51 protein-coding genes and 1 pseudogene (2 of these 52 running past the window's edge) are annotated in these 56,834 nt (G+C 73.6%); 31 read left to right on the forward strand and 21 right to left on the reverse strand.

Translation table 11 applies throughout. The features are described from left to right. Positions 1-244, reverse strand: the 5' end (the start) of a protein-coding gene (locus tag BCAV_RS05635) for a hypothetical protein (protein WP_015881619.1). It extends 371 nt beyond the left edge of the window; 244 of the gene's 615 nt are visible here — the first part of the coding sequence; the start codon lies at positions 242-244; its stop codon lies beyond the left edge, outside the window. Between the two features lie 42 nt (positions 245-286). Between BCAV_RS05635 and BCAV_RS05640 the strand changes: the two genes are divergently transcribed. The 3 genes from BCAV_RS05640 to typA all read left to right on the forward strand — a co-directional run bounded on the left by BCAV_RS05640 (position 287) and on the right by typA (position 6,076). Further along, entirely contained in the window at positions 287-2,098 is a 1,812-nt protein-coding gene (locus tag BCAV_RS05640) for an ABC transporter ATP-binding protein (protein WP_015881620.1), read from the forward strand. Between the two features lie 112 nt (positions 2,099-2,210). Further along, positions 2,211-4,046 (forward strand): BCCT family transporter, encoded by a 1,836-nt coding sequence (locus BCAV_RS05645; RefSeq protein WP_015881621.1) that lies wholly within the window; start codon positions 2,211-2,213, stop codon positions 4,044-4,046. 128 nt (positions 4,047-4,174) lie between these two features. Beyond that, positions 4,175-6,076, forward strand: coding sequence for a translational GTPase TypA (gene typA / locus BCAV_RS05650; protein ID WP_015881622.1), 1,902 nt, complete (start codon positions 4,175-4,177; stop codon positions 6,074-6,076). A 12-nt stretch (positions 6,077-6,088) separates the two neighbouring features. Here typA and BCAV_RS05655 read toward each other — a convergent pair whose 3' ends face one another. Then, positions 6,089-6,622, reverse strand: coding sequence for a GyrI-like domain-containing protein (locus BCAV_RS05655; RefSeq protein ID WP_015881623.1), 534 nt, complete (start codon positions 6,620-6,622; stop codon positions 6,089-6,091). Between the two features lie 98 nt (positions 6,623-6,720). On the opposite strand from BCAV_RS05655, the gene BCAV_RS05660 reads away from it, so the two are divergent. From BCAV_RS05660 to BCAV_RS05675, 3 genes are all read left to right on the forward strand, one after another. Then, positions 6,721-8,112 carry a PIG-L family deacetylase gene (locus BCAV_RS05660; RefSeq protein WP_015881624.1) on the forward strand — a complete coding sequence of 464 codons (1,392 nt, stop codon included), beginning with the start codon at positions 6,721-6,723 and terminating at the stop codon, positions 8,110-8,112. After that, the gene (locus BCAV_RS05670) at positions 8,096-8,623 is read left to right on the forward strand and encodes a flavin reductase family protein (protein ID WP_015881625.1); all 528 of its coding nucleotides are present in this window, start codon (positions 8,096-8,098) and stop codon (positions 8,621-8,623) included. Before BCAV_RS05660 ends, BCAV_RS05670 begins: the two co-directional genes overlap by 17 nt. 107 nt (positions 8,624-8,730) lie before the next feature. After that, positions 8,731-11,049, forward strand: a complete 2,319-nt coding sequence (locus tag BCAV_RS05675) for a VanW family protein (RefSeq protein WP_015881626.1) — start codon at positions 8,731-8,733, stop codon at positions 11,047-11,049. 92 nt (positions 11,050-11,141) lie between these two features. Here the strand turns inward: BCAV_RS05675 and BCAV_RS05680 are convergent, their stop codons facing one another. Beyond that, the gene (locus BCAV_RS05680; protein WP_015881627.1) at positions 11,142-11,426 is read right to left on the reverse strand and encodes a putative acetyltransferase; all 285 of its coding nucleotides are present in this window, start codon (positions 11,424-11,426) and stop codon (positions 11,142-11,144) included. A gap of 147 nt (positions 11,427-11,573) precedes the next feature. Here BCAV_RS05680 and fdxA point away from each other — a divergent pair, with 147 nt between their 5' ends. From fdxA to BCAV_RS05695, 3 genes are all read left to right on the forward strand, one after another. Further along, the gene (gene fdxA / locus BCAV_RS05685) at positions 11,574-11,891 is read left to right on the forward strand and encodes a ferredoxin (RefSeq protein ID WP_015881628.1); all 318 of its coding nucleotides are present in this window, start codon (positions 11,574-11,576) and stop codon (positions 11,889-11,891) included. Next, the gene (dapC, locus tag BCAV_RS05690) at positions 11,891-13,039 is read left to right on the forward strand and encodes a succinyldiaminopimelate transaminase (RefSeq protein ID WP_015881629.1); all 1,149 of its coding nucleotides are present in this window, start codon (positions 11,891-11,893) and stop codon (positions 13,037-13,039) included. Before fdxA ends, dapC begins: the two co-directional genes overlap by 1 nt. A 116-nt stretch (positions 13,040-13,155) precedes the next feature. Beyond that, positions 13,156-14,451 carry a citrate synthase gene (locus BCAV_RS05695; protein WP_015881630.1) on the forward strand — a complete coding sequence of 432 codons (1,296 nt, stop codon included), beginning with the start codon at positions 13,156-13,158 and terminating at the stop codon, positions 14,449-14,451. A 28-nt stretch (positions 14,452-14,479) separates the two neighbouring features. Here BCAV_RS05695 and BCAV_RS05700 read toward each other — a convergent pair whose 3' ends face one another. After that, complete coding sequence (locus tag BCAV_RS05700) at positions 14,480-15,385, reverse strand: hypothetical protein (RefSeq protein WP_015881631.1); 906 nt, start codon at positions 15,383-15,385, stop codon at positions 14,480-14,482. An 11-nt stretch (positions 15,386-15,396) separates the two neighbouring features. Continuing rightward, positions 15,397-16,371, reverse strand: coding sequence for a 2,3,4,5-tetrahydropyridine-2,6-dicarboxylate N-succinyltransferase (gene dapD / locus BCAV_RS05705; protein WP_043346662.1), 975 nt, complete (start codon positions 16,369-16,371; stop codon positions 15,397-15,399). Positions 16,372-16,508: 137 nt separating this feature from the next. Here dapD and BCAV_RS05710 point away from each other — a divergent pair, with 137 nt between their 5' ends. After that, positions 16,509-17,702 carry an MFS transporter gene (locus BCAV_RS05710; protein WP_015881633.1) on the forward strand — a complete coding sequence of 398 codons (1,194 nt, stop codon included), beginning with the start codon at positions 16,509-16,511 and terminating at the stop codon, positions 17,700-17,702. Between the two features lie 22 nt (positions 17,703-17,724). Here the strand turns inward: BCAV_RS05710 and BCAV_RS23515 are convergent, their stop codons facing one another. Next, positions 17,725-18,714, reverse strand: a complete 990-nt coding sequence (locus tag BCAV_RS23515; protein ID WP_015881634.1) for an AraC family transcriptional regulator — start codon at positions 18,712-18,714, stop codon at positions 17,725-17,727. A gap of 98 nt (positions 18,715-18,812) precedes the next feature. On the opposite strand from BCAV_RS23515, the gene BCAV_RS21480 reads away from it, so the two are divergent. Continuing rightward, complete coding sequence (locus BCAV_RS21480) at positions 18,813-19,517, forward strand: META domain-containing protein (RefSeq protein ID WP_015881635.1); 705 nt, start codon at positions 18,813-18,815, stop codon at positions 19,515-19,517. 119 nt (positions 19,518-19,636) lie between these two features. Here BCAV_RS21480 and BCAV_RS05725 read toward each other — a convergent pair whose 3' ends face one another. Next, the gene (locus BCAV_RS05725) at positions 19,637-20,644 is read right to left on the reverse strand and encodes an NUDIX domain-containing protein (RefSeq protein WP_015881636.1); all 1,008 of its coding nucleotides are present in this window, start codon (positions 20,642-20,644) and stop codon (positions 19,637-19,639) included. Between the two features lie 105 nt (positions 20,645-20,749). Continuing rightward, positions 20,750-22,567 (reverse strand): acetyl/propionyl/methylcrotonyl-CoA carboxylase subunit alpha, encoded by a 1,818-nt coding sequence (locus tag BCAV_RS05730; protein ID WP_015881637.1) that lies wholly within the window; start codon positions 22,565-22,567, stop codon positions 20,750-20,752. Positions 22,568-22,911: 344 nt separating this feature from the next. Here BCAV_RS05730 and BCAV_RS23345 point away from each other — a divergent pair. Both BCAV_RS23345 and BCAV_RS23350 read left to right on the forward strand, forming a co-directional pair. After that, positions 22,912-23,229 (forward strand): annotated as a pseudogene (locus BCAV_RS23345) (VOC family protein); the annotation flags it as partial. 18 nt (positions 23,230-23,247) lie between these two features. Then, the gene (locus tag BCAV_RS23350; protein WP_245529016.1) at positions 23,248-23,655 is read left to right on the forward strand and encodes a VOC family protein; all 408 of its coding nucleotides are present in this window, start codon (positions 23,248-23,250) and stop codon (positions 23,653-23,655) included. A gap of 1 nt (position 23,656) precedes the next feature. On the opposite strand, the gene BCAV_RS05740 is transcribed toward BCAV_RS23350, so the two are convergent. Both BCAV_RS05740 and BCAV_RS05745 read right to left on the reverse strand, forming a co-directional pair. After that, positions 23,657-24,124: a GNAT family N-acetyltransferase gene (locus BCAV_RS05740; protein ID WP_015881639.1), complete on the reverse strand. Its 468-nt coding sequence runs from the start codon at positions 24,122-24,124 to the stop codon at positions 23,657-23,659. Continuing rightward, positions 24,121-24,810 (reverse strand): Maf family protein, encoded by a 690-nt coding sequence (locus BCAV_RS05745; protein WP_015881640.1) that lies wholly within the window; start codon positions 24,808-24,810, stop codon positions 24,121-24,123. Before BCAV_RS05745 ends, BCAV_RS05740 begins: the two co-directional genes overlap by 4 nt. A 114-nt stretch (positions 24,811-24,924) precedes the next feature. On the opposite strand from BCAV_RS05745, the gene BCAV_RS05750 reads away from it, so the two are divergent. Beyond that, the gene (locus BCAV_RS05750) at positions 24,925-25,422 is read left to right on the forward strand and encodes an NUDIX domain-containing protein (protein ID WP_015881641.1); all 498 of its coding nucleotides are present in this window, start codon (positions 24,925-24,927) and stop codon (positions 25,420-25,422) included. 52 nt (positions 25,423-25,474) lie between these two features. Here BCAV_RS05750 and BCAV_RS05755 read toward each other — a convergent pair whose 3' ends face one another. Further along, positions 25,475-26,257 carry a TetR/AcrR family transcriptional regulator gene (locus BCAV_RS05755; RefSeq protein ID WP_015881642.1) on the reverse strand — a complete coding sequence of 261 codons (783 nt, stop codon included), beginning with the start codon at positions 26,255-26,257 and terminating at the stop codon, positions 25,475-25,477. Between the two features lie 108 nt (positions 26,258-26,365). Here BCAV_RS05755 and BCAV_RS05760 point away from each other — a divergent pair, with 108 nt between their 5' ends. Then, a complete protein-coding gene (locus tag BCAV_RS05760) occupies positions 26,366-27,343 on the forward strand; it encodes an NAD-dependent epimerase/dehydratase family protein (protein ID WP_015881643.1) in 978 nt (325 codons plus the stop codon). Between the two features lie 7 nt (positions 27,344-27,350). Here BCAV_RS05760 and BCAV_RS05765 read toward each other — a convergent pair whose 3' ends face one another. Further along, positions 27,351-29,036 (reverse strand): DUF885 domain-containing protein, encoded by a 1,686-nt coding sequence (locus tag BCAV_RS05765; RefSeq protein WP_015881644.1) that lies wholly within the window; start codon positions 29,034-29,036, stop codon positions 27,351-27,353. Between the two features lie 121 nt (positions 29,037-29,157). On the opposite strand from BCAV_RS05765, the gene BCAV_RS05770 reads away from it, so the two are divergent. Together BCAV_RS05770 and BCAV_RS05775 are read left to right on the forward strand one after the other, a co-directional pair. Further along, the gene (locus BCAV_RS05770; protein WP_015881645.1) at positions 29,158-29,955 is read left to right on the forward strand and encodes a ThuA domain-containing protein; all 798 of its coding nucleotides are present in this window, start codon (positions 29,158-29,160) and stop codon (positions 29,953-29,955) included. Continuing rightward, a complete protein-coding gene (locus tag BCAV_RS05775) occupies positions 29,952-31,049 on the forward strand; it encodes a Gfo/Idh/MocA family protein (RefSeq protein WP_015881646.1) in 1,098 nt (365 codons plus the stop codon). The genes BCAV_RS05770 and BCAV_RS05775 overlap by 4 nt, the downstream gene beginning before the upstream one ends. A gap of 135 nt (positions 31,050-31,184) precedes the next feature. On the opposite strand, the gene BCAV_RS05780 is transcribed toward BCAV_RS05775, so the two are convergent. Beyond that, complete coding sequence (locus BCAV_RS05780; RefSeq protein ID WP_015881647.1) at positions 31,185-32,072, reverse strand: SDR family oxidoreductase; 888 nt, start codon at positions 32,070-32,072, stop codon at positions 31,185-31,187. 59 nt (positions 32,073-32,131) lie between these two features. Here BCAV_RS05780 and BCAV_RS23145 point away from each other — a divergent pair, with 59 nt between their 5' ends. After that, positions 32,132-32,719, forward strand: a complete 588-nt coding sequence (locus tag BCAV_RS23145; protein ID WP_050761667.1) for a TetR/AcrR family transcriptional regulator — start codon at positions 32,132-32,134, stop codon at positions 32,717-32,719. Positions 32,720-32,780: 61 nt separating this feature from the next. Further along, positions 32,781-34,130 carry a VOC family protein gene (locus tag BCAV_RS22910; protein WP_015881649.1) on the forward strand — a complete coding sequence of 450 codons (1,350 nt, stop codon included), beginning with the start codon at positions 32,781-32,783 and terminating at the stop codon, positions 34,128-34,130. 9 nt (positions 34,131-34,139) lie between these two features. On the opposite strand, the gene BCAV_RS05800 is transcribed toward BCAV_RS22910, so the two are convergent. The 3 genes from BCAV_RS05800 to BCAV_RS05810 all read right to left on the reverse strand — a co-directional run bounded on the left by BCAV_RS05800 (position 34,140) and on the right by BCAV_RS05810 (position 37,118). Then, on the reverse strand, positions 34,140-34,964 hold the full coding sequence (locus tag BCAV_RS05800) for a hydroxymethylpyrimidine/phosphomethylpyrimidine kinase (RefSeq protein WP_043348738.1): 825 nt from the start codon (positions 34,962-34,964) through the stop codon (positions 34,140-34,142). Positions 34,965-35,208: 244 nt separating this feature from the next. Beyond that, positions 35,209-35,532: an acyl-CoA carboxylase epsilon subunit gene (locus tag BCAV_RS05805; RefSeq protein WP_015881651.1), complete on the reverse strand. Its 324-nt coding sequence runs from the start codon at positions 35,530-35,532 to the stop codon at positions 35,209-35,211. Beyond that, positions 35,529-37,118 carry an acyl-CoA carboxylase subunit beta gene (locus BCAV_RS05810; RefSeq protein ID WP_015881652.1) on the reverse strand — a complete coding sequence of 530 codons (1,590 nt, stop codon included), beginning with the start codon at positions 37,116-37,118 and terminating at the stop codon, positions 35,529-35,531. The genes BCAV_RS05805 and BCAV_RS05810 overlap by 4 nt, the downstream gene beginning before the upstream one ends. A gap of 121 nt (positions 37,119-37,239) precedes the next feature. Here BCAV_RS05810 and BCAV_RS05815 point away from each other — a divergent pair, with 121 nt between their 5' ends. The 4 genes from BCAV_RS05815 to BCAV_RS05830 are packed head-to-tail and all read left to right on the forward strand — an operon-like array spanning position 37,240 to position 41,229. Next, positions 37,240-38,052 carry a biotin--[acetyl-CoA-carboxylase] ligase gene (locus BCAV_RS05815; protein ID WP_015881653.1) on the forward strand — a complete coding sequence of 271 codons (813 nt, stop codon included), beginning with the start codon at positions 37,240-37,242 and terminating at the stop codon, positions 38,050-38,052. A gap of 32 nt (positions 38,053-38,084) precedes the next feature. After that, positions 38,085-39,179, forward strand: coding sequence for an adenylate/guanylate cyclase domain-containing protein (locus BCAV_RS05820; RefSeq protein ID WP_015881654.1), 1,095 nt, complete (start codon positions 38,085-38,087; stop codon positions 39,177-39,179). 37 nt (positions 39,180-39,216) lie between these two features. Beyond that, positions 39,217-39,900 (forward strand): response regulator transcription factor, encoded by a 684-nt coding sequence (locus BCAV_RS05825; protein ID WP_043346668.1) that lies wholly within the window; start codon positions 39,217-39,219, stop codon positions 39,898-39,900. 3 nt (positions 39,901-39,903) lie between these two features. Next, positions 39,904-41,229 (forward strand): ATP-binding protein, encoded by a 1,326-nt coding sequence (locus tag BCAV_RS05830; RefSeq protein WP_015881656.1) that lies wholly within the window; start codon positions 39,904-39,906, stop codon positions 41,227-41,229. An 11-nt stretch (positions 41,230-41,240) separates the two neighbouring features. Here the strand turns inward: BCAV_RS05830 and BCAV_RS05835 are convergent, their stop codons facing one another. Next, complete coding sequence (locus tag BCAV_RS05835; protein ID WP_015881657.1) at positions 41,241-41,741, reverse strand: GtrA family protein; 501 nt, start codon at positions 41,739-41,741, stop codon at positions 41,241-41,243. Between the two features lie 120 nt (positions 41,742-41,861). Between BCAV_RS05835 and BCAV_RS05840 the strand changes: the two genes are divergently transcribed. From BCAV_RS05840 to BCAV_RS05865, 6 genes are all read left to right on the forward strand, one after another. Next, complete coding sequence (locus BCAV_RS05840; RefSeq protein WP_015881658.1) at positions 41,862-42,998, forward strand: 5-(carboxyamino)imidazole ribonucleotide synthase; 1,137 nt, start codon at positions 41,862-41,864, stop codon at positions 42,996-42,998. Continuing rightward, complete coding sequence (gene purE / locus BCAV_RS05845) at positions 42,995-43,546, forward strand: 5-(carboxyamino)imidazole ribonucleotide mutase (protein WP_015881659.1); 552 nt, start codon at positions 42,995-42,997, stop codon at positions 43,544-43,546. Before BCAV_RS05840 ends, purE begins: the two co-directional genes overlap by 4 nt. A gap of 187 nt (positions 43,547-43,733) precedes the next feature. Next, positions 43,734-44,981 carry an acyltransferase family protein gene (locus BCAV_RS05850; RefSeq protein WP_015881660.1) on the forward strand — a complete coding sequence of 416 codons (1,248 nt, stop codon included), beginning with the start codon at positions 43,734-43,736 and terminating at the stop codon, positions 44,979-44,981. Between the two features lie 392 nt (positions 44,982-45,373). Further along, positions 45,374-46,969, forward strand: coding sequence for a glycosyltransferase (locus BCAV_RS05855; RefSeq protein ID WP_015881661.1), 1,596 nt, complete (start codon positions 45,374-45,376; stop codon positions 46,967-46,969). Next, on the forward strand, positions 46,962-48,524 hold the full coding sequence (locus tag BCAV_RS22915) for a glycoside hydrolase family 26 protein (RefSeq protein ID WP_015881662.1): 1,563 nt from the start codon (positions 46,962-46,964) through the stop codon (positions 48,522-48,524). The genes BCAV_RS05855 and BCAV_RS22915 overlap by 8 nt, the downstream gene beginning before the upstream one ends. A gap of 64 nt (positions 48,525-48,588) precedes the next feature. Further along, positions 48,589-50,022 carry a UDP-glucose dehydrogenase family protein gene (locus tag BCAV_RS05865; RefSeq protein WP_015881663.1) on the forward strand — a complete coding sequence of 478 codons (1,434 nt, stop codon included), beginning with the start codon at positions 48,589-48,591 and terminating at the stop codon, positions 50,020-50,022. 3 nt (positions 50,023-50,025) lie between these two features. Here BCAV_RS05865 and BCAV_RS05870 read toward each other — a convergent pair whose 3' ends face one another. From BCAV_RS05870 to BCAV_RS05885, 4 genes are all read right to left on the reverse strand, one after another. Then, positions 50,026-50,439, reverse strand: a complete 414-nt coding sequence (locus tag BCAV_RS05870; RefSeq protein ID WP_043348753.1) for a CoA-binding protein — start codon at positions 50,437-50,439, stop codon at positions 50,026-50,028. Positions 50,440-50,458: 19 nt separating this feature from the next. Then, entirely contained in the window at positions 50,459-51,550 is a 1,092-nt protein-coding gene (locus BCAV_RS05875) for an LCP family protein (RefSeq protein WP_015881665.1), read from the reverse strand. Between the two features lie 455 nt (positions 51,551-52,005). After that, positions 52,006-53,136, reverse strand: a complete 1,131-nt coding sequence (locus BCAV_RS05880) for an LCP family protein (protein WP_050761669.1) — start codon at positions 53,134-53,136, stop codon at positions 52,006-52,008. Positions 53,137-53,183: 47 nt separating this feature from the next. Continuing rightward, positions 53,184-54,437, reverse strand: coding sequence for an LCP family protein (locus tag BCAV_RS05885; protein ID WP_015881667.1), 1,254 nt, complete (start codon positions 54,435-54,437; stop codon positions 53,184-53,186). A gap of 317 nt (positions 54,438-54,754) precedes the next feature. On the opposite strand from BCAV_RS05885, the gene BCAV_RS05890 reads away from it, so the two are divergent. Continuing rightward, entirely contained in the window at positions 54,755-55,816 is a 1,062-nt protein-coding gene (locus BCAV_RS05890) for an NAD-dependent epimerase/dehydratase family protein (RefSeq protein ID WP_015881668.1), read from the forward strand. Continuing rightward, positions 55,813-56,834, forward strand: the 5' portion of a protein-coding gene (locus BCAV_RS23355; RefSeq protein ID WP_015881669.1) for a glycosyltransferase. Its footprint extends 826 nt past the window's final position; the window shows 1,022 of its 1,848 coding nt (coding positions 1-1,022); it begins with the start codon at positions 55,813-55,815; its stop codon lies off the right edge, out of view. Before BCAV_RS05890 ends, BCAV_RS23355 begins: the two co-directional genes overlap by 4 nt.

The following is a 56,834-nucleotide window of genomic DNA, read 5'->3' on the forward strand; positions in this document are numbered from 1 at the left end:
GCGTGGTGCGCAGGACGTTCGACAGAACGATCTCACGGTCGTTCAGCTCGACGAACGGCCGCCAGAAGAGCGCCCAGGCGCCGACCCCGACCACGGCGAAGAACCCGCCTGACTGCAGCAGCGCGTCGGTCCCCGCGATCGCGAGGAGCACGATCGCGACGGCGCTGACGACGCCCACGAGTCCGGCGATGACACGGGAGAACGTGGTGCGAAACACATCAACCGTGCCGAGCGACGAGGTCATGCGACCATCGTGTCAGAACCCGAGAGAAGGGGACCTGCTTCCATGACCGAGACCGTGGAGACGACCGCTGCGGCGACGACAGGCGAGCCGATCCTGTCGGTCCGGGGTCTCGACGTCGACTTCTTCGTCGACGGGGAGTGGCTCCCGGCGGCCATCGACGTGACGTACGACCTGCACCCCGGCGAGGTCCTCGCCATCGTCGGCGAGTCCGGCTCGGGCAAGACGCAGTCGTCGATGTCCCTGCTCGGGCTCCTCCCGCCGAACGGTCGCGCCCGGGGCAGCGCCACGCTCGGCGGTCGCGAGCTGATCGGGATGAGCACGCGCAACCTGCGCCGGGTGCGGGGCAAGGACATCTCCGTCATCTTCCAGGAGCCGATGACGGCGCTGAACCCCGTCTACACGGTGGGCTTCCAGATCGTCGAGGCCCTGCGCGTCCACCAGAACCTCGGCCCCGCGCGCGCCAAGGAGCGAGCGCTGGAGCTGCTGCGCCTGGTCGAGATCCCGGAGCCCGAGCGTCGCTTCGACTCGTACCCGCACCAGCTCTCCGGCGGGCAGCGGCAGCGCGCGATGATCGCGCAGTCGCTCGCCAACGACCCGACGCTGCTCGTCGCTGACGAGCCGACGACGGCGCTCGACGTCACCGTGCAGGCCGAGATCCTCAAGCTGATGCGCGACCTGCGCGGGCGGATCAACTCCGGCATCATCCTCATCACCCACGACATGGGCGTCGTCGCCGACATGGCGGACCGCATCGTCGTCATGAAGAACGGCCGCATCGTCGAGACGGGAACGGCTGCCGCGATCTTCGGCGCGCCGCAGCACCCGTACACGAAGCAGCTGCTCGACGCCGTGCCGCACCTCGGCACCCACTCGACGGAGCCGGCGCGGCGCGAGGAGCGTCGGGCAGAGCTCGAGGCGTTCAGCGCCGCCGAGCCCGTCATGGCGGCGACCGGGCTCGAGATCACGTACCCGAAGCGTGGGCGGAGCCCTGCGTTCCGGGCGGTCGACGGCGTCGACCTCACGATCGCACCCGGCGAGGTCGTCGGGCTCGTCGGCGAGTCGGGTTCGGGCAAGACCACGATCGGCCGGGCGGTCGTCGGCCTCCTGCCCGTCAGCGGGGGCTCGCTGCGCATCGGCGGCGTCGACATGGTGGGGGCGACGGCGAAAGACCTGCGCCCGCTGCGGAGCCAGGTCGGCATCGTCTTTCAGGACCCGGGCAGCTCGCTCAACCCGCGGCTGCCGATCGGGGAGTCCATCGGGGAACCGCTCATGCTGCACCGTGGCGTCAAGGGCGCGGAGCTGGCGCGGCACGTCGAGCGGCTCCTCGACCAGGTGGAGCTCCCGCGCTCGATGCGCAACCGCTACCCGCACGAGCTGTCCGGCGGGCAGCGGCAGCGCGTCGGCATCGCGCGTGCGCTGAGCCTCGAGCCGAAGCTGCTCGTCGCCGACGAGCCCACCTCGGCCCTGGACGTGTCGGTCCAGGCCCGCGTGCTCGAGCTGTTCCAGGACCTGCAGCGGGAGCACGGGTTCGCGTGCCTGTTCATCAGCCACGACCTCGCGGTGGTGGAGATGCTGGCGAGCCGGATCGCCGTCATGCACCACGGAAAGCTCGTCGAGATCGGCGCGACCGAACAGGTCGTGTCCAACCCGCAGGACCCGTACACGCAGCGCCTCATCGCCGCCGTCCCCGTTCCCGACCCGGACGAGCAGCGCAAGCGCCGCGAGATGCGGGACGCGCTGCTCGAGGCCGCGGCCGGCGACGAGGACGAGCACGCCTTGCAGTTCGAGCAGGAGCTGGTGCTCGAGCAGGTCGACGACCCGGGTGCGTCAGCCAAGACCGGTCCCGGACTCTGAGCTGCTGACCGCTCCGTCGTCCCGACGGCGGGGCGGTCGGTTCGCGGCGGTGCGTTGACCGCAGCGACGCCGCCACATGGCGGAGCCGCGTGCATGGTGCTGGGATGTGCGCATGCCGCGAGCCGCAGTGCCCGCACGCCGCCTGAGCGCGGTGTTCCGCTGGTCCGCCGCGCTGGTCCTGCTCTTCGTCGGGCTGACGCTGCTGTTCCCGACGGAGGCCGAGGCGGTCCTGGGGTACCTGCAACGGACGATCATCCAGGGCTTCGGCTGGTACTACGTGCTGCTGGTCGCGGGGCTCGTCGTCGTCTGCGTCGTGGTGGCCGTGAGCAAGGCGGGCGACCTCACGCTGGGCCGGGACGGGGAGCCGCCGGAGTTCTCCCTCGGGGCCTGGTTCGCGATGGTCTTCGCCTGCGGGATGGGCATCGGCCTCGTGTTCTGGGGGCCGGCGGAACCGCTGACGCACTTCGTCTCGCCGCCACCGGGCGTGACCGGGAGTCAGGAGGAGATCGCGCAGCAGGCCATGGGGCGCACGTTCCTGCACTGGGGACCTCAGGCGTGGGCGATCTACGCGTCCGTCGGGCTGTGCCTGGCGTACTCGATCCACCGCCGGCGCCGTCCGATCTCGATCCGGTGGGCGCTGCAGCCGTTGCTCGGCGACCGCGTGAAGGGCCGATGGGGGAGCGTGATCGACGTCGTCGCGGTGCTCGGGACGATCTTCGGCGTCGCCACAACGCTGGGGTTCGGGGCGCTGCAGATCACCGCCGGCCTCGACCACAGCGGGATCGTGAGTGCGTCGACGGCCGTGGAGCTGACGGTGGTCGTGATCGTCACGGCGATGGCGACGATGTCCGTCGTGTCCGGGCTCGACCGCGGCATCAAGATCCTGTCGAACCTCAACATGTACGTCGCAGCCGGGCTCCTCGTGCTGGTGCTCGTCCTCGGCCCGACGCTCTTCCTGCTGCGGGACCTCGTGCAGTCGGTGGGGTTCTTCCTGCAGAACTACGTCGGGCTGTCGACGGACCTGCTCGCGTTCGAGGGGGAGGCCGGCGCCGAGTGGCAGCAGCAGTGGACGGTCTTCTACTGGGGCTGGTGGGTGTCCTGGGCGCCGTTCGTCGGCATGTTCATCGCGCGGATCTCCCGGGGGCGCACGATCCGGCAGTTCGTGCTCGGCACGATCCTGGCGCCGACGCTCGTCACGTTCACGTGGTTCCAGGTGTTCGGCGGGTCCGCCATCTACCGGCAGATGTTCGGGGCCGGCGACCTCGCCGGGGACGACGGCACGAGCGTCGACCCGGACTACGTGATGTTCGACCTCCTGCAGGGCTTCCCGGGCGGCTCCGCACTGGTGGGCATCGTGCTCGTGCTCATCGCCATCTTCTTCGTCACGTCCGCCGACTCGGGATCGCTGGTCGTGGACATGCTCGCGACCGGCCGGGAGAAGACGCCGGTGTGGAGCCGGGTGTTCTGGTGCGTGGTCATCGGGGCCGTGGCGGTGGCGCTCCTCGCGCGCGGTGGACTGAGCGCGATGCAGACGGCGACGACGCTCATCGCCCTGCCGTTCACGCTCGTCATCATCGGGATGGTTCTCGCTCTCGGTCGCGCCCTGCGCGCCGAGCTCCTGGCGCGTCGCGCGGTCGACCTGGAGCGCGCACGGCACGAGCTCACCGAGCACGTCGTGGGCGCCGTCTCCACCGACGCCCGGCTGCAGGCGACGATCGCTGCGGGCTGGGGGGCCGAGTCGTCCGACCGCCTCCGTGGCGGGACTCGACGCTGGCAGCAGCGACTCCTGTCCGCGCTCGACCGCCCGTCCGCGCTCGGCCTGGGCGCCGCCGAGGCCGGCGAGCGGACTCGGTCGGGCGGGCTCGAGAACGGCGGCCCGGAGGCGGAGCAGCGCATCGACGCCTCGGGTGACGAAGCTCGCGACGAGTCGGGCCCAGGTGTCACCTAGAATGGGCCCTCGGCTCGTGCCTCCCCTTCTCAAGGGTGCGGGGCGCTGCCCGTCCAGGCGGGGTGACCCGTACGAGACTCGACCTTCGAGGATCGTCCCGCCAACCGCCGTCGGAAATGAGTACCGCCATGCCCGTGCGCTCTGACCTGCGCAATGTCGCGATCGTCGCACACGTCGATCACGGCAAGACCACGCTCGTCGACTCGATGCTGTGGCAGACGGGCGCGTTCGGCGCTCACGACCACGTCGGCGAACGCGCGATGGACTCTGGCGACCTCGAGCGCGAGAAGGGCATCACGATCCTCGCGAAGAACACCGCCATCGCCTACTCAGGGCCGAGCGCCGCCGCTGCCGGGCACCCCGAGGGCGTCACCATCAACGTCATCGACACGCCTGGTCACGCGGACTTCGGCGGCGAGGTGGAACGCGGGCTCTCGATGGTCGACGGCGTGGTGCTCCTCGTCGACGCGTCGGAAGGCCCGCTGCCGCAGACCCGCTTCGTGCTCCGCAAGGCGATCGCCGCCCGCCTGCCCGTGATCCTCGTGGTCAACAAGGTGGACCGACCGGACAGCCGGATCGAGGAGGTCGTCGGTGAGACCACCGACCTGCTCCTGGCGCTCGCCAGCGACCTCGAGGACGAGGACATCGACCTCGACGCCGTCCTCGACGTCCCGGTCGTGTACGCCGCGGCGAAGGTCGGGAGGGCGTCCACGACGCCGCCCGCCGACGGCGGCATGCCTGACGGGACGGACCTCGAGCCGCTCTTCGCGACGATCCTCGAGCGGATCCCGGCGCCGTCGTACGACGACGGCGCTCCCCTCCAGGCGCACGTGACGAACCTCGATGCGTCGCCGTTCCTGGGCCGCCTCGCGCTGCTGCGGGTGTTCAACGGCACGCTGCGCAAGGGTCAGACGGTCTCCTGGGCGCGTCGCGACGGCTCGCTCACCCAGGTGCGGGTGAGCGAGCTCCTCGCCACCAAGGCGCTCGACCGCGTGCCCGCCGAGAGCGCCGGCCCGGGGGACATCGTCGCCGTCGCCGGCATCGAGGACATCACCATCGGCGAGTCGCTCGTCGACCCGGACGACCCTCGTCCGCTGCCGCTCATCACCGTCGACGACCCGGCGATCTCCATGACGATCGGGATCAACACGTCCCCGCTGGCCGGCCGCGTGAAGGGGGCCAAGGTGACCGCGCGGCAGGTCAAGGACCGCCTCGACCGCGAGCTCGTCGGCAACGTCTCGCTGCGGGTGCTCCCCACCGGTCGCCCGGACTCGTGGGAGGTCCAGGGCCGCGGCGAGCTCGCGCTCGCGATCCTCGTCGAGCAGATGCGCCGCGAGGGCTTCGAGCTCACGGTCGGCAAGCCCCAGGTCGTGACACGCGAGATCGACGGCCGCACCCACGAGCCGGTCGAGCGGATGACGATCGACGTCCCCGAGGAGTACCTCGGTTCCGTCACCCAGCTGCTCGCCCAGCGCAAGGGCCGCATGGAGACGATGACGAACCACGGCACCGGCTGGGTGCGGATGGAGTTCCTCGTGCCGGCCCGTGGGCTCATCGGGTTCCGGACGCAGTTCCTCACCGACACGCGCGGCACGGGCATCGCGTCGTCGATCGCGGAGGGGTACGAGCCGTGGGCCGGGCCGATCGAGTTCCGCACGGCCGGGTCGCTCGTGGCCGACCGCGCGGGCGCCGTGACGGCTTTCGCTCTCATCAACCTGGGTGACCGCGGGACGTTCTTCGTCTCGCCGGGCCAGGAGGTCTACGAGGGCATGGTCGTCGGCGAGAACAACCGCGCCGACGACATGGACGTCAACATCACGCGCGAGAAGAAGCTGAACAACATCCGGTCCTCGACCGGGGACGAGCTCGAGCGGCTCACGCCTCCGCGCCGGCTCACCCTGGAGGAGTCCCTGGAGTTCGCCCGCGACGACGAGTGCGTCGAGGTCACGCCGGAGGCGATCCGCATCCGCAAGGTCGTGCTCGACCAGACGGAACGCGGCCGGGCTGCGTCGCGGGCGAAGCGCGCCTGAGCACGCCGCGGCTCAGTCCGCGAGCCTGAACGCGAGCTCCGTCTCCCAGTCGGCCATGTCGGGGACCTCGGCCGGGTCGCTCAGGTACGTCTCGATCCGGCTCGCCCAGTGGTCGCCGTCGTCCTCCTCGTGGTGGTCGAAGCGCAGGCCCTGCTCCGCGCCCCAGGCGAGCAGCGCCGCCGTCGCTGCGACGAGCGAGTCGGGATGTCCGCGGTGGAGGACGACGGTGTAGCGACCGGCGGGCAGGAGACCGGCGGCGATCGCGCCGTCGTCAGCGGCGCTCGCGGGCAGGACGGCGACGGCGGCGCGCGTGGCGTCGTCGTCGGCCACCGGGATCCCCGCCTCGACGAGCATCTCGCGAGCCATGTCGATGACGTGGTACCGGAAGAACGGGGCGCCGGTCACGTCGAGGCCGTGCTCGCCGGCCCACGTGAAGAGCTCGGCGATGCGACCACCGATCCGTCCGACCTCCGTCATGCCCACGTGCTCGGCGATGCCCACGTACGGGCGTGAGGGCCGCTCGACGACGGCGGGCTCGGCAGTCATGGCGGCCTCCTTGCGCCTCGGTGTCTCCGACGTCCCAGCCAAGCACGACGTGGCGGCCCCGGCACCCGCGCGAGCGTCGGGGTGGCAGGATCGTGCGCGTGATCGCACCGGACGGACCGCTGCTCGCCGTCTTCGCCCATCCCGACGACGAGACGCTGACCGGGGGCGGCGTGCTCGCGCTCGCCGTCGCCCGCGGTCGACGCACCGTCGTCGTCACGGCGAACCGCGGCGAGCGCGGGGAGATCATCCCCCTGGAGCTCGCCCACCTCGAGGGCCGGCCCGACGACGTCGCCGCGCTGCGCACGCAGGAGCTGCGTGGCGCGCTCGCGGAGCTCGGCGTGGCGGAGCACCGCTTCCTCGACGAGCTCGCCGTGGGTCCCCGGCCCGTGCGCTACACGGACTCCGGCATGGCGTGGCTCGCGCCCGGCCGGGCGGGGCCGGCGCCGGACGCGGCCGGCGACGCGCTCACCAGCGCTGACATCGGACCGGCTGCGGCGGCGCTCGCCGAGCTGGTCCGCCAGCTCCGGCCGAGCCTGGTCGTCACCGACGAGCCGGGCGGCGGGTACGGGCACCCGGACCACGTCCGCACCCACGCCATCGTGGTGCGGGCGCTCGAGGTCGCCGCGCTGCGGCCCGGCTCGGACGGCGCCCCGCCGTGGGACGTGCCGGTGCTCGCCTGGGTGGTGCGCGACGCCGAGCGGCTCCGTGCCGCGCGTGCCGCCGTCACGGAGGCGACCGAGCCGCTGGCTCTGCGAGGGGCGGACGGGGCGCCGCTCGTCGCGCCGGGTGCCGCGGAGGAGCTGCCGTCGATCGCGCGCGCGCCCGAGCAGGTCGACGTCGAGCTCGACCTCGTGCCCGTGCTGCCGCGCCTCGTGGCGGCGATGCGGGCGTACCGCAGCCAGGCGCAGGCGGTCACCGTGCCGGTGCTCGACGCCGCAGCTCCCGACCCGGGCGCGCTCTCGCCGGACCAGGCGGCGGTCGGCTGGTTCGCGCTCTCCAACGGCGTCCTCGCGCCGATCCTGCCGGTCGTGTCCCTGCAGCTGGCGAAGGGCGACGTCGACGACGTCGGGCTCGGCCGCCCGCTGTCGCGCAACGGGGAGCCGTCCGCGCCCGCCCGTTCCGGCGGCGTCTACGCGGCAGCCGCCGTCGCCGTCTGCGTGGTGCTGGGCGTGCTGGTCGGCGCGGGTGGGACGGCCGTCCACCGCTGGGTGGTGACGCCGTGGCAGCTGCCGCTCGGCGCAGTGCTCGCGCTGGGGGCCGTCGCCGCGGGGGCGTTCCTCGCGCGCGGCCTCGGCCACGGTGCGGCACTGTTCGGCTACGCGGTCGGACTCGTCGCCACGGTCCAGGCGATGGCGTTCCTGCAACCCGGGGGAGACGTGCTCATCGCCTCCGACGGGCGCAGCCTCGTGTGGCTGTACGGATCCGTGCTCGTGTGCGGCCTCGCCGCCTTCGCGCCTCGGCGGTGGTTCGCGGATGCGCCCCGCACCTGAGGACGGCGACGCCGTGCCCGGGTCGGTCGATGCCGACGCGTATCGCGACGCCGTCGCGCGCCTGGCGGGCGGCGTCGCGGTGGTGACGGCGCGCTCCGGGACGGGGGTGGACCACGCCGTCGTGACGACGTCGGTCGTCTCGGCCTCGCTCGACCCGCCGCTCGTGCTCTTCGTGCTGCACGCCGACTCGAGGGTGAACGACCTCGTGGGGGTCGGCCGGACGTGGGCCGTGAGCGTCGTGACGGCCCGCGCGGCGCCCGCCGTCGCCTGGCTCTCGGAGCCGGGCCGCCCGGGCCTCGGGCAGCTCACGGGCATCGCGCACCATGCGGGTGCGGCGTCCGGTGCCGCGCTGCTCGACGCCGCGGCCGCGTGGGTCGAGTGCCGCACGCGCTGGGTGCGCGGGGCGGGCGACCACGACGTGGTGGTCGGGGACGTGCTCGCGGTGCACCTCGGTGACGGGTCGGACGGTGCGCTCGTGCACCGACTGGGCCGTGTGCTCCCCGCACCGTGACCGACCCGTGATCCGCACCGGCCCTGGGAGTGTGGTATCCGCCCGTACAATCGCGTGATGGCGGGGCCCGCTCTGGGCCAGGGGCGCACAGACAAGGAACGCCGTACGTGACCGAATCCGAGACCGGCGCACGCGCGACCGACGCTCCCGACGAGGAGTCGACGGGCGCTGCTCCGGAGACGGAGCCGGAGCAGGGCGTCGACGACGCAGCCGGTGCCGCGCAGCATGGTCCGTCGGCGGAGCCTGCTGCGGCCGAGGCCGCCGCTGAGACGCAGGTGCGCGGGATCCCCGTCGTGCCGGCGCAGGAGCCTGCCGAGCCGGCGGAGGCGAACGCTGCCGAGCCGCCTGAGGCGGGCGCGACCGAGGTCGCCGAGCCCGCGGACGACCAGGCCACGGAGGCCGAGCCAGAGCCTGCCGAGCCGGTGGAGGCGGACGCTGCCGAGCCGCCTGAGGCGGACGTGACCGAGGTCGCCGAGCCCGCGGCCGACGAGGCCACGAAGGTCGAGCCAGAGCCTGCCGAGCCGATGGACGAGGTCGTGGCGGAGCCTGCCGACCCGACCGAGGCGGACGCGACCGAGGTCGCGGAGCCCGCGGCCGACGGCGAGGCGACCGAGGTGATGGCGGAGCCCGCCGCACTCGCGGCCGGCGCGACAGGCGGCGGCGATTCACCCCTCGACGAGCTCGAGGGCGAGCCGCCCAGCCACCGCGGACGCAAGATCGCCCTCGGAGTGGGGATCGGCGTCGTCGTCCTCGCAGCCGCCTACGCGGGTGCGGCATGGTTCGTCGCCGACCGTGTGCCGCGCGGGGCGACAGTGGCCGGCGTCGAGATCGGCGGGCTCACCACCGACGACGCCGTCGCTCGCCTCACCGACGACCTCGCCGATCTCGCGACCGAGCCGATCGACGTCCGTGCGGGCGACGCCCAGACGACCATCGACCCCGCGGCCGCGGGTCTCGCGCTCGACGCCCAGGCCACCGTGGAGGCACTGTCCGGGTTCTCCTGGGACCCGCGCGACGTGTTCCGGCACGTGCTGGGCACCGGTGAGGAGCCGGCGATCAGCACGGTGGACGCCGCCGCCTTGGACGCCGCACTCGTCGCCGCGAACGACGACGTCGCGATCGCGCCGACGGAGGGGTCGGTGGTGTTCGCCAACGCCGAGCCGGTCGTGACCGACCCGGTGGACGGCGTCGGGCTCGACCTCCCCGCGACGGAGGAGCTGCTCGTGAGCAGCTGGCTCACCGCGGAGCGTCCGCTCGCGCTGCCCACGGAGTCCGTGACGCCGAACATCGACGACGCGGCGATCGAGGAGGCACTGAGCACGATCGCTGAGCCCCTGGTCAGCGCGCCGGTGTCGGTCGTGGCCGGCGAGGCGACGGTGCCGCTGAGCGTCGAGCAGCTGACGTCCGTGGCGACCCTCGTCCCCGAGGGGTCGCGCCTCGTGCTCGAGCTGGACGGCGACGCCCTCGCCCAGCTGCTCGGCGAGGCGGCGCCCGACGTCGGCACGGCTCCCCAGGACGCCCGCATCGAGCTGCAGGACGGCGCGCCCGTCGTCGTCCCGTCCGTGAACGGCACCGGAATCGACCCCGCGGCGCTCGCCGACGCCGTGGCGGCGGCGGCCACCTCGACCACGGAGCGCACCGCCACCGTGGAGCTCAGCGAGACCGAGGCGGAGTTCACGACGGCCGACGCCGAGGCGCTCGGCGTCGTCGAACGCATCTCGGAGTTCTCGACGCCCCTGCCCCCGTACCCCGACCCGCCGCGCACCGAGAACATCCAGATCGGCGCGAGCCGCGTGACGGGCATCCTCCTCATGCCGGGCGACACGTTCAGCCTGCTCGACACGCTGAGTCCCTTCAACGCCGCGAACGGGTACCACCAGTCCGGCGTCGTCGAGAACGGGTTCGAGGCGCGGGCGTACGGCGGCGGGCTGTCGCAGCTGTCGACGACGCTCTTCAACGCCGCGTTCGAGGCCGGGCTCGAGGACGTCACGCACAAGCCGCACTCCCGATGGTTCTCCCGGTACCCGGAGGGACGGGAGGCGACCCTGTTCGAGGGCAGCGTCGACATGCAGTTCCGCAACACCACCGACCACGGCATCCTGCTGCAGGCGTGGGTCGCGGGCGGCCGCACGCACGCGGCGATCTGGGGCACGCCGACGTTCGACGTCGACATCACGACGGGTGAGCGGTACGCGTTCACCTCGCCCCGCACCGTGTACAACACGTCACCGGAGTGCATCGCGGAGTCCGGCGGGTCGAACGGGTTCTCGGTGCAGGTGCGCCGCGTCGTGTCCCTCGACGGCGCGGTCGCGCGCGACGACACGTACACGTGGTCCTACCAGCCGTGGAACACGGTCGTGTGCGGGCCGGACCCGGCGACCCAGCCCGATCCCCCGACCCCGACCCCGGACCCGGGCGGCGGCTGACGCTCCCCCCCCGTTCGCGAGAGGATTCGTGCGCCACCGCGAGAGGTTCTGTGCGCCACCGCGAGAGGTTCTGTGCGGTGGCTGCCGTGCGCTCAGCCGGGCTCCGGCCTGGGTCGTCGGGCCGGAGGCGGCGGCACCCGCTTGAGGGCGACGACGGCGGCCGTCGGCACGCGCACGTCACCGCGCCGCGTCGCGACGACGACGGCGTCCCGCGTGATCGACGTGATCTCGCCCAGGGCGTCGGTGAGCGTGCGTCCGGCGCCGTCCGGCTCGGGGAGCCGGTACCGCACGACGACCCGCTCGCCCACGGCGTGCCCTCGGAACGCGACGTCCGCACGCGAGCGGCCGTCGTCGTCGGGATTCCGCGGACTCTCCACCCCCTGATCCTCCCGTGCCGGGGCGCGTGAGCGTACCCAGGCGACCGGCGGGGCGGCGCGCGGGAGGCATGCCCCGGAGTGCGGGATACTGGGCACAGCCGAGCGGCGCGTGCCACAGCCGCGCCCGGCGTGAGCGGAAGGAGCCTCGTGACCTACGTGATCGCGCAACCGTGCGTGGACATCAAGGACAAGGCGTGCATCGACGAGTGCCCCGTGGACTGCATCTACGAGGGTGAACGCTCGCTCTACATCCACCCCGACGAGTGCGTCGACTGCGGGGCGTGCGAACCCGTGTGCCCGGTCGAGGCCATCTACTACGAAGACGACGTGCCCGAGCAGTGGGCCGAGTACTACAAGGCGAACGTCGAGTTCTTCGACGAGCTCGGGTCGCCGGGCGGCGCCGCCAAGATGGGCATGATCCCGCTCGACCACCCGATCATCGCCGCGCTGCCCCCGCAGGCCTGATGGGCTTCACCGCGCCCGGCGCCGCCTACCCGTGGGACGCGCTGGCCTCGCATCGTGAGCGCGCGGCCCAGCACCCGGGCGGGGTGTGCGACCTGTCGATCGGGACACCTGTCGACCGGACGCCGGACGTGGTGCAGGACGCGCTGCGCGCCGCCGCCGACGCTCCCGGCTACCCGACGGCGCACGGCACCCCCGCGCTGCGGGCGGCCGTCGCGGAGTGGTACGCCCGCCGGCGTGGTGTGCCCGACGTCGACCCGGACGCCGTGCTGCCGACCGTGGGCTCGAAGGAGCTGGTCGCGCTGCTGCCGAGCATGCTCGGGCTGGGCGCGGGAGACGTCGTCGTCGTCCCGTCCGCCGCGTACCCGACGTACGAGGTCGGGGCGACGCTCGCCGGCGCGCAGGTGCTCGTCTCCGACGATCCGGCGGAGTGGGCCGGGCGCGAGGAGGTGGCGCTGGTGTGGCTCAACTCGCCGTCGAACCCGACCGGCGAGGTGCTCGGTGCGGAGCGCATGGCCGCCGTCGTCGCCGCCGCGCGTGAGGTGGGCGCCGTCGTTGCGAGCGACGAGTGCTACGCCGAGCTGCCGTGGACGGCGCCGTGGGTCGACGACGGCGTCCCGTGCGTCCTCGCCCCCCGCGTCTCCGGCGGTTCGCACGCCGGGCTGCTCTCGGTGTACTCGCTGTCGAAGCAGTCCAACCTCGCGGGCTATCGCGCGGGGTTCGTGGCGGGCGACCCGGCGATCGTGGACTCGCTGCTCCAGCTGCGGCGGCACATGGGGATGATGGTGCCCGCGCCGGTGCAGGCCGCCATGGTGGCCGCGCTGACCGACGACGCGCACGTCGCGGCGCAGCGAGCCCGATACGTCGCCCGCCGCGACGTCCTGCTGCCGGCCCTGCGGGAGGCGGGGTTCGCCGTCGAGCACTCCGAGGCAGGCCTGTACCTGTGGGCCCGCCGCGACGGCGCCGACCTGCCCGCGGGAGGCTCCGCCGACGCGCCCTGCTGGACGACGATCGCCTGGCTGGCCGATCGCGGGATCGTCGCCGGCCCGGGCGTCTTCTACGGACCCGCGGCGGGCGCGCACGTGCGGATCGCGCTGACGGCGACCGACGAACGCGTCGCCGAGGCGGCTCGCCGGCTCACCTCCGCCTGAGATGTGAGCCAGGGCTCACGGATTGGGAATCCGCTGGGGCGGGGGGTACCGTCTTGTGGAGATTCCGTGAGGAACCGGCGACTCCCGCCGGACGCCGGACCCAAGGAGGGGACCCGATGACCGAGACCGCGCTGGAGCCTGCCACGTTCGAGGTGGGCGAGACCCACCTCGAGTTCCAGCGCATCCCCGCGAGCGAGGGGAACGACGGCGTCGCCATCGGTTCGCTCCTCAAGGAGACCGGTCTCGTCACCGTCGACCCCGGCTTCATGAACACGGCGTCGTGCACCTCGGAGATCACGTACATCGACGGCGATGCCGGCGTCCTGCGCTACCGCGGCTACCCCATCGACCAGCTCGCGAAGAGCTCCTCGTTCCTCGAGGTCGCCTACCTGCTCGTGCACGGCGAGCTGCCGAACGCCGCCGAGCTCGGGGCGTTCGTCGAGCGCGTCGAGCGGCACACGCACCTGCACGAGAACTTCCGCAACCTCATCGGGGCGTTCCCGCGGGACGCCCACCCGATGGCGATCCTCTCGAGCGCCGTCTCCGCGCTGCCGGGTTACTACCCGGAGAGCGTGGACCCGTTCGACCCGGCGCGCGTCGAGCTCGCCACCGTGCTGCTGCTGGCCAAGGCGCCCACCATCGCGGCGTACGCCCACCGGCACTCGCTCGGCCAGGAGATGATCGGACCCGAGCCCAGCCTCGGCTACGTCGGCGACTTCCTGCGGATGTGCTTCGCCGACGGCGGCGAGTACGAGCCGTCGCCGTCTCTCGCCGAGGCGCTCAACCTGCTGCTCGTGCTGCACGCCGACCACGAGCAGAACTGCTCGACGTCGACCGTGCGGATCGTCGGTTCGGCGCACGCGAACCTGTACGCGTCGGTCTCGGCGGGCATCAACGCACTGTCCGGGCCGCTCCACGGCGGCGCGAACGAGGCGGTGCTCGAGATGCTGCGTGACATCCGCGAGTCCGATGACGACGTCGACACGTTCATGAAGCGCGTCAAGAACAAGGACAAGGGTGTCCGGCTCATGGGCTTCGGGCACCGCGTGTACAAGAACTACGACCCGCGCGCCGCGATCGTGAAGTCCACCGCCGATCGCATCCTGTCGGAGCTCGGCAAGCGCGACGAGATGCTCGACATCGCGATGCGGCTCGAGGAGATCGCCCTCTCCGACTCGTACTTCATCGAGCGGAAGCTGTACCCGAACGTCGACTTCTACACGGGGCTCATCTACAAGGCGATGGGCTTCCCGACGACGATGTTCACGCCGCTGTTCGCCGTCGGCCGGATGCCCGGCTGGATCGCGCAGTGGCGCGAGATGATGAACGACCCGACGACGAAGATCGGGCGCCCGCGGCAGGTCTACACCGGGCACACCGACCGGGACTACGTGGAGCTCGACGCGCGCTGAGCCCGGCTGGGGCTAGCACCGGGCCGCGTCAGGGCGCGATCCAGACCTCGCCGTCGGGGGGACCCGCCTCGCCGTCGGCGAGCGGCTCCCAGCCGGCATCCGCACCGCGCGAGCGGTCCCACTCCCGGCCGTCGACGGCGACGCGCCCGGCGCCCGTCTCCGCGGCCGTCGCCACCGCCCAGTGAGCCACACCCCACGCGTGCCGGGCCGGTTCCGCGCCGAGCGAGGCGGCGTCGACGACGACGACGGCGTCAGCCCCGCTCCCCTCCGCGTTCGCCTCGACCGCGACGAAGTCGCGGACTAGCCGGTCCGACACGGCGCCCGCGACGGCGTCCGGCGTGCCGTCGTGGTCGCCGAGCACGCAGGTGAGCGCGGCGGGGGAGTAGCCCGTCAGCGCCGAGGCGAACGACCGTCCGACCTGCTCGTGCTGGGCGTACGCCTCCGGGAACGCCGAGCGTTGCACGCGTTGGGCGGCGTCGGTCACCGGCAGACCCTCCCAGCCCTCCACCGTCACGAGCACGTCGAAGAACGCGTTCGTCGCGTACACCGGGTCCATGACCTGCTCCGGCGTCCCCCAGCCCTGCGACGGCCGCTGCTGGAAGAGGCCCAGCGAGTCGCGGTCGCCGTAGTCGATGTTGCGCAGCCGGGACTCCTGGATCGCCGTGGCGACGGCGATCGTCGTCGCGCGGGCGGGCAGACCGCGGTGCGTGCCGATCGCGGCGAACAACGCGGCGTTCGCCGCCTGGTCGGGGTCGAGCGGATGCCGTTCGCCCTCGACGTCGGCGACGCACCGGGCCACGAGCGGCGGCGCGTCCTCGAGCGCACGCAGCAGCGCGACCACCCCGACGACCGCCGCGACGCCGATCGCGAGCAGCACACCGGTGACGATCAGCGCCCGAGGCACGGACCGCCGTCGTCGGGAGCGCGCAGCCATGGGTGGACCGGCTACTGGGCGTGGAGGGCGTCGTTGAGCTCGACCGAGCCGGTCGCGCGGGCGAGCGCCTCCACGGCGCCGGTGCGGGAGTTGCGGCGGAAGAGCAGACCTGACGCCCCCGAGAGCTCGCGAGCGGCGACGACGCGAGGGCCGTCGTCGTCCCCGCTCGCAGCGGTGGCCGCGCCGCCCGCGAGCGTGACCTTCGTGCCGGCGGTGAGGTAGAGGCCGGCCTCGACGACGCAGTCGTCGCCCAGGCTGATGCCCGTGCCGGCGTTCGCGCCGAGCAGCGTGCGGCGACCGATCGTGACGACCTCCGTGCCGCCGCCGGACAGGGTGCCCATGATCGATGCGCCGCCACCGATGTCCGTGCCGTCCCCGATGACGACGCCCTGCGAGACCCGTCCCTCGATCATCGCGGTCCCGAGGCTGCCCGCGTTGTAGTTGACGAACCCCTCGTGCATGACCGTCGTGCCGGAGGCGAGGTGCGCGCCGAGCCGCACCCGCGACGCATCGGCGATCCGGACGCCGGCCGGCAGCACGTAGTCGGTCATGCGCGGGAACTTGTCGACGCCGTGCACGGTGAGGGAGCCGTCGCGGGCGAGCAGACGGGCGCGCGTCTCCTCGAAGCGGGTCGGGGAGCACGGCCCTGCCGAGGTCCAGACCACGTTCGCCAACGCCCCGAAGACGCCGTCGAGAGAGACGGAGTTCGGCGTGACGAGGCGGTGCGAGAGGAGGTGCAGGCGGAGGTACGTGTCGGCGGCGTCCGACGGCGCGGCGTCCAGGTCGACGGTCGTCGTTACCACGGTGCGCCGCACGGCCCGAGCGACGTCTTCGGTCGCGAGCGGCTCCAGGAGCGCACGCGTCGCCTGCTCGGCCTCCTCGTCCGGCGTGCCGAGCACGGGAGAGGGGAACCAGACATCCAGGACGGCGCCGTCGTCGAGGTCGGAGGTCGTGGCGAGGCCGATTCCGGAGGCGGTACGCGTCATGGCGCCCAGCCTAGATGCGGTCCCGGACCGCCACGGCATCGCGCCAGCTCCGGACGAACGGTCGCTCCCCGGCGAGGATCGGTCGGGCTCCGCGGCGGCCACGACGCCAGGCTGGGAGTCCGCCACGAAGGAGACAGATGTCCACGCAGGTCACCACCGCCCCCGATCCCACCGCCGCCCCAGCCGGCGTCGCCCGACGTCCCTGGTGGGCGGTCGTCACGCTGGGCCTCGGGATCCTCACGCTCGTCACGAGCGAGTTCCTGCCGTCGAGCCTGCTCTCGCCGATCGCGGCGGACCTCGGCATCAGCGACGGCACCGCCGGCCAGCTCGTCACGGCCACGGCCGTCGCGGGGATCCTCGCGGGCCCGGTGATCGTCGCGTCCCTCCCTCCGGTCGACCGGCGCCTGGTCATGGTGGCGCTCACCGCGCTCTCGGTCGGCTCCAACGTGGTTGTGGCCCTCGCCCCGAGCCTCCCGCTCATGCTGGCCGGGCGTGCGCTGCTCGGCGTCGCGCTCTCCGGCTTCTGGGCCCTGTCGCTGTCGGTGGTGTCCCGGCTCGTCCCCGCGCAGCGCCTCGGACGCGCCATGACGATCGTCAACACGGGTGTCTCCCTCGCCACGGTCGCGGCCATCCCCGTCGGGGCGTTCCTCGGGGAGCGGGCGGGCTGGCGAGCGGTGTTCCTCGGCGCGGCCGCCGTCGGCGTCCTGACGCTCGTGCTGCAGCTCACGGCACTGCCCCGGATCCTCGTCGACGAGCGCTCCGGGCTGCGGCCGCTGCTCGACACCCTGCGCACGCCGGCGCTCGCGCTCGGGTTCGTGGGTCTCGCGCTGCTCGTCACGGGGAACTTCGCGGCCTTCACCTATCTGCGGCCGATGCTCGACGGGGTCGGGGGCATGAATGCGGGGCTGCTCGCCGTCGTGCTCGCCGCCTACGGCGTCGCGAGCTTCGCCGGGAACGTGGTCGCCGGCGTCGTCGGGGACCGCCGGCTGCGCGCGCTGCTCGTGGCGGTCCCCCTCGCCGTCGCCGCGTCGACGGCGGCCCTCGGCATCGCCGGCGACAGCCTCCTCGTCGTCGTCGGGACCGTCGTGCTGTGGGGCCTCGGCGCGGGGGCGATCCCGACGATGATCCAGACCTGGCTCGCGCGCGTCGCGCCGGACCGCCTCGAGAGCGGTGGTGGGCTCATCGTCGCGACGTTCCAGACCTCTATCGCACTCGGTGCGGCGCTCGGGGGCCTCCTCGTGGACGCGTTCGACGTCGACCTCGCGTTCTTGGTCGCCGGGCTCGCGGCGGGACTCGGCGCGCTCGTCTTCTCGCGCGTCCGGACGGGCTGAGCGTCGGGGGCGACGGCGCCGGTCACCCGACGGGCGCCGTCGCCTCCGCGCCGCGGCGGCGCCACTCGCTCGGGGCGAGGCCGCTGTGCCGGCGGAACGCGCGGCTGAACCCCTCGTCGGAGTCGTAGCCGAGCGCGAACGCGACCTCGCTGACGCCGCGGCCGGTCCGCAGGAGCTCCTCGGCGCGGCGCATGCGCACGCCGGTGACGTAGCGGGCGGGCGACTCGCCCACGCTGCTGCGGAACCGCTCCGCGAACTGGGACCGGGAGGAGTGCGCCAGCCGGGCGAGGTCCTCGACGCGCCAGCTCGACCCAGGTTCGGCGTGGATGGCCTCGAGCGCGCGGCCCAGGTGCGGGTCGTGCGCCTGCGCGAGCCAGGCGCGGGCGTTGCCGCAGCCTCGCTCGAGCCATGCCCGCAGGGCGGCGGAGACGACGACGTCGATGAGGCGGTCCACGAGGATCGAGGACGTGGGGGACTCGGCCGACACCTCGCGGTCGATGAGCGCGACGAGTCCCGCGTAGGCCGGGTCGTCGAGGCGGAAGCCGCAGGTGAAGAGCACCGTGGGCATGAGCGCGCTCACGCGGTCGAACGGCGACGCCTCCAGGGTGAGCCCGGCGGTGAGGACGCACGCCCCGCCGTCCCGCGCAGCGTGCAGCTCGTGCCGCCCCGCGTGCGGGAGGAGCGCCACGTCACCTGCCTGGAGCGTGACCTCATGCGGGTCGGAGAGCGGTCCCACCGCGCCGTCGTCCTCCCGTCGGGAGCGCAGCACCGCCGACCCGCCCGTCACGTGGAGGAGCCGAAGGCCGGCGCCGTCGACGACCGTCGCGGCGTGCGGGTCGAGGCTCAGGCGTCGCAGGGCGCCCGCCGACCAGCGCATCCGGCGCAGCAGCTCCTCCGCGGCCTTGGCGTCCGGGCCGCCGGGACGTGGCGGCGCCGGCGTCAGGACGGGCGACGGCGCCAGCACCGACGCCGCGCGGGCGGGTTCGATCGCGGGCGTCACGGTGGCGCTCATGCAGGGGACAAGCCTCGGACGTGGTCCCGCATTCCCCGGCAGCGCGCCTGGCGTGCCGTCCAGGTGCCCTCGTGCAGTCGCGGTGGGACGATCGCGCCATGGTCACGATCATCGGAACCTGGCGGTTCGAGGACGTCGGCGGCGTCGGGGTGGACCAGGGGCGACCGCCGGTCGTCGTGTTCGGCGCCGACGGCACCATCAGCGGCAGTACCGGCGTGAACCGGCTGACCGGGACGTTCACGCTCGACGGCGACCGGCTCACCCTCAGCCCGCTCGCGACGACCCGCATGATGGGCCCGGACCACCTCATGGACCTCGAGCGCGCGGTGCTCGACTTCCTGGCCGGGCCGCTCTCGGTCGAGGTGTCCGACGACGGCGCGATCCTCGCCCTGCAGGGTCCCGACGCCACGTCGCGGCTGGTCGCTGAGCCGGTTGACGAGGTCGCCGTCGACGCCGGGGCGAGCGCCTCGGCACCGGCGCCGCTGGCCGTCCACGGCCAGGTGTTCGCGGCGTCGCCCACCCCGTTGCCGCCCGGCGCCTCGCTCGAGGTCCAGCTGCTCGACACGGCGAAGGCCGACGCGCCTGCCGAGGTGCTGGCGAGCGCCGTCGAGCCGGTGGCCGCGCTGCCGGCCGCCTACCAGGTCGTGGTGGACCGGGACGTCGTGCTCGAGGCCGGAGCGCCCGCGCTGCGGGCTCGTGTGGTCGACGGCGACCGCCTGCTGTGGACGACGGACACGCACGTCGCCGTCGACGTCTACGTGGCCGCCGAACCGATCGCGCTGCAGGTCGTGCCGGTGGGCTGAGGCGCACGGATCCTCTCGCGGTGGCGCACGGATCCTCTCGCGGTGGCGCACGGATCCTCTCGCGGTGGCGCACGGATCCTCTCGCGGTGGCGCACGGATCCTCTCGCGGACGGGACGGGTCAGGCGGGTCGGCCGAGCCCGCGGACGGCGCGGGGGCTCGCGGTGCCGACGCCGGGCGGGAGCCGGGCGAGGAGGCCGCGGTCCGCCGTCGCGACGGTCACGTCCGCGGGCCGCCGTGCCGCGCCCACCGGCGCGGCGTCGTCGGCGTCGCCAGAGCGCGCTGCGGACGCGCTGAGCGCCTCCTCGACGGCGTCGCCAGAGCCCGCCACGGACACGCTGAGCGCCTCCTCGACGACGCGCACGACGGCGTCGTCACCGGAGCCTGCCGCGCTCACCACGGTCAGGCTCCCGGCCCGCCACGGGCGCGTGCGCTCGTCGGGTGCGGGCACGCCGCGAGCGGCGCCCTCGACGACGAGGACGACGTCGGGCCACCAGCGCTGCCCCGGCAGGCCGAGGAGATCGGCGTCGAGGCCGTCGGCGAGCGCGTCGGCAAGGCCGTCCCGCAGGCGGGCGGTGGCCGCGCGTCGGTCGCGCCACCAGCCGTCGGGGACCGAGCCGACGACGTTCGCGGCGTCGACCACGAGCAGGGGCCGCCGAACGAGCATGTCCCGCAGCTGGGGCCACGCCAGGCCGAAGCCGGGATGCAGCGGCAGGCCGGCGACGTCGTCGCACGCCACCCACGCGACCTCCACCGACTCCGGATCGGTCGCGCGCGGCCGGACCGGCGCGCCGGCCGTGGCGAGGAGGGTGGTGTAGCTCCAGTCGGGGTGCTGCAGCACGGAGGTGGCGAGCAGGCGGACCGCACCCGCGTCGATGCCGGCCTCCTCGCGCGCCTCGCGCAACGCGCCGGCCGGCGCCCCTTCGCCGGGCAGCAGGGCACCGCCGGGCACGCCCCACGTGTCTCCGTGGTGGCTCCACGCGGCGCGGTGCTGGAGCACGACGCGGCCGCCGTCCGTGAGCAGCAGCCCCGCGGCACCGTGGGTTCCCCAGTGCCGCTCGCCGCACGCGCAGTGCACCCAGGCGTCGCTCGGGTGGCCTGGGGTGGGGAGGTCCGACGACGACGTCACGCGGGTCAGCCTGCCATCGTCCGGGTGGCGGGCGCGGGGAGGACCCGCCGCGGCCCAGCGGCTGGACCGGCGGCCGCCGCCCGCCTCTCGGGAGACCCGCGGGGGTCAGGGCGTGGGGTCGATCTCGCAGATCACGGTGCCGGCGCTGACGCCGTCGCCGACCGCCGCCGTCAGCGCGCGGATCGTTCCCGCCCGGTGCGCGACGAGCGGCTGCTCCATCTTCATGGCCTCGAGCACGACGACGAGATCCCCCTCGGCGACGACGTCGCCGTCGGCAGCGGCGACCTTCACGATCGTGCCCTGCATCGGCGAGCTGAGCGCCTTCCCGTTCGCCGACGCCGTGGGTCGCGCCGCGCTCCGCCGCGCGGGGCGACGCCGCTGCGCGCCGCCGGCAGCGATCCCGAGTCCCGCCGGGAGGACGACCTCGAGCCGCTTCCCGCCGACCTCGACGACGACCCGTTCCATCTTCTCGTCGGCGTCGCTCGAGGGTGCGGGCGTCGCGGGAGGGGCGGCGGGGGACCGGACGAGGCGGCCGACCATCTCCGACTCGATCCACGTCGTCCAGATCCCGAACTGTCCGTCGCTCGCGACGAACGCGGGCTCGGTGAGCACGGCGCGGTGGAACGGCAGCACCGTCGGGATTCCGGCGATCTCGGTCTCGGCGAGCGCGCGGCGGGCGCGCTCGATCGCCTGCGTGCGCGTGGCACCGGTGACCACGATCTTCGCGAGCATCGAGTCGAAGTTGCCGGTCACGGGCTGCCCGGCGGCGATGCCGGCGTCGACGCGGACGCCCGGCCCGCCCGGCCAGTGCACGGTGCTGGGGGTCCCCGGAGTCGGGAGGAAGTTGGCGGCCGGGTCCTCGCCGTTGATGCGGAACTCGATCGAGTGCCCGCGGGTGGTGACCTCGCTGTACCCGAGCGGCTCGCCAGCGGCGATGCGGAGCTGCTCGCGCACCAGGTCGATCCCGGCGATCTCCTCGGTCACGCAGTGCTCCACCTGGAGCCGCGTGTTCACCTCGAGGAAGGAGATCGTGCCGTCGGAGGCGACGAGGAACTCGCACGTCCCCGCGCCCTCGTAGCGGGCCTCCTGCAGGATCGCGATCGAGGCGCGGCGCAGCTCGGCGTCCTGCTCGGGCGTGAGGAACGGCGCGGGCGCCTCCTCGACGAGCTTCTGATGGCGCCGCTGCAGCGAGCAGTCGCGGGTCGAGACGACCACCACGGTGCCGTACGCATCGGCGAGGCACTGGGTCTCGACGTGCCGTGGCCGGTCGAGGAACCGCTCGACGAAGCACTCGCCGCGGCCGAACGACGCCGTCGCCTCGCGGACGGCGGAGTCGAACAGCTCGGGGATCTCCTCGAGCGTGCGGGCCACCTTGAGGCCGCGCCCCCCGCCGCCGAAGGCCGCCTTGATCGCCACCGGGAGCCCGTGCTGCGTGGCGAAGGCGACGACCTCGTCCGCGCTCGCGACCGGGTCCGGCGTGCCGGCGACGAGCGGTGCACCGGCTCGCTGGGCGATGTGCCGGGCGCTCACCTTGTCGCCGAGCGCCTCGATCGCCGCGGGCGACGGCCCGATCCACGTGAGGCCGGCGTCGATCACCGCCTGGGCGAACTCGGCCTGCTCCGACAGGAAGCCGTACCCGGGATGGACGGCGTCGGCTCCGCTGCGCCGGGCGACGTCGAGCACCTTCCCGGCGTCGAGGTACGTCTCGGCCGCGCGGGTCCCGCCGAGGGCGAACGCCTCGTCGGCGAGGCGGACGAACGGCGCATCACGGTCGGTGTCGGAGTAGACGGCGACGGACGCCAGCGACGCGTCCCGCAGAGCCCGGACGACGCGGACGGCGATCTCTCCCCGGTTGGCCACGAGGACCTTCGTCACGGGTCGGCTGATCACCGCACTGCGGTCGGTCTCGACGGCGGTCGCCATGCACGCTCCTGTGTCGCCGGGGTCCTCGGGGTGAATTGCCTGCTCACGGTAGTCCTCGATCGGGCAGGGTCCCAACGCGCGCCGGAGCGCCGCGCCAAGTCTGTGCTTCCGCCCAAGCACCGGGGACGTCGTCTGTCGAGATCCTACAGATCGAGGTGCCGATCCTGCGTTCGGGACGCCCCGTCGTCGTGGGGATTGTACAAGTGGTGCCGGACGGCGCTGTACAGCGCGACCATCCACCCGGACTCGCGGAACGCCCCGAGCCAGACGTGTCGAGCAGCGCCGACGCCGTGCGTCACTCACGTACAGGCTCCATCGTGGAGGTCTGCACCGAAGGAGGAGTGATGAGTTCCCACATCCTGAACAGCATCCTGCTGGCGTCCGCCGACGCGGAACGACTGCGGGACTGGTACGCCCGGGCGTTCGACGTCGCGCCGAACGACGACGGGTTCCTGGAGCTCGGGCCGGTGGCGGTCCTGGTCGACGGGCGCGACGACGTCCCGGCCGCGGCCGCCGACCCGTACCGCGTGATCCTCAATCTCGACGTCCCCGACGCGCAGGCCGCAGCGCGCCGCCTCGACGAGGCCGGCGTCGAGTGGGTCGCCCCGCTGGAGAAGCGGGCCGACGGCTGGTTCGGCACGTTCCGCGACCCGGACGGCAACGTCCTGCAGATCATCCAGATGGACGCGGAGTACTACTCCTCCCGCGGCGCCGACGACCCGCACCGACCCCGCCCGTTCAGCGGCTTCTCCGCCGACGACATCCCCGCGGCGCGCGCCTTCTACGCCGACGTCATGGGGCTGCGGGTCACGGAGGAGCACGGCATGCTCACGCTGCACCTGGGCGGCGGCGCCGGCGTGCTCGTGTACCCGAAGCCGAACCACGAACCGGCGACGTTCACCGTGCTCAACTTCCCGGTACCGGACATCGACGCGGCAGTCGCCGAGCTCGCGTCGAAGGGTGTCGAGCTCCTGCGCTACGACGGCATGCCGCAGGACGACGCCGGCGTCATGCGAGGACAGGGGCCGCCGATCGCCTGGTTCACGGACCCCGCGGGCAACGTGCTGTCGGTCCTGCAGGAGGACTGAGTCAGCGCCCGGTGAGGTCGTAGCGGAAGCGCGGCAGGACACGACCCGGGATCGATCCGGATGGCGTCTCGCCGTCCGGCTGCGCGCCTCTGGACGCGTAGAAGCCCGCGGCGAACGGGTCGGACTCGATGACGAGGGTGTCGAATCCGAGCGCGGCGGCGGCGTCGACGGCGTGGTCCCACAAGGCCCGGCCGACGCCTGTCCCGATCGCGGCGGGCTCCACGAAGAGGTTCCCGATCTCGCCGACCGGCGGTGCGCCGTCGAGCGTCACGAACCCGACGACGTCGCCGTCCCGCTCCGCGACGACCGTGCGGCGTGCCTCGATGCTCGCCGGGTCGTACGTGAGCTCGCCGGCGACGATGGCGAGGAAGTCGTCGTCGTACCCCCAGTGCGCCTTCGAGTGCAGCGCGAGGTCGCCGAGCAGCGCGGCTTCGTCGGGTCGGGCAGGTCGCAGGGTCAGGCCCGTCATCGGTGCTCCCACAGGTCGGGGTACGCGAGTCCGAGCTCGCGGACGAGGCCGCGCAGGAGCGGGAGGCTGAGGCCGACAACGCCGTGGTGGTCGCCCTCGATGCGGGTCACGAACGCGCCGCCGAGCCCGTCGATCGTGAACGCGCCGGCGACGGCGAGCGGCTCACCCGTCGCGAGGTAGGCCTCGAGCTCGTCGTCGTCGACGTCAGCGAACTCGACGAGAGTCGCGGACGTGCCGCCCACCGCGCGGCCGGGGCCGGACGCGCGCGCCTCCTCGGACGCGGCGATGAGCCAGTGCCCGGTGTGCAGCACGCCCGTCCGCCCGCGCATCGCCTGCCAGCGCTCCCGCGCTACGTCGACGGTCCCCGGCTTGCCGTACGAGGCGCCGGCGAGCTCGAGGATCGAGTCGCATCCGAGGACGAGGGACGACGACGGCGTCGCCTCCGCGGGGGACGCGTCGCCGTCCGCAGCGGGGGAGATGCGGGCTGCGACCGCCTCGGCCTTGGCGCGTGCGAGGAGCAGCGCCTGGTCGCCGACCGGGAGCGGCGCGCCGGCCGCGCGCTCGGCGTCCGCGAGGGCGGCGTCCTCGTCGACGTCGCTCACGACGACGCGTGGCTCGATGCCGGCGGCGCGGAGCGTGGTGAGGCGGGCGGGTGACCCTGAGGCGAGGACGAAGGGTGTGCTCACCCGCGCGACCGTACCCGGTGTCGCGTCGGCGGGGGTCGCCGGGGCGCCGGAGCGGTCGGCGGCGGCCGGGCGGTTGAGGGCGGGCGGCCGGGACTCTGCTGGGAGGATGGCGCCATGGCGCAGTCCGAGGGGAGCGGCCGCGCCCGCGTCGCGACCGCCGCGCAGCGGGACTGGTACGCCAGTGCTCGGCTCCAGGCCGGGCGAAGCCCGGTGCCCGTCGCGCAGGCGCTCGTTCGGGACGTCGCGGGCGCCGTCCTGCTCGTCCGGCCGGCGTACAAGGACGGCTGGATCCTGCCCGGCGGCATGGCCGAGCGCGGCGAGGGCCTCGTGGCGGCAGCACGCCGCGAGCTGCTCGAGGAGACGGGGCTGAGTCGCGAGCCCGGGCGCGAGCTGGTGCACGAGGTGGTGGACGCGTTCTCCGACCCGGCGCTCCCGCTCGAGGTAGCGGTGTTCGACTGTGGACTCGTGCTGCCGGGCGAGCGGATCGTCATCCCGACGGACGAGCTGCTCGACTGGGCTCTGCTCCCACCCGCCGAGGCTGTTGCCCGTATTGCCGACTACGAAGGCGGCAGGCTCGCGCGCGCCCTGGCCGGGGCTCCGCCGATCCCGTGAACCGCCGCCCACCGATCCGGTAGCCGACGCACCGAGGCGGACGGCGCCGGACTCAGCCGTCCCCGGGCGGCAGCCCGATGCGCTGCGCGGCGTCGAGCGCGAGCGCGTTGAGGTAGTCCGCGTGGTGCGTGACGCTGCCGTCGTGGTGCCCGAACAGCTCGAACGAGATCGCTCCGAACAGCAGCGTCCAGGCGGAGACGACACGCATCGTGTCGAGCGGGTCGATGTTCTCCGCGGTGAGACCGAGATCCGGGAGGCGCCTGTGCAGGTCGTCGGCGTCGGCCCGCACGCCGGGCGGCACGGGCGCCGCGAGCTCGGACGGCGCGCGGCGCACGCCGATGCGAGCGGCGTCCACGAGGATCGCCGCGAGCCGCAGGACGACCCGCGTCGCCGGCGGCACCGTCGTCGCCGGGGCGCCGTAACCGGGGACCGGGGTGCCGTAGAGCAGGGCGTACTCGTGCGGGTGCGCCAGGCTCCACTCGCGCGTCGTGCGCCACACCGTGACCCAGCGCGCGGTGACGTCGTCGGCGGGCAGGGCGGCGTCGGTCTCGGCGACCGCATCGCCGAGACGTGTGTAGCCGGACGTGATGAGCGCCGTGAGGATCTCGTCGCGGCCGGCGAAGTAGCGGTAGACGGCCGACGGCACGATGCCCAGCTCGCGGGCGATCGCCCTGAGGGACAGCGCGGCCGGCCCCACCTCGCCGAGCTGCCGTCGGGCGACGCCGACGATGTCGTCGACCATCGCCTCGCGGGCCGCAGCGCGCGGGGTCCGACGGCGGCCCGCGCCACCCGCGTCCGGCTCCTCGGGCGGTCTCCGGTCCTCCCGCGTCGTCATCCGCCGCTCCTCCCGGTCGAAAGTGTGAACAGTGTTCTTGACATCTCGCCACCCGCTGGTGAACGATGTTCTCACAAGAGAACACTGTTCACGAAACGGAGAAGTCCCATGGCACGCTTTCTCATCCTCGGCGCCGGCCCGATCGGCGCGACCACCGCCCGCACCGTCGTCGACGACGGTCACGACGTCACGGTCGTGACCCGATCCGGCTCCGGGCCAGACCACCCGCGGATCACCCGCGTCGCGATGGACGTCGCCACCGGGCCGCTGCGCGACGTCGCGACCGGGCACGACGTCGTCGTCAACGCGCTGAACCTCCCGTACGCCGACTGGGCCGAGGGGTGGCCGCCGCTCCACGCGGCGATCATCGACGCCGCCGCGGCCGCCGGCGCGGACCTCGTGACCGTCGGGAACCTCTACCTGTACCCGGCGGGGACGAACCCGATGACCGAGCGGTCGCCGATCGACCCACCGACCCGCAAGGGGCGGATCCGCGGGCGGATGTGGCACGAGATGCTCGCCGCCCAGTCCTCCGGGCGCGTGCGGGTGACGGAGGTCCGCGCGTCCGACTACGTGGGCGGCCAGGTCACCGGCCACCTGACGGCCCACGCCGGGCCGCGGCTCGTCGACCCCGTGCTGCAGGGCCGCGTCGCGCGCGTGATCGGCGATCCCGACGCCGTGCACACCTGGACGGCGATCGGCGACATCGCCCGCGCCGTCGCGACGATCGCCCTCGACGACCGCGCCTGGGGTCGCGCGTGGCACGTGCCGAGCGCGCCCGCTCGCTCCATCCGCGAGGTCGCGCAGGACGTGGCGGCCGCCGGCGGCGCCCTGCCCGCACGAGTGCGGCGCCTCCCACGGCTCGCGATGCGCGCCGCCGGCGTCGTCCAGCCGCAGCTGCGCGAGGTCCTCGAGATGACGTACCAGTTCGACGCGCCGTTCGTCGCCGACCACGCGGAGACCGCCGCGACGTTCGGGCTGACGCCGACGCCGTGGGAGACGACGATCGACGACGTCGCCCGGGCCGGGCTCGGGCGGCTCGGGCAGGGTACGGCCGCCAAGCCGGCCGTCGCGAAGCCCGTCTGAGCGCTGCCTACGCGGGGGAGGCCGCCGTCGGCTGCGAGAGCGCCTCACGGAGCACGTCGAGGCCGACGGAGCCGACGTCGAGCGCGCGGCGGTGGAACGCCCGCAGGTCGAACGCGTCCCCGGCGACGGCTCGGGCGTCGTCGCGGATCTGCTCCCAGAGGCGCTGGCCGACCTTGTACGCGGGCGCCTGCCCGGGCCACCCGAGGTAGCGGTCGAGCTCGAACCGCAGGAAGCCCTCGGCCATGTTCGCGTTGGCGTCGAGGAACGTCCAGGCCTTCTCCGCGTCCCACGTGCCGCCGCCCCACGCCGACGGGCACGGCTTGCCCAGGTGCACGCCGATGTCGAGCACCACGCGCGCCGCGCGGAGGCGCTGGCCGTCGAGCATGCCCATCCGGTCGGCCGGGTCGTCGAGGAAGCCGAGGTCGGCCATCAGCCGCTCCGCGTACAGCGCCCAGCCCTCGCCGTGCCCGCTGACCCAGCACAGCTGGCGGCGCCAGGTGTTGAGCAGCGCCGAGCGGTACACCGTCTGGCCGATCTGCAGGTGGTGGCCGGGAACGCCCTCGTGGTACACGGTCGTGCGCTCGCGCCACGTGCCGAACTCGGTGACGCCCTCGGGCACCGCCCACCACATGCGCCCGGGCCGCGAGAAGTCGTTCGTCGGCCCGGTGTAGTAGATCCCGCCGGACTGGGTCGGCGCGATCATGCACTCCAGACGCCGCACGGGTTCGGGGATGTCGAACTGCGTGTCCGCGAGCGCGGCGACGGCGGCGTCGGACGTGGTCTGCATCCACTCCCGCAGCGCGTCGGTGCCGTGCAGCTGCCGAGCGGGGTCGGCGTCGAGCCTGGCCATCGCCTCCTCGGGTGAGGTGCCGGATCCGTACAGCTCGGCGGCGACTGCGTCCTGCTCGGCGACGATGCGGGCGAGCTCCTCGAGGCCCCACTCGTACGTCTCGTCGAGGTCGACCTGCGCGCCGAGGAACGTCCGGGAGAACCGCTCGTACCGCTCGCGGCCGACGGCGTCCGCCTCGGGCGCGCGGGGCGCGAGCTCGTCGCGCAGGAACGTCGCGAGCTCGCCGTACGCGCCGCGCGCTGCGTCCGCCCCGGCCACCAGGGCTGCGGCGTCGCCGGCCTGGGCGCCGCGCTCGGCGAGCTGCGCCCAGAAGCTGTCGTCGCCCGCGAGCTCCTCGGCCTGCGCGATGCACGCGGCGACCTGCCGGGTCGCCGCGACGAGCCCGGTGGCCGCTCCTTCGCGCAGCGACTCCGTGAAGCCGTCGATCGCCGCCGGCACGTTCGCCATGCGGGCGGCGATCGTGGCCCAGTCCTCGGCCGTGTCCGTGGGCATGAGGTCGAAGATCTCGCGGATCCCCTGCAGCGGCGACGAGATGACGTTGAGGTTCGACAGGTCCTCGCCGGCGTCGTACAGCTCACCCTCGAGCCCCAGACGTTCGCGCATGGCCGCCTGCGTGACGGTGTCGACCTCGTCGATCGCGGCGATGCCGGCGAGCCTCCCGAGGACGGCGGTGCGCTCCGCGTCCTGCGTGGCGAGCCCGGCCGGTGAGAAGTCGTCGAGCTCCGACTGGTCGCCCGGCAGGCCGACGTACGTCCGCAGCATCGGGCTCAGGCGCCCGAGCGTGGTGACGTAGTCCTCGGCGACGGCGTCGGTGGGGGTGCTGGCGCGTTCTGCTGTGGTCACGACCGCGAGCCTACGACGCCGGCGCGGGCTACCGGGTGCCAATCCGCTGGGGTAGCGTCGTCACTCGAACCGATTCGACGCCGTCGCGCGTCAGCCTCCCTTCCCGAACGGAGCCCCATCGATGACGCTGCCCGAGCCCTCACCCCTTCGCGTGACCGTGTGGGGCGAGAACGTCCACGAACGGCGTGACGAGCAGGTCCGGGCGATCTATCCCGACGGGATGCACACCGTGGTCGCCGACGCGATCCGTGAGCACCTCGGCGACGCCGTCGTCGTCCGGACAGCGACTCTCGAGGAGCCCGAGAACGGGCTCACCGAGGAGGTCCTCGCCTCCACCGACGTGCTCACCTGGTGGGGTCATGCCGCGCACGACGACGTGAGCGACGCCGTCGCCCAGCGCGTGCAGGAGCACGTGCTGTCGGGGATGGGCCTCATCGCCCTGCACTCCGCCCACTTCGCGAAGCCGTTCAAGCTCCTCATGGGGACCAGCTGCCGCCTGCGCTGGCGCAACGACCACGACCGCGAGCTGATCTGGACCGTGGACCCGACGCACCCGATCGCGGCGGGCGTCCCGCAGCCGCTCGTCAACGCCGAGGACGAGATGTACGGCGAGCACTTCGACGTCCCGGCGCCGGACGAGCTCGTGTTCGTCTCCTCGTTCACGGGCGGCGAGGTCTTCCGCTCCGGTGGCGCCTGGAAGCGCGGCCACGGCAAGGTCTTCTACTTCCGCCCGGGCGACCAGGACTACCCGGTGTACTACCAGCCGGGGATCCGGCGCGTGATCGCGAACGCCGTGGCGTGGGCGCGCCCCTCCCGCGCCGAGCGCGAGCTGCCGGGGATCTTCCGCGCCGACGTGCCGGCGATCGAGGCCGCCGCGCTCGAGCTCGCCGCGACCGACGGCGTCGCCTCGCCCGCGTGACGACCTCACCGCGCCTCGTCGTCGTCGGCGCGGGCGGCATGGGCCGCGCCTGGATGCGGACGATCCTCGACGCCGACGGCGCCACGCTCGCGGGCGTCGTCGATCTGCGGCCGGACGTGGCTCTCGCTGCGCTCGAGGACCTCGGCGCGTCCGACGTGCCCGCCGGCGACGACGTGGTGACGCTGGCGCGCGAGGTGGGCGCGGACGCCGTCGTCGACGTCGCGATCCCCGAGGCGCACCACGCCGTGACCACCGCCGCGCTCTTCGCGGGGTATCCCGTGCTCGGCGAGAAGCCGGCAGCCGTGGACGTGGCGCAGGCGCTCTCGCTCGCCGCTGCGTCGGAGGTCACCGGCCGGCTGTTCATGGTGAGCCAGTCGCGCCGCTGGAACCCGCACGTGGAGTCGCTGCGCGCTGCGGTCGGGACGCTGGGGGCCGTGGGCTCGGCGACCGCCGAGTTCTTCCGTGCCCCGCGGTTCGGCGGGTTCCGCGAGGCGATGGCGCAGCCGCTGCTCGTCGACATGGCGATCCACCACCTCGACGCGGCGCGGTACGTGCTGGGCGCCGAGGCGGAGTCCGTCTGGTGCGACACGTACAACCCGTCGTGGAGCTGGTACGACGGCGACGCCGCCGCGGTGGCCGTGTTCGAGATGGCCGGCGGCGCGCGGTTCTCGTACCACGGGTCGTGGTGCGCGCCGGGTGCGGAGACCTCGTGGAACGCGTCGTGGCGCATCGGCGGAGCGCTCGGCACGGTGACGTGGGACGGCGAGACCGCGCCGGTGGTGGATGACGGGGACGACGGCGGCCCGCACGCCGTCACGTCCGCTGCGCCCTCGGAGGGGATCGCCGCTGCGCTCGCGGCGTTCCTCGCCGCCCTGGCGGGCGGGACGACGCCGTCGGGCGAGATCCACGAGAACGTGCGCAGCCTCGCGATGGTGGAGGCTGCGGTGGAGTCCGCGCGGACGGGGGAGCGGGTGCGGCTCGACGACCTGCTCGAGCGCGCTCGCGTCGACGCCGTCGCAGCCGAGGCGAACCCCGAGGTCCGTGCGGTGCTCGCCGGGTGGTCGTCGGTGCGCGAGGCGCTCGTCGCCCGCTGACCCTCCGCGAGAGGATCTGTGCGCGACCGCGAGAGGGTCTGTGCGCGACCGCGAGAGGGTCTGTGCGCGACCGCGAGAGGATCCGTGCGCGACCGCGAGAGGATCGTGGCGCCACGGCACCATGGGGTGTGCGCGCTACGCGTCGGCCGGAGCGCTGCGACCCTGTCGTCGCGCGGCGAGGTAGCGGCGCGTGAGGCGCACCGTGTCGCGCCACGTCGGGCGCACCGGCCCGTCCTGCCGGAGCACGGCGTCGGCGCCGCCGTCCACGAACGCCACCTGACCCGTCATGAACGTGTTGTCGCGCCCGAGCTGCCACGCGAGAGCCGAGGCCACGCCGTCTACGGGCCCGGGGAAGCCGAGCGGCTGCGGCATGATCGCCACCGTCGCGCGCCGCTCGTCGGGATCGCCGAGCACCATCTCGTGCGCCGCGGCGGTGTCGACGACCCCCGGGGCGACGGCGTTCAGCGGGATCCCCGCGCCGGCCCAGTCCCGTCCGACAGCGTGCCGCCGCAGCCACCGGTTGAGCGCGAGCTTGGTCGAGCCGTACACGATCCGGCCGCGGCCCTTCGCGATGACGCGCTCCGCGGCGGCAACGGCCCGCGTCTCGTTCCCGGCGAGGCATGCCGCGACGACCCGGCGGTCCGTCGGCACGATCGAGGCGAGCGACGAGACGACGGTGACGCGCGGGGCGTCGCTCGCCGTCAGCAGCGGGCCGAGCCCGTCGAGGGTCGCCAGCGTCCCGAAGTAGTTGAGCCGCACGGTGACGGGGTCGAGCGCGCCGACGCCGGCCACCGCCGCCACGCCGTCGATCCGACCGCCGGAGAGTCGGCGGACGTCGGCGACGAGCGACCGCCGCCCGTCGGGCGTCGCGAGATCCGCCGTGACCTCCGCGTCGAGCAGGTCGACCCCGATGACCTCGGCGCCGGAGGCCGTGAGGAGGTCGCGGAGCGCACCACCGATCCCGCCGGTGGAGCCGGTGACGACGTAGCGGCGATCGGTGTGGGGAGAAGTCAGTGCATTCATGCATCGATACAGTAGTGCATCGCTGCAGAAGTGCACCGACAGGCGGTAGAGTGCGGCCCGTGGAGGGCACCGGCAGGCGGGAACGCAAGAAGCAGCAGACGCGGGACGCCGTCGTCGCCGCCGCCACCGACCTCTTCGCCACCCGCGGCTTCCGGCAGACAACGGTCGCGGACATCGCGGCCGCCGCCGACATCGCTCCCCGCACCTTCTTCCTCCACTTCGCGTCGAAGGAGGACGTGCTGTTCGCTCACGTCGAGGACTTCGTGGCCGAGGCGGCGAACGCGATCCGGGCGGCGCCCCAGGGGGCGGACCCGGTCGACGCCGTGGTGGGCGCCGTCGAGCTGCTCGTCGCCCACTTTCCCGAGATCGCGGCGCTCGCCGTCGACCGCTCACGGGTGCTGGGCGCCGTCGCCGGTGTGCCGGTCTCGTTGCTGCGTCGACTCGTGCGCGCCCACGCCGCGCTCGTCGCGGCGGCCGAGGACCGCTTCGGCGACGCCGTCGACGCGGTCGAGCTCGGGGCGCTCGTCGGGGCGGTGCTGGGCGCGGCCTCGTCCGCCGCCCGCGCACGCCCCGGTGCCGATGCCGGGGCGGCGCAGGCGGCGATGCGCACGGCGGTGCGGCGCGCCGCGCAGGGCTTCCGCGATTGAGTGGAGCGGGCGGGCGGGAGGATGCTCGTGACGAGGTCGAGCACGTGAGGAGGGCCGACGAGTGTCCGAGCCGGGTGCGACGACGGCGGAGCGACGGCGTGATCCCGGCGACTGGAGCCTGCTGAGCGAGGGGGTCTGCGCGCATTTCCGGACCGGCTCGTTCGCCGTCGGCGCCGAGCTCGCCAAGGCGGTCGTGACCCTGGTGCCGGCAGATGCCGTGCGGGTGGCGATCGACGTGCGCCGCCGCGGGGTCACCGTGCGGCTGCCGGCCGACGGTGCCGGTGAGGGCGACGGCCGCCTGGAGGCGGGCACCGCGGCCCGGATCTCCGCCGTCGCCCGACGGCTGCACGCACCCTCGGACTCGTCAGCGCTCCAGTCCGTGGAGGTGGCGATCGACGCGTCGGACGTCCCGGCCGTGCTGCCGATGTGGCAGGCGGCGCTCGGCTACGAGGCGAACGGCGACTCGCTCGTCGACCCGCGCGGGCGGAACGCCACGTTCGTGTTCCGGCCGGGTCATGAGCCAGACGGACGCCGCCATCGTGTCCACATCGACCTCGCCACGCCGTACGACCTCGCGGACGCTCGCCGTGCTGCGGCGCTGGCGGCGGGAGGCCGCGTCGTCACGGCCGCCCGGCCGTGGGTGATCGCTGACGCGGAGGGGAACGAGACCTGCGCCGGCGGCGCGAACCCGGATCTCGTGCCCCGTGCCCCGGGCGAGCGCGAGGGCTGGGACGGCGATCTGGCCGAGGCTGCCGACGAGCCGGCCGAGGTCGGCTGGCGCGAGTTCCACGAGACCGCCGGCGTCGCCGACTGGCGGATGCTCGACATGGGCGCCACTGCGTTCTTCCGAGCCGGGAGCCTGGCTGCGGGCGCCCGGCTCGTGCGCGAGGTCAGCGTCCTGCCCGGCCTCGGCGACCGCCGGCCGGAGCTCGATCTCCGGCCGGACGGCGTCACGGTCCGCCTCATCACGCTGACGCCGACGTTCGGCGGGCCGGCAAGCAGGCAGGACGTCGTGCTGGCGCGGGAGATCTCGACCATCGCCCGCGCTCTCGGCCTCGTCGCGGACCCGACCGGTGTGCAGAGCCTGCTCGTCGCGATCGACGCTCTCGACATCCCCGCGGTGAAGGGGTTCTGGGGCGCCGCCCTCGGCTACGAGCCTCGACCTGACACCGACCAGGACCTCCTCGACCCGCTCGGCCACTGCCCGGTCGTCTGGTTCCAGCAGATGGACGAGCCGCGGGGGCAGCGCAACCGGATCCGGCTCGAGGTCACGGTCCCGGCCCAGCACGCGGCTGCCCGCGTGCTGGGCGCCGTCGCCGCCGGTGGGCACGTCGTCGGGGACGAGGGGCCGGACAGGACGCTGATCGCCGACGTCGAGGGAAACGAGCTGTGCCTGGCCGCGGCGCGATGAGGCGATCGCCTACACCGTCTCCACGGCCGCTGCGCGTAGCAGCACGGCGTCGAACGGGGCGTGCGACGCCAACCGATCGGTGATCCCCTGCGTCACGACGCGCTTCGCGACGGCGACGGCGTCCGTCACGTCGGCGCCCTTCGCGAGCTCGGCGGTGATCGCCGCAGCGAACGTGCACCCCGCCCCGCTGACCCGCTCCTCGCCGATCTTCGGCGTCCGGAACTCGGTGACCCCGTCGCCGTCGAACAGGACGTCGACGGCGTCGGGACCGGGGAGCTCGACGCCACCCTTCGCGACGACGTAGCGCGGACCCCCGCTCGTGTCGAGACGTGCGTGGATGCGACGGGCGGCCTCGGCGAGGTCCCGGGCGGTCGAGATCGCGTCCATCCCGGAGAGCGTGAGAGCCTCGAAGTGGTTCGGCGTGACGACCGTGGCGAGCGGCAGGATTTGCGCCGTGAGCGCGGTGTCCGTGTCGAGCGCGGCGCCGGGCTCCTGGCCCTTGCAGATCAGCACGGGGTCGAGCACCACGTGGCGCCAGGGCTGCGCCGACAGCGAGCGGGCGACGACGTCGATCGTCGCCGGCGTGCCCAGCATGCCGATCTTCACGACGTCGAGGTCGTGGCACGAGGTCGCGGCCTCGATCTGGTCGGCGATGACCTGGGGGTCGACCGGCACGAACCTGTGACCCCACGCGTTCGTCGGATCGAACGACACGATGCAGGTGATGGTGCCGACGCCGTACGTGCCGAGCGCCTGGAACGTCTTGAGGTCTGCCTGGATCCCCGCGCCACCGGTGGCCTCCGACCCGGCGACGACGTACGCGAGTTCAGTCACGGGGGTCACCGTACGCACATCTCGCCCAGTGCGTGATCCCTCCTCGCGACACGCCGAGCGACGGCGGACGGAGCATGCTCTCGACGTCGGGACGGCTCGCGGTGGCGCAGGGAACCTCTCGCGGTCGCGCAAGGAACCTCTCGCGGTGGCGCACAGAACCTCTCGCGGTGGCGCACAGAACCTCTCGCGGTGGCGCACAGAACCTCTCGCGGTGGCGCACAGAACCTCTCGCGAAGGGGGAGGGTCAGGCGCGGAGGGACCGGCGCCACGCGTCCAGGCCCCGGCCGGCGCTCCCGAACGCCGGAGCCGCGCCGGCTCCCGTACCCGGCAGCCGGCGCACGCGGGACGCGGCGACCCAGGCCGACGACGGCGCGGCGTCGTCGTCCGCCTCCGCGGCGAGAGCCGCGCGCGCGGCGGCGAGCCCGGCGACCAGGGCGGCGAGCTCGACGTCGTCCGGCGCCCCGCGCACGACGTGGACCACCGGCTGCCCGGCCGCGTCGAGCGTGACCGCGACCTCCGCGTCGGCCGGTGCCTCGTCCGGCGCCGGGCGCCGCCCGAACAGCCTCACAGCGGGATGTTCCCGTGCTTCTTGGGGGGCAGCGTCGCCCGCTTGCTGCGCAGGGCACGCAGGGCCCGCACGATCTGCACCCGGGTCTCGGACGGGGCGATGACGGCGTCCACGTAGCCCCGCTCCGCCGCGTCCCACGGGTTGACGATCGCGTCCTCGTACTCGCCGATGAGGCGGGCGCGTTCGGTCTCGACGTCCCCGCCGGACTCCGCGACGGCTCGCAGAGCCCCGCGCTGCAGGATGTTGACTGCGCCGGAGGCCCCCATGACGGCGATCTGCGCCGTCGGCCACGCGAGGTTGACGTCGGCGCCGAGCTGCTTCGAGCCCATGACGATGTACGCACCGCCGTAGGCCTTGCGGGTGATGACCGTGACGAGCGGCACGGTCGCCTCGGCGTACGCGTAGATGAGCTTCGCGCCCCGCCGGATGATCCCGTTCCACTCCTGGTCGGTGCCGGGCAGGAAGCCCGGGACGTCGACGAACGTCAGCACCGGGAGGTTGAACGCGTCGCACGTGCGCACGAACCGGGCGGCCTTCTCGGCGGCGTTGATGTCGAGCGTCCCGGCCATCGCGAGCGGTTGGTTGGCAACGATCCCGACGGCGTGGCCGTCCACGTGCCCGAAGCCCACCACCACGTTCTTCGCGAACAGCGGCTGCACCTCGAGCAGGGCGCCGTCGTCGAGGACGTGCTCGATCACCGTGTGCATGTCGTACGGCTGCGAGTCCGAGTCGGGCACGAGCGTGTCGAGCTCGGAGTCCTCGGCGGTGACCTCGAGGGAGGTCTCGGCCGGGAACGTCTGAGCGTCCGTGAGGTTGTTGGACGGCAGGAAGGTGAGCAGCGCGCGGACGTACTCGAACGCGTCGTCCTCGTCGGCGGCGAGGTAGTGCGCGACGCCGGAGCGCTCGTTGTGAGTCTGCGCGCCACCGAGCTCCTCGAACCCGACGTCCTCGCCGGTCACCGCCCGGATCACGTCGGGTCCGGTGATGAACATGTTCGACGTCTTGTCGGCCATCACGATGAAGTCCGTCAGGGCGGGAGAGTAGACGGCGCCGCCGGCGCTCGGCCCGAGGATCAGGGAGATCTGCGGGATGACGCCGGAGGCGGCGACGTTGCGCCGGAAGATCTCCGCGAACTGGGTGAGCGCGGCCACGCCCTCCTGGATGCGTGCCCCGCCGCCGTCGCTGATCCCGATGAGGGGCACGCCCGTGCGCAGCGCGAGGTCCTGGATCTTCGCGATCTTCTGCCCGTGCACCTCGCCGAGGCTGCCGCCGAACACGGTGAAGTCCTGCGAGTAGATGCACACGTTGCGGCCGTCGATCGTGCCGTGGCCGATGACGACGCCGTCCCCGAGCGGGCGTCGCCGCTCCAGCCCGAAGTTGGTGGATCGGTGCCGGGCGAACGCGTCGATCTCGGTGAACGAGCCGTCGTCGAGCAGCGCGTCGATGCGCTCCCGGGCGGACTTCTTGCCGCGGGCGTGCTGGCGTTCGACGGCGGCCGCCGCGGGGGCGTCGAGGTCGTCGGCGAGGCGCCGGCGCAGGTCGTCGAGCTTGGCGGCGGTGGTCGAGGCCGCGGTGGGGTCGGTCACGATCCTCCACCCTAGTTGTGTGGTTCGGCACTTCTCCTGCCGGGATGCGGGGTGTCGGGCGAGGTTTCGTTGTCGGGTCGGCACAACGGGCCCCGCGCGGCGTGCGTGGGACCCTGGTGGGATGGCGGAGCCAGGTCCGAGCGTCTTCCCGCGTCTCGACGTCGTGCCGCGCACCGGCTCCACGAACGACGACGTCGTGGCGGGCCTGCGCGCCGACCCGGCCGCGTGGCCGCATCTCGCCGCGTTGCGCGCCGAGCACCAGGACGCCGGCCGCGGCCGCACCGGACGCGGGTGGGAGACCCCGCCCGGCACGGCGCTCACCGTCTCGATCGTCCTGCGCCCGCGCGTGGCGCCGGAACGCTGGCCGGTTCTCACACTGCTCGGCGGGTTCGCCGTCGTCACCGGGCTGCGCCAGCTCGGCGCCCCGGCGGCGCTCAAGTGGCCCAACGACGTCGTGCTGCCCGCCCAGCCGGCGATCGAGGGCTGGGGACCGCTGCGCAAGGTGGGCGGGGTGCTGGCCGACGCGGTGCCGGGCGCGACGACGGAGCGGTCGCCGGGCGCCGTGGTCCTCGGCGTCGGGGTTAACGTGGCGCAGGCGGCGGACGAGCTTCCCGTGCCCTGGGCGACCTCGCTCGCGCTGGCGGGCATCGTCACCGACGCGGAGCACGTGCTCGACGCCGTCGGAACGGCCCTGGCCCGGGCGTTCACCGTGTGGGAGGACGCCGACGGCGACCCGCAGACGTCCGGCCTGCTCGACGCCCTGCGAGCGGTGACGACGACGCTCGACGAGGCCGTCGCCGTCCAGCTGCCCGGCGGGCACGTGCTCGAAGGGCGCGCCGTCGACCTGGACACGGCCGGTCGCCTGCTCGTCGACGTGGGCGGCCACCTCCAGGCGGTCGACGCCGGCGACGTGCGGCACCTGCGGCTCGCCTGAGCGCTCGCTGAGCGGAGGTACGCTCTCGTGACGTGAGTCACAGCGCCTCGGAGCGGCCGGAGTCCTCGCCCGCCCAGCCCTCGACGTACGAGCGCCACGAGCGGGCGCTCCTCGGGGGCGCGCCGACGCTGACCGTCGACGACGTGGCGGTGGCGGCGCGGACGACGCCGGCGTTCGTCCGCATGTTCTGGCGCGCGATGGGGTTCGCGAACGTGCGCGACGACGAGGTGGCCTTCACCGCGACCGACGCCGACGCCGTCCGCGACGCCGCGGCGCTCATGGCGAGCGGGCGGATCGACGAGCGCACGTTCGTGACGGTGCTGCGCGCGCAGTCGCACTCCGCGGACCGGCTGGCACTGTGGCAGGTCGAGGCCCTGGTGGACGACGGCGTGCGCCGGCTCGGCCTCGACGACACGAGCGCGCGGCTCCTCGTGCTCGACCGGATCGGCATCGCGACGGACCTGCTCGAGCGCGGGATGGTCTACGCGTGGCGCCGCCACCTGGCCGCGCTGCTGCGGCGGATGGACGCCGCCGTCGGCCGGTCGGGGGCGCAGGCCCAGGGCGGCGACGAGCTCCCCCTCGAACGGGCCATCGGCTTCGTCGACGTCGTCTCCTACACCTCGCGCACGGCCCACCTGGGCGCCCACGACCTCGCGGAGCTCGTGCAGTCCTTCGAGCTGTTGGCGCGGGACGCGATCACGACGGCGGGCGCCCGCGTGGTGAAGACGCTCGGCGACGGCGTCCTGTTCGTCGCCGACGACCTCGTGACCGGCGCCGAGGTGGCTCTCGACGTCGTCCGGGTGCTCGAGGTGGCCGAGCAGCCGGTGCCCGTGCGGGGAGCGATCACCTGGGGGCGGGTGCTGTCCCGCTCCGGCGACGTGTTCGGGCCGACGGTCAACCTCGCGTCCCGGCTCGCCGACATCGCCGGTCCCGGTCAGATCCTCACCGACGCGGTGACCTGGGCGGTGCTCGCCGATCTCGACGCCGGCAGCGGTCTGTTCGCCCACCGCGACCTGGACGCGCAGCAGGTCGCAGGGATCGGCGTCGTCGAACCCGTGCTGCTCGAACGGCAGCCGGACGGGGACGTCGGGCCGAGGACACGGGACGCGGGCGAAGGATCCCGATAAGCGCGCTTGGGGAGCGTATGAGATTACGATGGGGCCCGTGACCAGAGTGCTGCTCGCTGAGGACGATCCCGCCATCGCTGAGCCCCTCGCCCGGGCGCTGACCCGTGAGGGGTACGACGTGTCCGTCCACGGCACCGGCCGGGGCGCGATCGAGGGTGCCGCGAGCACCGACCTGTTCGTGCTCGACCTCGGCCTCCCGGACATGGACGGGCTCGACGTCGCGCGCTGGATCCGCAACCAGGGCCTGACCACGCCGGTGCTCGTGCTGACGGCGCGGGCCGACGAGGTGGATCTCGTGGTCGGCCTGGACGCCGGCGCCGACGACTACGTGACCAAGCCGTTCCGGCTCGCGGAGCTCCTGGCCCGCGTCCGTGCGCTGCTGCGGCGGGCCGGGGCCGACGGCGGCGACGACGACGAGCTGAGCGCCCAGAACGTGCGGGTCGACGTCGCCGCGCACCGGGCGTTCCAGGGCGAGCGGGAGCTGCAGCTCACGGCGAAGGAGTTCGAGCTGCTGCGCGTGCTCGTGCGCGAGGCCGGTTCCGTGGTGTCGCGCGAGTCGCTCATGCGCGAGGTCTGGGCGTCCGACCCGACGGGCTCCACGAAGACGCTCGACATGCACATCTCCTGGCTCCGCCGGAAGCTCGGCGACGACGCGAACGCGCCGCGCTACATCTCGACCGTCCGGGGCATGGGCTTCCGGTTCGAGGACGGAGACGGCTAGTCCGTGCGTAGGCGCGTCCTGCTGGCGACCATCTCCGCCGTCGTGGTGGCGGTCATCCTGATCGGGGTCCCGACGGCGGTCCTGGGCGCGCTCATGGTGCGGGACGCGGCCGTGCAGAACCTCGAGGTCCGCACGGCGGCAGTGGCGCGGCAGGTCGAGCGCTACTTCGCGATCAACGCTCCCCTCAGCCCGGACGCCCTCGAGCTGTGGGTCGAGGAGGACTCGGCCCTCGCCGCCTCGATCACGGTGACGACGCCGGACGGCGAGGTCATCCACGTCGGGCCGGATTACTCGGACCAGCCGACGTGGTTGGTCAAGCAGGCGACGCCGTCGGGCGGGCTCGTGGTGCTCGACATCTCCGGTTATGCGCTCGCGTGGCGGATGGGCCAGGTCGTCGTCTACGTGGTGATCGCGTCGGCGGTCGCGTTCGTCATCGCGACGCTTCTCGCGCGCTACCAGGCGCGCCGGCTCGCCGCGCCGCTCGTCTACCTCGCGGCCAGCGCCGAGCAGATCGGCTCGGGGCAGGTGCGGCCGCGGCTGGAACCGTCCGGTGTCGAGGAGATCGACCTCGTGGCGGCCGAGCTGGCGCGGACGTCGGACCGGATGGCGGCTCGGCTCGCCGCCGAGCGGCAGTTCGCGGCCGACGCGTCGCACCAGCTCCGCACCCCGCTCACGGCGCTGTCGATGCGGCTCGAGGAGATCCAGGCGCTCACCACCGACGACGACGTGCGCGAGGAGGCGCGGGTCTCCCTCGAGCAGATCGAGCGACTCGTTGCCGTCGTCGACGACCTGCTCACGAACTCGCGACGCGCGGGCGGCGGCACGACCGAGGTCGTGCACCTCGCCGACGTCTTCCACCAGCAGGAGGACGAGTGGGCGCCGACTTACGCGCGCAGCGGGCGGAAGCTCGTGTTCGACGACGCCGGGCCGGCCTCCGTACTGGCGTCGCCGGGCGCCTTGGCGCAGGTGCTCGCGACGATCCTGGAGAACTCCCTCAAGTACGGCGCCGGGACGACGCGGGTGGCGTGCCGGACGTCGTCGTCGGGCCACGGCGTGGTGATCGAGGTGAGCGACGAGGGGCCGGGCGTGGACGCCAAGCTGGCGCCGCGGATCTTCGAACGCTCGGTGACGTCCGGGAAGGGCAGCGGGCTCGGGCTCGCCCTGGCGCGGGATCTCGTGGCGGCCGACGGCGGCCGCCTCGAGCTGCGCCAGGCGTCCCCACCGGTGTTCGCGATCTTCCTCAGCGCGGTGCCCACGCGCCTCGACCCGGACCGCGTGCTTCCCCCGGGGTCGCTCGTGGCGGTGGGCCGCCGGCGACGCCGACCCTGACGACGCCGCGCTCAGCCCACCTGGTCGGGTTCGAGCACCGGCCCGACGCCCGCGACCGGCTTCTCCTCGTCGCCGGTGAAGACCCACGAGCGGTAGCCGAGGTAGCGGAACGCGGTGCCGAGGCCGAGGCCGACGACGTTCGCGGCGATGTTGTCCGCCAGGGCGGTCTGCAGGCCGAGCACGTAGTGGGAGAACCACAGGCAGCCGACGGCGATGACCATGCCGCCCACGTTGACGAGGCTGTAGCCGATGAACTCCCGGGTGCGTGACGCCGTCCGCCGGTCCGAGAACGTCCAGTGGCGGTTGCCGAGCCACGCCACGAGCGTCGCGACAGCGACGGAGACGACCTTCGCCGTCAGCGGCTTCGCCTCCAGCAGGTGCCCGGGGCCAAATCGCAGGAGGTTGAACAGCCCGACGTCGACGACGAACGCGACGGCGCCCACCGAGCCGAACCGCAGGAGCTCCGGGAGGAGGCCGCGGAGGCGGGTTGACGAGAGGGCGCGGGTCGGCACCGTCCGAGCGTAGCCCGCGTTGCTGTGGCCGGGTAGCGCTCGATCCCTCAGGTGCTCCCGCCCGCGGCGCAGCCCGTCTGCGGCGTCGGCCCCGGCGGCTGACGCCGATACGATCGACCCATGACGTCACCCGTGGTCGCTGTCGTCGGAGGCGGCCAGCTGGCACGGATGATGGCGCAGGCCGCGGTCGGCCTGCAGGTCGAGCTCCGTGCCCTCGTCGAGTCACCCACCTCGAGCGCCGCGCAGGTGATCCCCACCTCGAGCGTCGGCGCCGCCGCCGATGCCGACGCGCTGCGCCGGCTCGCCGCGGACGCCGACGTGCTGACGTTCGAGCACGAGCACGTCCCCGGCGAGGCGCTGCAGGCGATCCGGGCCGACGGCCACCGGGTCGAGCCCGGCCCGGAGGCGCTGCTCTACGCGCAGGACAAGATCGCGATGCGCACGCGCCTGACCGAGCTCGGCGTGCCCTGCCCCCGCTGGGCGGCGGTCACCAGTCGGGCCGAGATCGAGGCGTTCGGCGACGACGTCGGGTGGCCCGTCGTCGTCAAGACGCCCCGCGGCGGCTACGACGGCAAGGGGGTCCGGCTGCTCGGCCGGGACGACGCGATCGACTGGCCGTTCCCGCTGCTGCTCGAGGAGTGCGTCCCGTTCGAGCGCGAGCTCGCGGCGCTCGTCGCCCGGCGTCCCTCGGGCGAGATGCGCGCCTGGTCCCTCGTGCAGACGATCCAGCGGGACGGCGTGTGCGCGGAGGTGCTCTCACCGGCTCCCGGTCTCTCGCCCGCCGCGGCGGCGGAGGCGACGCAGGTCGCCGCCACCATCGCTGACGGTCTCGGCGTCACGGGTGTGCTCGCCGTCGAGCTGTTCGACGTCGGCGGCCGCGTGCTCGTCAACGAGCTGGCGATGCGGCCGCACAACAGCGGGCACGTGACGATCGACGCCGCCACGACCTCGCAGTTCGAGCAGCACCTGCGGGCGGTGCTCGACCTCCCGCTCGGCGACCCGACGCAGCGCGCGCCCCACGCCGTCATGGCGAACGTCCTGGGCAGCGAGCTCGCCGACCCCACGACCGCCTACCCGGCCCTCATGGCCGAGCTGCCGCACGTCAAGGTCCACCTGTACGGCAAGGAGGTCCGGCCGGGGCGCAAGCTCGGCCACGTCACGGTCGTGGGCGACGACCTGGACGCGCTCCGCCGTGACGCCGCCCGCGCCGTCGCGCACCTCACCGGCCGCACCGCCACCGAAGGGACATCCACATGAGCGAGGCCACCGGAAGCTCCGCACGCCCCGTCGTCGGCATCGTCATGGGATCCGACTCCGACTGGCCGACGATGGAGGCAGCCGCAGACGCCCTCGCCGAGCACGACGTCCCGCACGAGGTCGACGTGGTCTCCGCGCACCGCACGCCCGCCGAGATGCTCGAGTACGGCCGCACGGCCGCCGACCGCGGCCTCCGCGTCCTCATCGCGGGGGCCGGGGGAGCCGCGCACCTCCCCGGCATGCTGGCGTCGGTGACGCCGCTGCCGGTGGTCGGCGTGCCCGTCCCGCTCGCGCACCTCGACGGCATGGACTCGCTGCTCTCGATCGTGCAGATGCCCTCCGGGGTCCCGGTCGCGACGGTGTCGATCGGCGGTGCGCGGAACGCCGGACTGCTCGCGGTGCGCATCCTCGCGGCGGGGGCCGACGACGACGCCGCCCGCCTCCGGGAGCGGATCGTCGCCTTCCAGGAGGGTCTCGCCGAGACGGCCCGGGCGAAGGGCGCGCGCCTGCGCGCCGCGCGAGGGCACACCACCGGATTCACGGCCTGACGAGCGGCGTCCGACGTCGAGCTCGTACCTTCGCGGCGAGCTCGACCATCCGGGAGTGCGAGCTCGCCGCCAGGTACGAGCTCGCGCCGAGTCGCGCTCGACACGTGAGCGGAGTCACCGCCGCCCTCACACGATCTCCATGAAATCACCGGGCGTTATCGGTTCGTGACCTTTAACGTGGACGGCGATGCCTGCGACGCCAACGACAGTTCCGGACGCCGCACCCGACGCACCGACCACACCCGCGAGCGTCGTCCGGCTCCCTCGACCCCTCCCCGTTCCCGCCGCACCGAGCAGCCGGCCACGGCTCCGTGGCCTCGACGGTCTGCGCTTCGTCGCCGCCGTCACGGTCGTGCTCTACCACTTCGCCGCGTACGCCCGGTACGAGGACCAGACCTGGGGCGAGCAGGTGACGGACGCCGTCGGCCCGATCGGCGTCGTCGCCTCCTACGGCGCGCTCGGGCCGTACCTCTTCTTCGTGATCTCGGGCTTCGTGATCCTCATGACGGCGTGGGGGCGCGACGTGCCGCACTTCCTCGCCTCCCGGGCGGGGCGACTCTTCCCGGCGTACTGGGTGGCGGTCCTCGCCACCGCGACGCTGCTCATCGCCATCTGGAACCCCGGGCGGTCGGTGAGCTGGGAGACGGCGGGTGTCAACCTCACGATGTTCCAGCGGGCGTTCGGTATCTCGCACGTCGACGGCGTGTACTGGACGCTCTGGGTGGAGATGCGGTTCTACCTCCTGGTCCTCGTGTTCCTGCTGGTGGGGATCACACGACGGCGGATCGAGCTCGTCGCCGGGCTGTGGCCGCTCGTGGCGCTCATCGCCCTGCAGCTCGACCTCGGGGTGCTCCCGTACTGGCTGATCGCGAACGAGGCGCCCTTCTTCGCCGCCGGCATGGCGATCTTCCTCATCCACCGGCACGGGCACACGGTGCTCCGTTGGATGATCCTGCTCGTGAACACCGGGCTCGGCGTGGCCTACCTCGACTCCTCGCTCGTGCCGACGATCAGCGAGAACACCGAGAACGCGCCGTCGCGTCCGCTGATGGCGGTGCTCGTGGTGGCCTGCGTGGCAGCCGTCGCCGCGGTCAGCTGGGGTCGCGCCGCGCACCTCGGTTCGCGCTCCCGGCGGCTCGGAGCCGTGCTCACGCTCGGCGGTGCGCTGACGTATCCGCTGTACCTCATCCACCAGTACTGGGGCTGGTGGGTGACGTCGATGCTCGCGTCCCGGCTGCCGTCGTGGGTGGTGCTCCTGGCGGCGCTGGGCTTCTCGCTCATGGCGGCCGCGCTCGTCCACTACGCCGTCGAGCGTCGGTTCGGACCCGCGGTCCGCGACGCCGTCCTGCGGTTCTGCGAACGCGTCCGGCTCGCCGGGCGGAGCGCGCGACCTCACCCCGTGGCCTCGCACGGTGCCGTCGAGCTCGGATCGTGAGACGACGCTCGTCGTCGTGACCCGTTCGTGAATGACGGATCCCTGACCTGACGACGGCGGTAGGCAGGAGAACCTGATCTCGGTGTCAGCGATCAGGTCTCCTCAGGTCAACATTGCACCAGCTGATGGGCGTAGACGCACCAAGCGAGACCCCCAGTTAACTCAGTGAACGCGGCGTGGTGTGCGTCACACTCGGGCCCGGCCCCTGGCCCCGGTGACGGGTCGTCCCCACGATGGAGGCACCGGCGGAGGCCGGAGTGGGGTAGCGACAGACCGGGCTCGCGGGGGCAGGTGCGGTTCGGTCGATCGGGGCGGCACGGACCGTTCACGCTGGCTCGACAACGGCGACGAGGACAGTCGTCAGTTGTCATCGCCATGAGGCGTGGGGGCCCATGTTCATCTTCCTGCTCCAGCTGCGGCATACCTTCGAACAACAGTCCGAAATCCATCTGTTCGCCGTCTTCTCGCTGATCGTCTGGGCGCTGTGGCTCGTCAAGGTCGTGCTCTCGCGACGCTACCGCGGGTGGACGGAGCCGCACGAGGCGACGAGCAGCGTCGTCGTCCCTGTGGTCGACGAGCCCGAGGACCTCTTCCGCGACGTGCTCACCCGCATCGTCGAGCAGGGCCCGGACGAGGTCATCGTCGTCATCAACGGCGCCCGCAACTCGACGCTCGAGGCGATCTGCGACGAGTTCGGCCCCGCCGTGCGCTGGGTGCACACACCCATCCCGGGCAAGCGCAACGCCGTGAAGATCGGCACGGCGCTGTCACGCGGTGAGATCACCGTCCTCGTGGACTCGGACACGGTCTGGACCCCGGGCACGCTGCCGGAGCTCCTCAAGCCGTTCGCGGACGCGCGGGTCGGCGGGGTCACGACCCGCCAGCGCATCCTCGAGCCGGAGCGGTCGTGGATCACGCGGTGGGCCGACTGGCTCGAGAACACCCGAGCCCTGTACTCGATGCCGGCGCAGAGCGCACTCGGCCAGGTCGGGTGCCTCCCGGGTCGGACCATCGCGTTCCGCCGCAACATCCTCATGCGGGTCATGCCGAAGTTCATGACCGAGGAGTTCCTCGGCGTCTTCCTCGAGGTCTCGGACGACCGGACGCTGACCAACCTCACGCTCAAGGAGGGCTACCGCACCGTCTACCAGCACTCGAGCCTGGTCTACACGGACGCGCCGCTGCAGGTGCGCAAGCTCTTCAAGCAGCAGCTGCGCTGGGCCCGCGGGAGCCAGTACAACACCCTGCGGATGCTGCCGTGGATGCTCGGCCACGCCCCCGTGCTCGCCGTGTTCTTCCTCGTCGACATCATCCTGCCGTTCCTGCTGTTCGGCACGATCGCCGGTTGGATCTACCGGGCGGTCAGCGGCACCGGCGTCAACCTCTACCAGGCCATCCTCGAGACCTACGGCGTCAGCACCGGTCTGGTGTGGGTGCTCGGACTCATGATCGCCTCGTCGGTGCTCTCGATGGCGATCCGCCAGGTGCGGCACCTGCAGGAGAAGCCGAGCGACTTCGTCCGGCTCCCGGTCTTCATCGTGGTCTCGACCCTGTTCCTCATGCCGATCCGCCTGCTCGGGTTCGTACGGATGGCCCACGCGAGCGGATGGGGGACCCGGGCCGGGGCGTACGCCGGCGGACGGGCGGAGGAAGACGCCGTCGCCGGTGCGTCGCTCGCGTCCGGCGAGCTGGAGGTCGTCGATCGGGAGCCGGCCCGACCCCCGGACCCCGTGCCGCACGAACGGGACGCCTTCGACGAGCTGATCCTCGGCTCCTACGGTGACGACCCCGCGCGTCCGGGCGGCGCCGCCGTCGCCACTCGGCCCGCCGAACCCGAGCTCGACACAGTGGCGCCGGCACCGACACGCAGCCGGCGCGTCAGCGCCCGGCCACCGAGCCGTCGTCGTCGTCGCCTCAACCCCCTCGCGGCCGTCCCGTACGGCATCGCCGCGCTCATCCTCGCTCTGGAGGCCCTGCTCTATGTCTGATGTCACGACCGCCACCTGGTGGCTCACCGGACGTACCGGATCACGCCTCGCCCGTCCTCGGATCGCTGCGGCCGCGCTCGCGATCCTGCTCGCCATCGTCACGGTCGTGGTGTGGCTGTCGCCCGGAGCCAGGTCCGCCATCACGGGTGAGGAGAGCGCCGCGGACCGCGAGGCAGAGCTCGCGCTCGAGAACGCCGCGCTGCAGGCGGAGCTCCGCGAGACGCAGGATGCGCTCGGCGCGGCGCGGGACCACCGGGATCAGGCGGACGCTCTCGCCTCGAGCCGGCTCGACGGCAAGATCGACGCCGAGCAGGCGGCGGGCGAGCTGCGCGGTCGCGTCGGCGAGCTCGAGGCGATGGCGTCCGACGCCGTCCCGTCCGGCAACGCCGGGAGCGGCGGCGGGAGCGGGGGCGGCTCGGCGTCCGGAGGATCGCCCCCCGCCCCCGCGCCGGACCCTGCGCCCGCCCCGGCGCCTGCCCCCGCGCCCGCCCCGGCGCCGGACCCGGCACCGGACCCGGCGCCGGCACCCCCGCCGGACCCCGCACCGCGGATCCCGACGCGGGAGGAGCTCATCGACCCGGCCGAGCGGTACTACGGGATGTACACCCAGCAGGCGCCGTTCAACTGGGCGACCTGGGACGACACCGCGACGCGGGTCGGCCGGCTGCCGTCGCTCGTCGGCTACTTCCAGGGCTGGGACGAGGGGTTCCGCGCCGACGCCGTCGACCGCGCCTGGGAGCGCGGGTTCTTGCCGATGATGACGTGGGAGTCGCGGCCCATCGCCGCCGCGAACGACACCGTGGACGAGCCGGAGTACTCGCTGCCGCGCATCCTCGGCGACCCCGAGGCAGGCGTCCCCGGGGCGTTCGACCCGTACCTCCAGCAGTTCGCGCGCGACATCGTCGCGACCGGGAAGCCGCTCGCGATCCGCCTCAACCACGAGATGAACGGCAACTGGTACCCGTGGGCCGAGACCGACGGGCAGGGCAACCCGATCAACGGGAACCGCGCGGGCGACTACGCCGCCGTGTGGCGCCACGTCCACGACATCTTCGAGGCTGAGGGGGCGAACGACCTCGTCATCTGGGTCTGGGCACCGAACCGGATCGACCGGCTGCCGACGTCGCTGCAGGACCCGGCCCACATGGCTTCGCTCTACCCCGGCGACGAGTACGTGGACTGGATCGGCATGTCGGGCTACCTGCGCCCGCCGGGCAGCTACGAGGAGTCGACGTTCGACGAGACGTTCGGCCGCACGCTGGAGCAGCTGCGCGGGATCGCCGACAAGCCGGTCATCCTCGCCGAGATCGGGGCCTCGGAGACCGGCGACAACAAGCCGGCGTGGATCGAGGACTTCTTCGCGGCCTTCGACGATCCGGCGAACGACGACATCATCGGCTTCTCCTGGTTCAACCTCGCCGTGACCTCGTACGTCGAGGGGGAACGCGCGACCAACGACTGGCGTGTCGACTCCCGCCGGGACTCCCTGGCGGCGTTCGCGGAGGGCATCGCCGTGGAGGGCCGTCGATTCGGCGGCGATCCCGTCGACCCGTGACCCCGACCCCTACCTCCCACCTCACCCATCGGCCACCGTCCCACCCACGCTCCGGAGGTCCACGATGTCCCGTTCCCTCACCCGCCTGTCCCGTCCGCCGCTCGCCGACCCGCTCGGCGCTGTCCCGGCTCCTGTCCCCGCCGTCAGCGCCCTCGGTACCGACGAGCCGACCGCGCGGCGCCGGGTCGCCGTCGTCGGCACCGGCTATCTCGGTGCCACGCACGCCGCGGCGATGGCCTCGCTCGGCTTCGACGTCGTCGGGGTCGACACCGACGAGAACAAGGTGCGCTCGCTCGAGCTCGGCAAGGTGCCGTTCTTCGAGCCCGGGCTCGCCGAGCTCCTCTCGGCGCAGGTGGCGACCGGGCGGCTGCGCTTCTCCACGGATGCGGCAGCAGCCGCGGCCGACGCCGACATCCACTTCATCTGCGTGGGCACGCCGCAGCAGCGCGGCTCCCACGCCGCCGACCTGCGCTTCGTGGAGGCAGCTGCGCGGTCGATCGCGGAGAACCTCACCCACGATGCGCTGATCGTCGGGAAGTCCACGGTGCCGGTCGGGACGGCGGCCCGGCTGCGCGCGCTGGTCGCCGAGCTCGCACCGGCGGGGGTGCGTGCCGAGCTCGTGTGGAACCCGGAGTTCCTGCGCGAGGGCAAGGCCGTCGACGACACGCTCCACCCGGACCGCATCGTGGTCGGCGGTGCGAGCCCCTGGGCCGCCGGCCTGCTCCGCGAGCTGTACGCGGCGCCGATCGCCGCCGGCGCGCCGGTCGTCGAGTGCGACCTCCCGACGGCGGAGCTCGTCAAGGTGAGCGCCAACGCGTTCCTCGCGACCAAGATCTCGTTCATCAACGCCATCGCGTCGGTGTGCGAGGCGGCCGGCGCCGACGTCACCGTGCTCGCGGACGCGCTCGGTCACGACCCCCGGATCGGGCGCCAGTTCCTCGATGCCGGACTCGGGTTCGGCGGGGGATGCCTCCCGAAGGACATCCGGGCTCTCATGCACCGCGCGCGCGAGCTCGGCGTACACCGGGCGGCTGGGCTGCTGCAGGAGATCGACGAGATCAACATGGCGCAGCGGGAACGCGTCATCGAGATGGCGACGACGGCGTGCGGCGGCTCCGTGCTCAACCGCCGGGTCGGCGTGCTGGGTGCGGCGTTCAAGCCACGCACGGACGACGTGCGGGACTCGCCGGCCCTCAACGTCGCCGCCGCGCTGCACCTGCGGGGAGCCCAGGTCACCGTCTTCGACCCCGAGGCGGCGGACACCGCGCGGCGCACGTTCCCGACCCTCTCCTACGCGAGCAGCGCAGCGGAGGCGGTGGAGGGGAGCGACGTCGTCCTGCTGCTCACGGAGTGGCAGGAGTTCCTCGACGCCGATCCGGCCGCGCTGGCCGGGCTCACCCCGACCCCGCGGATGATCGACGCGCGCGGGAAGCTCTCGCCGGAGCGGATGCGCGCCGCGGGCTGGGAGTTCGCAGGGCTGGGGCGCGTCGCGGCCTGAACCTCACAGGCCGAGGCGCGGTCCCTCGATCGCGGGGCACGTGTCCATGACGACGGCGAGGCCGGCGTCGCGGGCACGTGCCGCCGCGGCGTGGTCGACGACGCCGAGCTGGAGCCACACGGCGCGCGCGCCGCGTGCGATCGCCTCGTCGACGATGCCGCCGGCGAGCGTGGAGTTGACGAACACGTCGACGACGTCGATCTCGCCGGGCACGTCGGCGAGCGTCGCGTAGCCGCTCGCGCCGTGCACGGCCTCCGCGCGCGGGTGCACAGGGACGATCTCCATGCCGTGGCCCTGCAGGTAGGCGGCGACGCCGTACGCCGCTCGCGCCCGGTTCGTGGAGAGCCCGACGACGGCCCACCGGCCCGGCGTCGTGAGGAGCCGGCGGACCACCGCTGGATCGTTCTCGTGCTGCACCGAGGTCACGGCGGCGTCCCTAGCCGGCGTCGGTGGGCGTCGGCGTCGGCTCGGGGAGGGTGCCGTCGACGACCTGCTGGAAGAACAGTGGCGCCGCCTCCGGGTCGAGCAGGACCGTGGATCCGAGGTTCCCGCCCGGCCGGTAGTCCGGGTCGGCGATCGGCGGGGTCCCGCGCACGCCCTCCGGCCCCGTCGCGGTGCGGAACGCGAGGGCCATGCGCCCGAGGTCGAGGATCCCGGTGCCAGGGTCCGTGACGAGCGCGCCGGTACCGGCGTCGATGAGCGCCACCTGCCGCGTCGGGAGCACGAAGTTGCTCGGGCTGTTCATCGCCGCGGTCGTGGCCTCGATGACCTGCTGCTGCCGGATCGCCCGCCCGATGTCGCCGAGCGGGTCCTGCTTGCGCATGCGGGCGAACGCGAGCGCCGACGCGCCGTCGGCGTGGTGGCAGCCGGCCGTCCAGACCATGCCGGAGTCGGGGTCGTTCACGTCGGCGTCGTAGCAGAGCTCCACGCCGCCGACCGCGTCGACGAGCGAGGCGACGCCGCCCATCCCGATCTCCACGTAGTGGTCGACGGTGATCCCGGTGAGACCCTCGACCGTCTGCACGAGGAGGGGGGCGCCGCCGTGCGCGAACGCGGCGTTGAGCTTGCCGGGACCGAAGCCGGGGATGTCCGCGACGTACGTGTCGCGGGGGAGCGAGATCAGCGACGTCGGCCCGCTCGGCGGGACGGTGAGCAGCATGATCGTGTCGGTGCGCTGGCCCGACGTCGTGTCGCCCGCGAGGTAGCCGTCGTCACGGCTGTCCGACCCCGCGAGGAGGTACGTCGTACCGGGCGTGTCCGCCGCCGTCGACAGTGCCTCGGTGTGCTGGATCTTGCCGTCCGCCCAGATGAGCAGGCCGATCGGCCACGCGAGGAGCAGCACGAGGACGACGATGACGACGACGGTGATCCGCCGCCGGATGTACGTCCCGCGTGTGTGCTGCCGGCCGGCGCCGGGCGGCCCGCCGGTCGGGGGGCGCCCGGTCGGCCCGGGCTGCGTCGGGCGCGGAGGGTCGTTGCGGACGGGGTGCTGCGCCGGCGCCGGGCGGGGAGCGTTCCCTGCGGGCATGACGCGCGTGCGGCTCGTCTCGGCGGGGGGCGCGGCCGACCGGCGCGCGGGCGCCGTCGTCGCGGGTCGTGGGGGAGCCGCGGCACGCAGCCGCCCGGAGCCGGGCTCGAAGCTGGGCGGACGCGCGGCCGCACCGGGCGTCGACGAGGCGGGCGGCGGGTTCGCGGGGCTGCGGGGTGCCTCGGGTCGGCGTACGGGCCCGACTCCGACCGGTTGCGCCGAGCCCCCGGATCGGGCGCGGCTCGCGCGCGATCGCGCCGCCCGTGCCTCCTCGTGCTCGTCGTTCACGGTTCCTCCTCGGTGCCGGCGCTCGGCCGGTCGTCGGCGCACACGTCAGGCCTCGAGCGTACGAGCCGGATGCCCGGATTCCGTGAAGGCCCGGCGGGGGTGGTGCGGATCTTGGGCGGCGTCGGGTGCCGCCGAGCCCGCCCGCCGCGGCTCGGGTGCCGTCCCGCTCACGGGCAGGCGGGCTCGGCGGTCCCGGTGATCCCCGTGAACGCCGGGCCGGACGGGCTCGGGGTGCCGGTCACACCTGTCGGGCTGGGCTCTGGCGCGGGCGTCCCACCGGCATCGACGCCGGGCGGTGGCGTCACGGTGAGCGGCGTGTCGGCGGCGACCGCCGCGAAGAGCGTGTCGGCGTCGTCGGACCAGAGCACGTTGGCCCCGTCCCCGCGAGGCACCCACGGCACGGTGACGAACGTGAGGTCCTCGGCGCCGAGCCCGCGCATCGACGACGCGAGTCCGGCGAGACTCGTCAACGACCCGTACCGCGGGTCGGCCGTGACGGAGGACGTCAGGGCGTCCAGGAACGCGTACAGGCGCGGCGTGTCGGTCAGCAGCTCCGCCTGTGTCGCCTGCCGCGCGATCGCCGCGAGCAGCAGCTGCTGCCGGTCGATCCGGCTGACGTCGCTCCCGTCGTCGATCGTCTTGCGCGCCCGCGCGAGACCGAGTGCCTGGTCGCCGTCGAGCACCTGCTCGCCGGCGTCGAGGTACAGGTTCGCGTCCGGGTCGGCGATCGGTTCCGGGAGGCAGACGGAGACGCCGCCGAGCGCGTCCACCATCCCGCGGAACCCGAGGAAGTCGATGGCGAGGAAGCCGTCGACGCGTATCCCCGTCAGCGTCTCGACCGTCCGGATCGTGCACGCCGCGGCGTACGTGACGTCGCCGCTCGCCCCGCCGATCGCGAACGCCTGGTTGAACTTGCCGGTGCGGGGCTCGCTCTGCGACCCGTCGGGCAGCTCGCACGGCGGCACCGTCACCCACGAGTCACGCGGGATCGAGACCGCCTCCACGCGGGACCTGTCGGCTGACACGTGGAGCAGGATCGTGACGTCCGAGCGCATGTCCGGGCCGGCGGCGTCCTCTGCGGCGATCTGCGCGTTGTCCCCCGAGCGCGTGTCGGAGCCGAGCAGGAGCAGGTTGAGCGGACGCCCGGCGCCGGGATCGGTGGGTTCGGGTGCGCTCGGTCGGTCCGAGCCGAGCACGGAGTCGACGTCGGCGATCTGCACGTTCCCCTGCAGCTGCTGGAGGGCGGCCCCGGTGGCGGTGCCGGCGAACAGCACGATCGCGAGCGACGCGAGGCCCACCGGGCGCAGGAGCGGCCGCCTCCGGCGTTGCGTGGCGTGTCGCGGCTCTACCCGCACACCGCCTCGTCCTCGCCGGTGGTGACGTCCCACGGCTCGGTCGACTCGTCGGTGGTCGGGTCGGTCCCTTCGCCGCCGGCCGTCTCGCCCCCGGTGTCGGCGGGCGAGTCCGACGGCGTCGCGCCGGTGGTCGGGTCGGGTTCCGGCGTCGAGATCGGCTGGTCGGACGCGATGCGCTCCCAGAGGACGGCGCCGGCGTCGTTCTGCGTGACGACGTTGCCGGCCCAGTCGAACGGGACGGTCGTGAAGATGACGCCGTCGGCGGGCAGGGCGCGCAACGAGTTCGCGAGGCCGGCCATCGTCGTGATCGAGCCGATCCCCTCGCTCGTGGTGAGCGACGCCGTCGCCGCGTTGAGGAAGGAGAACAGCGCGCCGGAGTCCGTGATGATGTTCTTCGACAGCACCTGCCGCACCATCGCGGCGAGCAGCTCCTGCTGCCGGTCGATGCGGCCGATGTCGCTGCCGTCGCTGCCCGCCACGTTGTGTCGGGCCCGGGCGAGCGCCAGCGCCTGCTGCCCGTTGAGCGTCTGGTCGCCGGCCTGCAGGTCGAGATCGGACTTCGGGTCCTGCATCGGCTCCGGGATGCACATCGGCACCCCGCCGATCGAGTCGACCATGCTCTGGAAGCCCGTGAAGTCGACCACCACGAAGTCGTCCACGCGCATCCCCGTCATCTCCTGGACGGTGAGGACGGCGCAGGCGGCGCCGAACCCGATGTCGCCCGTCTGGGCGCCGAGGGAGAAGGCGGAGTTGAAGCGGGTGCCGTCGTCGTCGGTGCCGGCGTCCTGCGGGTACGTCTCGGATCCGTCCGGGAGCGGGCACGCGGGCACGTCGACGAGCAGGTCACGCGGGATGGAGACGACCTCCACGCGCGAGCGGTCGGCCGAGATGTGGACGAACAGGGTCGTGTCCGACCGCATCCCCTCGAACTCGCCGCCGATTCCGGCGTTGTCGCCGCCGCGGCTGTCGGAGCCGAGCACGAGGATGTTGTACGCCTCGCCGGCCTTGGGGTCGGACGGCGTGGACGGCCCGTCGGTGGGTTCGTGCGCACCGAGGATGTCGTCGAGGTCGTACCCGTTGTTGATGTTGTTCTGCAGGGCGTCGTACACCGCGTAGGCGCCGGTTCCGGAGAACGCGAGCACGCCGATCACCGCCACCGCGAGGCCGCGGAGGAACCGGTGGGAGCGCATCCGGCTCGAGTGGCGGGGGCCACGGCGCACGGCGGCGTCGGAGGTCGTGGGCATCGTCCAAGATCTTAGGCGGGGCGTGCGCGGAGCGATCGCTGGCAGCGGGCGCATCTCGTGAAGGGTTCGTGCACGCCGGCGCCGAGACGGAGGAGGGCGTCGGGTGCGGTGCGTGCGTCCGAGTGCGGTGCGCACCGGCCCACACTCGGGCGCACACACCGCACTCGAGGTCGGTGGCGCGCGACCGAGGGCTCGAGCAGGGGCGGGGAGCGGAACGGGTAGCGTTGCCCCGCCGGTGGTGCGTCACGTAGGCACCACGCACCAGGCACTCACGGAAGCGATGCGGGCGCTGGCCCGGAACAGGAGCGCGGACGCACGTGGCGACGGTACTGACGGCCGACGACCGGCTCCTCGTGCTCGGCGGCTCCGGCTTCATCGGGTCGCACCTGCCGCGCCAGCTCGCCCGGCTCGGGATCGAGTTCGACACGTTCGACCTGTACCCCTTCGACCCGGTGCCCGGCGCTCCGCTCCCGCGCCGGCAAACGATCGGCGACGTGCGCGATCTCGGCGCCCTGACCCGGGCGATGGAGGGCTGCACGGCCGTGCTCAACCTGGCCGCCGCCCACCACGACTTCGGCATCCCGCCGGCCACGTTCGAGTCGGTGAACGTCGGCGGGGCGCACAACGTGGTGGCGGCGATGCAGGCGCACGGGATCACGAACCTCTGCTTCTACTCCTCGGTCGCCGTCTACGGCTCCGGGCACGACGTGCCCCCGGACGAGACGACGCCGCCCGCGCCGGAGAACGACTACGGGCGGACGAAGCTGGCCGCCGAGGGCGTCTACCGGGCATGGCAGGCCGACGGCGAGGAGCGCCGGCTGCTGACGATCCGCCCCGCCGTGGTGTTCGGCCCGCGCAACTTCGCGAACGTCTATCGCCTGATCCGGCAGATCGACCGGCGCCGGTTCGTGCCCGTGGGGCCGGGCCGCAACCGCAAGAGCATGGCGTACGTGACGAATCTGGTCGAGGCGATCCTGCATGTCTGGACGCGCCCGCCTGGTGACGTACGGACGGATGGCTTCGAGGTGTACAACTACGCGGACAAGCCCGACCTCACGAGCCGCGAGGTCGTCTCGGTGGTGTACCGATCACTCGGCCGCCGGGAGCCGGGCCTCCGGCTGCCGCTCGCCCCCGCCGTCTGGGCGGCCAAGCCGTTCGATCTGGTCGCGCACCTCACGGGGCGGAACCTGCCCATCACGTCCGACCGGATCCGCAAGCTGTCCGACGCCGAGACCTCCTTCGGCGCCGACCGGATCCGGGCCACCGGGTTCACGCCCCGCATCTCCCTCGTCGACGGCCTGCGCCGGATGGTCGGCTGGTACCGGGACCAGGGACGGGACGCCGCACACGTCGACCACCTCCCGCCGGAGCAGCCGTGAGCGCCGGGACGCCGACCGCTCGTGCCCGGGTGGTCGCCGTCGTCGTCACGTACAACCGCCGTGACCTGCTGCGGGAGTGTCTCGACGGGCTGGCCGCGCAGACGCGGCCGCTGGACGCCGTCGTCGTCATCGACAACGCCTCGACCGACGGCTCCGGCGACGTCGCCCGGGCGCACCCGATCGCCGCCGACGTGCGCACGCTCGGCGAGAACCTGGGCGGCGCCGGCGGGTTCACCGGCGGGATGGCGCTCGCGCTGGACGAGCACGGCGCCGACTGGCTGTGGCTGATGGACGACGACACGATCCCGCGGCCGGGAGCGCTCGAGGCGCTGCTCGACGTCGTCGACGCGCATCCGGCGCCGCTGTCGGTGCTCTCGAGCGCCGCCGTGTGGACGGACGGGCGCGACCACCCGATGAACTCGCAGCGCGTCCGGCCGGGGGCGGGCGTGCGCGAGCTCGCCGTCGCCGCACGGCTCGGCGTGACTCCGATCCGGACGGCGTCGTTCGTGTCGCTCCTGCTGCGGGCCGAGGACGTCCGCACGCACGGGCTCCCGTACGCCGACTACTTCATCTGGGGCGACGACTCGGAGTACTCCGGGCGCCTCCTGCGGGACGGGTGGGGCGTGCGGGTGCCGGCGTCCGTCGTCGAGCACCGCACGAAGCTGTTCGGGTCGTGGGAGGCGGACCCGGGCGACCGGTTCTACTACGAGATCCGCAACAAGCTCTGGCTGTACTGGCGCACGACGTCGTTCCGGTGGTGGGAGCGGGTGCTCTACCAGGGTTCCGCCACGCTCGGCTGGCTCGGCACGATCCGGCGCTCGCCCAACAAGGGCCTCCTGCTGCGGCACCTGCGGCACGGCGTGCTCGACGCCGTCGCCGCACCTCCACGCCCGACGGCGGAGGTGCTGGCCGGCGAGCCGGCCGTCGCCGATGCGGTGCGCGAGCTCGAGGACGCGGCCCGCGGCGGGGGAGAGCCGCGGGTGTCGGAGAACGCACGCTGGGAGGCGGATGCTGCGAC

Origin of the sequence: Beutenbergia cavernae DSM 12333 (assembly GCF_000023105.1) — a bacterium.
Classification (GTDB): domain Bacteria; phylum Actinomycetota; class Actinomycetes; order Actinomycetales; family Beutenbergiaceae; genus Beutenbergia; species Beutenbergia cavernae.

Coding starts and splice junctions, on each gene's coding strand:
- BCAV_RS05640 (WP_015881620.1), top strand. CDS start 287: ATGACCGAGACCGTGGAGACGACCGCTGCGGCGACGACAGGCGAGCCG.
- BCAV_RS05645 (WP_015881621.1), top strand. CDS start 2,211: ATGCCGCGAGCCGCAGTGCCCGCACGCCGCCTGAGCGCGGTGTTCCGC.
- typA (WP_015881622.1), top strand. CDS start 4,175: ATGCCCGTGCGCTCTGACCTGCGCAATGTCGCGATCGTCGCACACGTC.
- BCAV_RS05655 (WP_015881623.1), bottom strand. CDS start 6,622: ATGACTGCCGAGCCCGCCGTCGTCGAGCGGCCCTCACGCCCGTACGTG.
- BCAV_RS05670 (WP_015881625.1), top strand. CDS start 8,096: ATGCGCCCCGCACCTGAGGACGGCGACGCCGTGCCCGGGTCGGTCGAT.
- dapC (WP_015881629.1), top strand. CDS start 11,891: ATGGGCTTCACCGCGCCCGGCGCCGCCTACCCGTGGGACGCGCTGGCC.
- BCAV_RS05695 (WP_015881630.1), top strand. CDS start 13,156: ATGACCGAGACCGCGCTGGAGCCTGCCACGTTCGAGGTGGGCGAGACC.
- BCAV_RS05700 (WP_015881631.1), bottom strand. CDS start 15,385: ATGGCTGCGCGCTCCCGACGACGGCGGTCCGTGCCTCGGGCGCTGATC.
- dapD (WP_043346662.1), bottom strand. CDS start 16,371: ATGACGCGTACCGCCTCCGGAATCGGCCTCGCCACGACCTCCGACCTC.
- BCAV_RS05710 (WP_015881633.1), top strand. CDS start 16,509: ATGTCCACGCAGGTCACCACCGCCCCCGATCCCACCGCCGCCCCAGCC.
- BCAV_RS23515 (WP_015881634.1), bottom strand. CDS start 18,714: ATGAGCGCCACCGTGACGCCCGCGATCGAACCCGCCCGCGCGGCGTCG.
- BCAV_RS21480 (WP_015881635.1), top strand. CDS start 18,813: ATGGTCACGATCATCGGAACCTGGCGGTTCGAGGACGTCGGCGGCGTC.
- BCAV_RS05730 (WP_015881637.1), bottom strand. CDS start 22,567: ATGGCGACCGCCGTCGAGACCGACCGCAGTGCGGTGATCAGCCGACCC.
- BCAV_RS23350 (WP_245529016.1), top strand. CDS start 23,248: ATGGACGCGGAGTACTACTCCTCCCGCGGCGCCGACGACCCGCACCGA.
- BCAV_RS05740 (WP_015881639.1), bottom strand. CDS start 24,124: ATGACGGGCCTGACCCTGCGACCTGCCCGACCCGACGAAGCCGCGCTG.
- BCAV_RS05750 (WP_015881641.1), top strand. CDS start 24,925: ATGGCGCAGTCCGAGGGGAGCGGCCGCGCCCGCGTCGCGACCGCCGCG.
- BCAV_RS05755 (WP_015881642.1), bottom strand. CDS start 26,257: ATGACGACGCGGGAGGACCGGAGACCGCCCGAGGAGCCGGACGCGGGT.
- BCAV_RS05760 (WP_015881643.1), top strand. CDS start 26,366: ATGGCACGCTTTCTCATCCTCGGCGCCGGCCCGATCGGCGCGACCACC.
- BCAV_RS05770 (WP_015881645.1), top strand. CDS start 29,158: ATGACGCTGCCCGAGCCCTCACCCCTTCGCGTGACCGTGTGGGGCGAG.
- BCAV_RS05780 (WP_015881647.1), bottom strand. CDS start 32,072: ATGAATGCACTGACTTCTCCCCACACCGATCGCCGCTACGTCGTCACC.
- BCAV_RS05815 (WP_015881653.1), top strand. CDS start 37,240: ATGGCGGAGCCAGGTCCGAGCGTCTTCCCGCGTCTCGACGTCGTGCCG.
- BCAV_RS05840 (WP_015881658.1), top strand. CDS start 41,862: ATGACGTCACCCGTGGTCGCTGTCGTCGGAGGCGGCCAGCTGGCACGG.
- purE (WP_015881659.1), top strand. CDS start 42,995: ATGAGCGAGGCCACCGGAAGCTCCGCACGCCCCGTCGTCGGCATCGTC.
- BCAV_RS05850 (WP_015881660.1), top strand. CDS start 43,734: ATGCCTGCGACGCCAACGACAGTTCCGGACGCCGCACCCGACGCACCG.
- BCAV_RS05855 (WP_015881661.1), top strand. CDS start 45,374: ATGTTCATCTTCCTGCTCCAGCTGCGGCATACCTTCGAACAACAGTCC.
- BCAV_RS22915 (WP_015881662.1), top strand. CDS start 46,962: ATGTCTGATGTCACGACCGCCACCTGGTGGCTCACCGGACGTACCGGA.
- BCAV_RS05865 (WP_015881663.1), top strand. CDS start 48,589: ATGTCCCGTTCCCTCACCCGCCTGTCCCGTCCGCCGCTCGCCGACCCG.
- BCAV_RS05875 (WP_015881665.1), bottom strand. CDS start 51,550: ATGCCCGCAGGGAACGCTCCCCGCCCGGCGCCGGCGCAGCACCCCGTC.
- BCAV_RS05885 (WP_015881667.1), bottom strand. CDS start 54,437: ATGCCCACGACCTCCGACGCCGCCGTGCGCCGTGGCCCCCGCCACTCG.